The sequence below is a fragment of the Dyadobacter endophyticus genome (assembly GCF_014641595.1).
Lineage (GTDB): Bacteria > Bacteroidota > Bacteroidia > Cytophagales > Spirosomataceae > Dyadobacter > Dyadobacter endophyticus.
Genome location: NZ_BMIA01000005.1, coordinates 173015 through 230685, shown reverse-complemented (window position 1 = coordinate 230685; position 57671 = coordinate 173015). Strand labels below are relative to the sequence as shown.

Genomic DNA, 57671 nt, shown 5'->3' with positions numbered 1-57671 from the left:
AATCCTTCTCCGCAATGCTGATACCTTTTTGTATGCCCTCGATTACCTCCGAGCCCATCGTATTCATTTTCGATTTGAATTCGAGGTTCAGGATGCCATCGCCAATGTCGTAGAGGTTTGCGCCGGCGTTTTTCCAGACAATATTGTTGGATAAATTGCTGAGTAAAATGAAGCTGTCCTGCCCCGGGATACGCTTGTAAGATTTGGAAGGAATATCATAATACAACCGCTTGCCATTCTCCACCTTATAAAAAGCCTCATTTCCGCCTGCCAGCATTTCATACACCCATTCGGCTGGTTTCAGATCCAACGATTCCATGATCGCCAGCATGTTTTTAACACCAATGGCATCCCAGGTTTCGAAAAGGCCATATTGCCAGCCAAAACCTGCCGTAATCGCCTGGTCGATCCGGAATATTTCGTCCGAAATCTCAGGAATGCGGAATGTGGCGTATTTGAAGACATCGGCAAATGTTTTTCTGTAAAAATCACCGGCTTTGTCCTTCCCTGCTACCAGCGCGCCGAAACGTTTGTACACGTCGCTAATGGCTTTGGTACCTTCCAACGTTTCGAATTTCACTTTGCCGGACGGGACATATTCCAGCGTTTTGAAATCCAGCGCCAGAATCACCGACTTGCCCTTCTCGTCTTTGATTTTTTTATAAAAACCCTGACCCGTCTTATCGCCTAGCCATTTATTGTCAAACAGCTTTTGCATGATTTCGGGCAACACAAATGCATCGCGGGACTCATCTTTGCCTTCTCCGGAAGCATACAAATTGTTCGCCACATGCACCGTGGTATCGAGCCCTACCACATCCGAAAGGCGGTAAGTGCCTGATTTCGGGCGTCCGGCTACGGGGCCGGTCAGTTTATCTACTTCATCCACCGTGAGTCCCATTTCTTCGGCCACGCGGATGGTTTGTATCAATGCGTAAATGCCGAGCCTGTTGGCAATAAAGCCCGGCGTGTCCTTGCAGAGCACCGTGGTTTTACCCAAAAACAATTCGCCGTAATGCATCAGGAAATCGACTACGCCCTGGTCGGTATCGGCAGTAGGAATGATTTCCAGCAGGCGCAGGTAGCGCGGCGGGTTGAAGAAGTGCGTTCCGGCGAAATTTTTGCGGAAATCCTCACTCCGGCCCTCGGCCATTAAATGGATCGGGATACCCGAAGTGTTGGAAGTTATCAGCGTGCCGGGCTTGCGGAGCGCGTCCACCTTTTCGTAAAGGCTTCTTTTAATATCCAGCCTTTCAACCACGACCTCTATTACCCAATCGTAATTTTTGATATCGGCCAGGTTGTCGTCGAAATTGCCGAGTTTGATCCGCGACGCGAACGCGGGACTGTACAACGACGCCGGCGTCGCTTTGAGCGTAGCCTGGAACGAATCATTCACGATCCGGTTGCGAAATGCAGGGTGATCGGTGGTAATGCCTTTGGCCTTTTCGGCATCGTTGAGGTCTTTCGGCACAATGTCGAGCAGGAGCACTTCTACACCTATATTGGCAAAATGACAAGCAATGCGCGAGCCCATAATGCCTGAACCAAGAACAGCTACTTTACGAATGGAACGATTCATTTCTACTAAGGTTGGTTTTCAGGATTTGATTGATGATTATTCCAGGTCCCCGGCGATTTCCCCGGCTTTGAGCTTCTGGTTTTCTTCCTCCACCAATCGGTTTATATCTTTAATGACATCGAAAAACACGACCAGCTTATCGAGCGGTATTTTGTCGCGGACCATTGTATTAAACGAAATCACACCCTCGCGTGCGAGTTCGCGTTTTTCTTTGCCAAGCTCGGTCAGCACAATGCGGACGAAACGCTTGTCGTCTTTACTCACTTCCCGGCGGATCAGGCCTTTTTCTTCGAGATTTTTGAGCATCCGCACAAGGCTGCGCGGCTCCATGCCAAGTAATGGCGCTATTTTTGTAGCCGGCGTGCCGTGTTCGATGTCGATATTCAATAGGACATACCCGACGGCCATCGTCGTGTCAAAACGGGCGGCATAGGCATTGTACATCCTCGAAATGGAATGCCACGCCCACTTAATCTGGAAATCAATTGTTTTTTCCTTACGCATCGTTTCAAAAGCTATTGGTATCAGGAATGCCCCTATCACAAATGTAAGCAATGTGATGAGTATTATGCAAGCATACTAATTTGTGGCCAATAAAAAACACACCGCCCCGGAAGGTGACGGTGTGTTTCTATCTCTTTTTGCAATTATTTCTCGCTGATCAGCTTGTCCATTAAGGTATTGAAGTCGGTCACGAACTCGTCGTAATAATGGCCGGTGCCGGGGCCGTTGAAACCGGTGTGGATCTCCCGGACTTTACCGTGCTTGTCGATAAAAATGGTAGTCGGGTAGGACATCACCTTGTTCAGCATCGGCAACGCCTTTGCAGTGGAGGCGTCGGAGCTGGTGCCGGCAAGTACCACCGGGTAGTCAATTCCAAAGCGGCTTACCATCCGGTCGATTTTAGGGTTTGCGATCTCCGGCTTGTCGTTCCGCTCGAATGAGAGTCCAACGATCTCGACGCCACGGTTTTTGTTCTTTTTGTACCACGGAGCGAGGTAATTGGTCTCATCCATACAGTTGGGGCACCACGAGCCCATAATCTGGATAATGACGGGCTTGCCTGCAAAACGCGGGTCTTGCAATGACCAGGTTTTGCCTTTGGTGTCTTGTAATGAGAAGTCGACGCTTTCAAAGCCTGGTTTAAGGAATGTCATTTTGGTAGCATCGGGCAGCTTGGCGTTTGCATCGGGTTTCGCAGTCCAGGTTTTAAATGCCTTTACGCCCGACCACTGGTTGCCTTTCAATGAGCCATCGGGCTGGAAACCTGCTTTGAAAAGCATAGCGAAAGAACCGTCGAATGTGGACAAAAAGAGGCTGTCGCCATTTACACTGCCTGTCAGGAAGCGGTAATCACCGGTTGGGGTCAAAAACGAGCCGGTTACGTCGGTGCCTTGTTGTGTGAAGTTTCCAACTGCAATGCTTTCCTCGCCGGTTGCGGGGTTTTTAAATGTAGTGGCCCATTTGCCGCTCACATTGCGGCTACTTCTGGCCTCGCCTTTCTTGAAAAACTTATAATTTTCCCCCTGCTCCGCTTCGAAAGGCAATGAACCTGACACCGCTCCGTTGGCATAGCGATAGTAGGTGCCTTTCAATTCATCGCCGGTCGATTTGGCGACGATCTTGGCGTCGAACATCATCATGGGGATCACGAGTGAGTCGTTCTGGAAATAGCTGCTGTCCATTTTGAGCTTTTCCGTTCCGTTAATGATATGCACAGTGAGCGTTTTGCCGTCCGGGTTTTGCGAAATATCAAGTATCAGGGGCAGTTTCTGCTTGTCCCGGCTCAACGTCGCGCGCCAGATGCCCGACTTTACGGGAGTGTCAGCGAATGCATTGGAATTGGTGGACAGGATAAAAAATGAAAGTATTCCAAACAATAACAGGAGTCTCATATTCAATTTGCTGGTGTTTAATACGATGTGTGGTGCTGAAATTAATTCCCCGCGCGGGCATGATTCCTACGCTTGAAAATTACTAAGTTTGTAACTGCCGCTTTGCCGGAAATAGTTCCTCAGTACATTGCTTTTAACAAATGGATTCGCCTAGTACCTACCACGTTCCCGTCATGTTGTCCGAGTGTCTGGAAGGCCTTCAAATACAGCCTGATGGCATTTATGTCGACGTTACTTTCGGTGGCGGCGGGCATTCCAGGGCCATTCTGGAAAAACTTACGACCGGCCGGCTGCTGGTGTTCGATCAGGACCCGGACGCTGTAGCCAATGCGCTGGAATTCAAGGACGATGCCCGGTTTACATTCATCCCGGCCAATTTCAGGCACCTCAAACGGTATTTGAAACTCAATAAAGCGCCGCAGGTGAACGGCATCCTGGCCGATCTGGGCGTTTCGTCGCACCAGATCAACACGCCCGAGCGGGGGTTTTCTACCCGTTTTGACGCCGACCTGGACATGCGCATGAACCCGAATATCGAAAAAACGGCCCGTGAGGTGCTCAAAACACGTTCGGCAGGGGAATTGCAACGCATTCTGGGGATGTACGGAGAAGTTACCAACGCCCGCACTGCCGCGGAGGCAATCATCGCAGCCCGATACAATTCGCAAATCGAAACCGTTAATGATCTGAAAGGTATTCTTATGCGCTACGCGCCGAAGCACCGCGAGAATAAGTATTTCGCGCAGGTGTTCCAGGCATTGCGGATCGAGGTGAATGACGAACTGGCGGTATTGGAAGAGTTTCTCACGCAGGTACCCGAAGTGCTCGCGCCTGATGGGAGGCTTGTGGTGATGTCGTATCATTCGCTGGAAGACAGGCTGGTGAAAAATTATATTCAGAAAGGGAAGTTTTACGGAGAGGTCGAAAAGGACTTTTATGGGAACGAGATCAAGCCGCTGAAAAGCGTGACACGTAAACCCATCGAAGCGACTGCGGAAGAGGTAGCCGTGAATCCGCGCGCCCGGAGCGCCAAATTGCGGATTGCGGAAAAGGCGTAATTTGAAACACCCCGAAACATGGCAGAGAATAGAAGAAAACCCAAACCAATTCCGCCAAAACCGCCAAAACGGAAGCGGGAATACTCCCTATTCAACTGGCTGAACAGGTTTTTGCCGCTCGATAAGGTTTTTGGCGAGAAGTTGCCCGGGCAGGAAGAACGTCTGCCGGTCAAATATTTTTACTATTTCGGCTGGGTGATCATATTGCTCGTAGCTTACGAGCGGATCGGGTTCCAGTCGGAAGATTATGTGCGGAAAAGCATTAAGCTTAAAAAGGAAGTCGATGACCTGAAGGCGGAATATACTTCCATCCATGCGGAGTATGAGCGGGCCGGGAAGCAATCGGTGGTGGTCGAAAAAGTGCAGGCCGAAGGATTGGTCGAAAATCTTACCCCGCCCAAGAAAATCATTTTAAAAGAAGACGAAGAATAGCCGCGCCTCATGAGAAACGAAGTCGAAAGCGGTCAGAACAACAAAAAAGCGCTGATCAACCGAGCCCGTTTGGTCGGTTGGTTACTGTTCGTATTGGCGATTATGGTTTTCGTGAAGCTGATACGGGTTCAGTATTACGATACCTTCAAAGGAAAAACCTGGGCCGAATATTCGGAAAAGAATGATCTGAAACTGGATACGATCCCGGCCATGCGCGGCAATATATATGCCAGTGATAACAGCCTTTTGGCCACCTCATTACCCTATTACTATGTAGGTTTTGATACAAAAGTCGCCGACTCGTCCTATTTCTATGACCACATCGACGAGCTGGCATCGCTTCTCGCCAAAAACTTCAAGGAAAACACGGCCGAAGGCTACAAAAGCAAGATCATGCGCTACCGCGTGAGCAAAAGCAAGCGTTACCTGCGTCTGAAAAGCAAGGAGATCACACATTTGGAACGTGAGCGGCTCAAAAAATGGCCGTTTTTTGCCAAAAACCGAAAAGGCGGCGGCGGTAAATTCGAGACGATCTACAAACGCTACAAGCCGTTCAGCCCGATGGCCGACCGCACGATCGGCGGCATCGATCCGAAAAGCGGCCGGGGCTACATCGGTCTGGAAGCCAGTTTCGACAAGCAATTGGAAGGAAGGCCCGGTATTGGTTGGGTGGAAAAAGTGGAAGGCGGGCTAAAAATTCCGGTTGGCGACGCATTGAACGTACAACCTGCGGCCGGAAGAGATATTTATACGACGCTGGATATGAATTACCAGGAGCGTACCGAGATCGCATTGCGCCGGAAGCTCCTCGAAATGGACGCAGACTTTGGTTCGGTGATCATCATGGAAGTAGCTACGGGCGAGATCAAGGCCATGGCGAACCTTACCAAGCGCGGCCCCGGCAAGTACGAAGAAGTTTTTAATTACGCCCTGGCGGGCAGCAACGACCCGGGCTCTACATTCAAGCTCGCCACGATGATGGCTTTGCTGGAAGAAACGCAAATGGACCCCGACCAGGTGATGGTCAATACCGGCAATGGCGCGATGAAGTTCCGCAACCATGTGATCCGCGACGCACACCGGGGCGGATTCGGTACCATTACCGCTTCGCAGGTTTTGGAGAAATCATCCAATATTGGCATTGTGCAGCTCATGCAGCGATATTTTGCCAACAAGCCCGACAAATACCTGCAATACCTGAAACAGTTCCACTTGAACCAGCCGACGGGCATTCACATGAAGGGGGAGAAACCGCCATTGATCCGCGACCGAAAATCGAAGCAATGGAGTAGCTATTCGATGTATTTCATGGCGCATGGCTATGAAATGCAGATGACGCCTTTGCAGACACTCGCATTTTATAATGCAGTTGCGAACAATGGTTACTGGGTGCGCCCGATGATCGTGCGGGAGATCCGGAATGCGGAGGAGATCGAAGACAAAATCCCTCCATACGTAGAGGATAAGCCGATTTGCTCGCCCGAAACTATCCGAAAAGTGAAGAAAATGCTGGAAGGTGTGGTAAATGCCGGTTTAGCCAAACATATCAAAAGCGATTTATACCAGATTGCCGGGAAAACCGGCACCGCACGGAAGCTCATCGACGGGGTTTATACGGAAGGCAAAAACTACACCTCGTTTGCAGGCTATTTCCCGGCTGATAAACCCAAGTACAGCTGCATCGTAATCATCGATAATCCGAAAAGCACCGGCGCGGATTACACCCGCTATGCCGGAAGTGTGGCGGCCCCGGTTTTCAAAGAGGTTGCCGACCGCATTTACGCTTACGACGTGGCCATTCAGAAGCCGGTAAGGGATTCAGTTCCTGAAAAATCGGAGGACGTGAAATGGGCAGGCATTACTGAGGACCTTAACGTGATCAGCAAGTCATTGAACATGACGCCGGCGCCGGGAGAAAGCGGGTACGCGGCGGCGTCGCTTTACAAAAAGGGTAAAACCAAATGGAACCCACGCGATGTTGAATCACGCGATGTGCCCGACCTGCAAGGGATGTCGATGCGAGATGCCTTGTATTTGATGGAAAACAAGGGTTTTAGGGTAACATTCAAAGGCTCGGGCAAGGTGGTGGAACAATCGCTGCCGCCGGGCGCCAACAAATCGGGAAGCAAGACGATCCTGCTTACATTACAATAATCCTTCATGGAAAACGATCAAGTTTTGAGCAGCCTGCTCGGCGAAGTTAAAGGAGCCATTATCCATGGTTATGCCGACGTTAAGGTCAAGAATATCATTCTGGATTCCAGAAAAGTGTTGCCGGGAAGTCTCTTCGTCGCGTTACGCGGCACCCAGGTGGATGGTCATCAGTTTATTGAAACTGCCGCAGGGCTGGGGGCAATCGCTATTTTATGTGAAGAGTTGCCAGAAAACGTAAGGGAAGATGTTACCTATATTGAAGTAGAAGATTCGGCCGGTGCAATGGGCCTGATCGCCGCCGCATTCTACGGGCATCCTTCCAAAAGAGTAAAACTAGTGGGTGTTACCGGTACCAACGGCAAAACGTCGGTGGCTACTTTCCTTTTCCAGTTGTTCCGGGCGCTTGGCTATCGCTGCGGCTTGCTGTCGACGGTCCAGAACCAGATCGAGGACGACGTAATCCCTTCCACCCACACCACGCCCGACGCGGTCGCGTTGAATGCATTGCTCGCGCAGATGGCCACCAGCAATTGCAGTCACGTGTTTATGGAGGTAAGCTCACATTCGGTGGCGCAGCACCGCATTACCGGCCTGCATTTCGCGGGGGGAATTTTTACCAACATTACCCACGATCACCTCGATTTCCACAAGACTTTCGATAATTATATCAAGGCCAAAAAGGGCTTTTTCGATGCATTGCCCAAGTCCGCATTCGCATTGGTGAATGTCGACGACCGCCGCGGATCGGTGATGGTGCAAAATACCAAAGCGCGTATTGAAACCTATTCGCTGCAGACGCTCGCGACTTTCAAAGGCAAGATTATCTCGGATACGCTCGCGGGCATGCACATGGAGATCAACAACCAGGAAGTCTGGTTCCGTGTGATCGGCCGTTTCAATGCCTATAATTTGCTTGCAGTATATGGAGCAGCGGTGCTTTTAGGTGAAAAAGAAGAGGGAGTTTTAACCGAACTTTCCAACCTGAAAAGCCCTCCGGGCCGCTTCGAACAGTTCCATTCGGCGGACCACATCGTGGGCATTGTGGACTACGCACACACACCCGACGCGCTCGAAAACGTGCTCGAAACGATCACGCATTTGCGGCAGGGGAATGAGCAAGTGGTGACGGTGGTAGGCTGCGGAGGTAACCGCGATGCCGAAAAGCGCCCTAAAATGGCCGAAATCGCCTGCCGGTACAGTAACCGCGTGATCCTGACGTCGGACAACCCGCGTTTCGAGGAGCCGATGGACATTCTCGACCAGATGCGTAAAGGCGTACCGCCATTGGATTACAAAAAAACAACCGTGATCGAAGACCGCCATGAGGCAATTCTGAAAGCAGGGCTCGAAGCGGCGCCGGGCGACATTATCCTGATCGCGGGCAAAGGACATGAAAATTACCAGGATGTGAAGGGAGTAAAACACCATTTCGACGACAAGGAAGTGCTGATGGAAGTGTTCGCGAAGCGCGCCGGCAATTAAAAATCAGCATGCTTTTGGCGTAGTCTATTAAAAAAACCAATTTTGCAGCCGTCATCCCAACAAGCTTTTTCATGCTCTATTATCTCTTCGAATATTTAGACAAACAATTCAACATCCCCGGGGCCGGGGTATTCCAGTACATCTCGTTCAGGGCATTGGGTGCGACGGTTTTGTCACTTTTCATTGCGGCCGCATACGGAAAGTCTATCATTAACCTGCTTCGGAGAAAGCAAATGGGCGAATCGATCCGCGACCTGGGGCTTGCAGGGCAAATGGAGAAGGCGGGAACGCCTACCATGGGTGGTTTCATTATCCTGGCCTCGCTGCTGATCCCGGTGTTGCTGTTTGCGAAGCTAAGCAATGTCTACATTGTTTTGCTGCTTATCACAGCCCTTTGGACGGGCGGAATCGGGTTTCTGGATGATTATCTGAAGAAATTCAAGAATAATAAGGATGGATTGGCCGGCCGCTTCAAGATTGTGGGCCAGGTAGGCCTGGGACTGATTGTTGGTATTACCCTTTCTTTCAACAACAATGTGAAAATCAGGGTGTACGATCAGCCGGTGCTGAGTTCGGGCCTCGGGGAGGTACAACGGTATCGCGATATTATACACCCGACGGTTACTACCATTCCATTTATCAAAAACAATGAATTTGATTATAAAACGCTGCTTTTCGGTTGGTTGCCAGAGGAATACACCTGGGTAATCTACACGATCATCGCGATTTTTATCATCACCGCCATTTCCAACGGCGCCAACATTACCGACGGTATCGACGGCCTTGCCGCCGGTGTGTCGGGCATTATCGCGCTCACGCTGGGTGTGCTGGCCTATTTGTCGGGTAACACCAAGTTTTCGCAATACCTGAACATCATGTATATCCCCAACTCAGGCGAGTTGGTAATATTCTGTGCGGCATTCATAGGGGCTTGTGTCGGGTTTTTATGGTACAATGCGTACCCGGCGCAGGTGTTTATGGGCGATACAGGGAGTTTGATGCTCGGCGGGGTCATCGCGGTAGTGGCGCTGGCGATCCGCAAAGAATGGCTGATCCCGGTTATGTGCGGTATTTTTATCGTCGAAAACGCGTCCGTGATATTACAGGTCAGCTATTTTAAATACACTAAAAGGAAATATGGTGAAGGGCGAAGGATATTCCTAATGTCGCCGCTGCACCACCATTATCAGAAAAAAGGCATTCACGAAGCCAAAATCGTAACGCGGTTCTGGATTGTAGGCATTATCCTCGCGATTTTGACGCTTGCTACTTTGAAGTTACGATAGAAGGGAGGAAAGGAGGAAGGGGAAGAAAGGGAGGAAGGGACTGTTCCCTTCCTCCATCCTCCCCTTCCTCCATCCTCCCTTTACTCCCCATAACCAAAAAGCTCCAATTCATACGAATCGGAGCTTTTTGTGGTTTTTAGTCTGATGATATAGGGGTAATTTATTCTCGTAGTTCCATTAACATCTCATCAGTGATCTTGTTCTTATCCTTGAAGTCGGCCACAGTTTCGGTGAAATCGTTCTGGAGGTTTTCCACATTCTGAAGATTTTTATAAACACCGTCGTAGATCTCGTTCAGTGATTTATCGAGGTTCTGGACGTTGACGTTCATGTTTTCTGTTTCAATCTGACCAATCTTCTTGATCACGGCAGTCTCGCTGTTCTTCAAATCCTCGATCTCGCGCAGGATTTTCTCCATGGTCTTAAACTTTTCGATCTTATCCATAAGTCTTTTCAAGATTGTTTCAGGGTATATGTTTAAAATATCATACCAAAGCAGATGGACCTCCCGGTAAAACGAGCCGGTTTATTGCTTTTGAAAACTATGAAAACGAAAAGCTTCGCATTACTCTGGCTCGCGGTTTTACTGTTGTCGGTACCCTATATTTCAGCCCAAACCCCCGAAAAAACGACCCAGTGGAAGGGTTTTGAGAAAGTCGAATTCACATTTCAGGACCGGAATGCGTGGTATGTAAAACCACAAAAAGCGATTGAAGGCAATCCTTGGGTGTGGAGGGCACATTTCCCCACATGGCACACGGATATGGACAGTATTCTGCTCTCACGCGGTTTCCATGTCGCCTATGTCAATACCAACGACATGTTCGCGCATCCCAAAGCGATGCAGGTTTGGGATGCATTCTACGATTACCTCGTGAAGGAAAAGCATTTTGCTCCCAAAGTCGCGCTGGAAGGGGTAAGCCGCGGCGGGTTGTACGTTTACGGCTGGGCAAAGCGTAATCCTGATAAGGTAAGCTGCATTTACGCGGAGGCGCCCGTAGCCGATCCGAAAAGCTGGCCGGGCGGCAGGGGAAACGGCAAAGGCTCGCCCAAAGACTGGGAAGCATGGAAACAAATCTTCAACATAAGCGAAGAGCAAGCGGCTAACTTCACCGACATTCCATTGAACGACCTGGGCGGGCTGGCGGCTTTCAAAGTGCCGATTGTCCACGTCGTAGGTTTAAAAGACGAGCACGCGCCCGTAGCCGAGAATACCGACTTGTTAGTCAAAAATTACCTCGCAGCAGGCGGACCTGTGAGCGTGTACCCGATGACGCGGGGCGAGCAGACGCTCGAAGGCCACCATTTCCCGATCGAGCATCCCGAATTCTTTGCCAATTTTATTGAAGAGAACAGCGTTCCGGTTCAAAAACCACTGCTTCACACGCCTTACATTACTTTGAATAAGGGCCTGGGCAATGCATTTGAAAAGTTCAGGACTACTAAAAAGGGTATTGTCGCATTCCTGGGCGGCTCCATTACCCACAATCCCGGGTGGCGTAACAAGACGTCGCAATATTTACAGGAGCATTTCCCCGACACCGAGTTCACATTCATAGCCGCCGGCATACCGTCACTCGGCAGCACGCCGCATTCGATGCGGTTCAGCCAGGATGTGCTTGCGAAGGGGACGCCCGATCTGCTTTTTGTCGAAGCGGCGGTCAACGACCGGGGCAATGGGTTTAGCGAAAAGGCACAGATTAGGGCATTGGATGGTATTTTAAGGCAAATGTATGCTGCTAATCCCAAAGCGAATGTCGTAATGATGGCATTTGCTGAGCCGAAAAAGAATGACGATTATGAGGCGGGCAAAGAGCCAGTGGAGGTAGGCGTCCATGAGCGGGTGGCGAAACACTATGGCGCGGTTTACATTAACCTCGCCAAGGAAGTGTACGAGCGCATCAAGGCTGGCGAATTCAGCTGGAAATATGATTTCAAAGACCTGCACCCGTCGCCGTATGGCCAGGAAGTCTACGCGCAGACAATCAAGGAAATGCTGAAAATGGAATCGCCGGCGACCGGCGAAGTTAAACTACCGATGCCGATGGACCGGTTCAGCTACGACAAAGGCAGTTATCATAAGCTGGAAGAAGCCAGAAACCTGAAAGGTTTCACCCTCGATCCCGACTGGAAACCCAAAACGAAATTCTCCACCCGTGAGGGATTCGTTGATGTGCCGATGCTCACCACAGAAGCCGCCGGTTCGTCATTGGATTTCGAATTCAAAGGCCGTGGAGTGGGTATCGCCATCATTTCGGGCCCGGATGCGGGAAAGATCACTTACACGATCGACGGCAAAAAGCCTCAGACGCTCGATACTTACACACCTTGGAGTAACCAGTTGCACTTGCCGTGGTACCTGATGTTGGCCGACGAGCTTTCGAGCGGTAAGCATAAGCTGCATTTGACGATTTCGACTGAAAAGAATGAGAAGAGTGAGGGGAACGCACTTAGGATTGTGCATTTCCTTGTTAATGAGTAAATAGCGTTTAATTTTTCACACAAAGGCACTCTGGACTGATGGAGTCGTTGGATCGATTGATTTCGGCAATTTTTTGCAAGGGTATGCCGACAAGGAAGAAAGTATTTTCCGAAAAATTCTCGACAAAGATACTTTCGCGCAGGCGCGGACCGACGGACGGACAATTTACTGGGATGGATTGACAGAAATGATCGACTACGACGGGGAGATCATATCAGCGCCGCTCGATTTCTGCCCGGACGTCCTCTTTCAACATTCAAGCCTTACCTAATTCCGTCCCGTCTGCGTCGTATAGGTACTCTCAAAAATCTTATCCGCATTCCCCGCCTCAAAACCATCGCGTCGGTGCTTTCTTTGGATTTCACCTGCTGGCAGATTCGTAAACCACGGCAAAACCTTCCGCTCCGCAAACTCCACATAAGATCCGGAAATGCGCAGCTTTTCGCCGTTTGCAAACTCTGCGTCCAGCATTTCGGCCACGGTGGAGCTTTGTAGCAGGCCGCCGTCCGGGCTCACCTTTATTTTACCACCGGAAGTATTCAGTTTAATACCGTGTTTTTCTAGAAAATCGTTGAATGCGGCGACAGTATTGTATCCTTCGGGCAGGTTATGGACGCTGATGGTGAAATGGTTGAGGTAATAGCGGTTGTAAATTACCCAGGCAGCGTATTCACTTTCTTTGAGCAATGACTGGTAATCGGCGACGGTAGGTGTGCGCCACAATGGCTGGTGCAGGAATGCGTCCACCGCTTCCCCATTGTCGAGATCGAGGGAGTCGACCGGGTCTGTGGCGACCTCGCCGGTGTAGCTGCGGATGATGCGCTGGCTTTCTTCGGAAAGGTCGCCTACGCGGAGCTCGCTCACGAAAATGCGCGGGTCTGTTTCGCGCGGCGGGCTATACCACCAGGCATCGAGTTTTTTGCCTTCGAAAAAATAATGGTCGCGCTTTTCGTAGCCATAATGCAGGAATATCTTTTCAAAAGACTTCACACCCAGCTGCGGCACGCCCATCGTGCGAAATGCAATATGGTCGTTTTCGATGTCGGCGGTGCTTTTGACGATGCCGTCGCTTACCATCGCGTCGAGGATTGTTCGCACGTCCGGCACACGCTCCTTGTAGCGGCGCATGAGGCCGTTTAATACAATGTCGAGAGTGGCGAGTTTATCGGCTGACGTTCCCATATTTTTCGATGTTTGATGATTAATGTAATTGGCTCGTCAGCGCAGTCGAAGGCCGTTTGCAGTACCGGCCTTCGACTGCGCTGACGAGCCTTTGTTATCCTTTCGACAATTCCGTCGATCGTACCTGCGCGGCGAAAATGCCTTTTTCAAGCGTTTTGTCCAGTTCACCGGCCTCGAACTGGCGCAATGCGGCCTCGGTGGTGCCTCCTTTCGACGCTACCGCTTTGATCAGATCGTCGAGCGACTTATCAGCAGTATTGATCAGATGGTAAGATCCCAGCATCGTTTGCTTCACCAGCAATGCAGCCACCGATTCTTCGAAACCCATTTGCTTACCTGCCTCGATCATCGCTTTCACGACATAAAAAAAGTAGGCCGGACCGCTGCCGCTCAATGCCGTTACTGCGTTCAGTTGGTCCTCATCTTCCAAAAAGACCGACCGCCCGGTTGCATTAATGAGGTTTTCAATTTTACGCAGCTGATGTATATCTACCTCGGGCGACGCGGAGTAGGCCGTAATGCCCATTCCGAGCATGGCCGGGGTATTGGGCATCGCCCGGATTACCGCTTTATGGTCCAATGCATTCTGAATGCCTTCGATCGTCACACCGGCCATGATCGACAATACTACCTGGCCGGGTTTGATGACTTCTTTCAGCGCCCCGGCAACCGAAAGGAAGTCCTGCGGCTTCACCGAAAGGATGATCAGGTCGTATTCACCGATCTGCGGGCCGATAATGCCCGTGATCACGCCCGGCTGGAAGCTTGTGAGGCTGTCGAGACGGTCGGTGCTTTTTTCAACCAGTAAAAAATCCTGGTTTTTGACGAGGTCGAATTTCAGGAAGGCGCGGGCGAAGGCCATGCCCATGTTGCCGCAGCCGATGATAGCAATTTTCATTTTTGGACTAACTAATGGTATCGTAAGGATTTTGGCGAATTACGTAACTTTTAAGGAATTATCTGTCCTGAACAACCCGCGCAGATTAATTAATGCTGAATGAAAAGAGAAAGCGGTATGTTCTTTGTAACACTGGTTAGCTTTGCGGAAGGATTTAACAGCGTTGCATTGGATAAGTAAATGTGTCGAGAAATAAAATTCTGCTTTCTGGATTTAGTTCAACCTAATATTTTGAAAAACAAGCTTAAAGCGTTTGTTTAGAATTTGATAAATCCCTGCTTGCCAAATTATCTAATTATATTGTAATACTCCTATTATGGCTATAAAAGTTGCTATTTCGCATAAAACAAGATATAAGTTCGACCGGAGTGTTTCGCTTTCACCGCATATTTTCAGGTTACGGCCCGCGCCGCATTCGCGTACGCCGATAGAGGGCTATTCGCTGAAAATTACACCTGAAAATCATTTCATCAACTGGCAGCAGGACCCATTCGGAAATTACCAGGCGCGTGTCGTTTTTCCGGAAAAAACGACCGAGTTGAGCATCGATGTGGAGGTGATCGCCAAGATGCAGGTCATCAATCCATTCGATTTTTTTGTAGAAGATTATGCCGACAAATATCCGTTTCAATACGAACCGACATTAGGCAAAGAGCTCGGGCCATACCTGGAACCCCGTGAGAACGGGCCGCTCTTGACGGACTTTATCCGGAATCTGAAAATTCAGCAGGATATTAAGACGGTCGATTTTCTGGTTTACCTCAATCAGGAGCTTTACAAGGCTATTCATTACAATATCCGGATGGAGGTAGGCGTACAGACCTGCGAGCAGACGCTCACGATCCAAAGCGGTTCGTGCCGCGACTCGGCGTGGCTACTGGTGCAGATTTTGCGGCATTTGGGTATTGCGGCACGGTTTGTGTCGGGTTACCTGGTGCAGCTTACTTCGGATATCAAGTCGCTCGACGGGCCTTCCGGGCCGGAGGCGGATTTTACCGACCTTCATGCGTGGACGGAGGCGTATGTGCCCGGCGCGGGATGGATCGGCCTCGACCCAACTTCCGGGCTTTTCGCCAGCGAGGGGCATATTCCGCTTTGCTGCACGCCCGATTATGCCAGCGCCGCGCCGGTTTCGGGCGCTACGGATGTGGCCGAAGTTACTTTTGAATTCGACAACAAGGTTTTCCGCATTCACGAAGACCCGCGTGTAACCAAGCCTTACTCGGAGGAACAATGGGCCCAGGTAATGCAGGTGGGTTATGATGTGGAAAAGGATTTGCAGGAAAACGATGTGCGTCTCACGATGGGCGGCGAGCCTACGTTCATTTCCATCGACGATTTCGAATCGGCCGAATGGAATACTGCGGCCGACGGGCCGTTGAAGCGGCAGCTGGCTTATGACCTGTCATTGAGATTGAAAAACCGTTTTGCACACGGGGGATTGCTGCATTTTGGTCAGGGGAAATGGTACCCGGGCGAGCAGTTTCCACGTTGGCAATATGCACTGTACTGGCGCAATGATGGCGTTCCGATGTGGAAGAACGACGATCTCGTGGCCAAGGAAGGCGAAACGAAATTCACATTCCGGGACGCGGAAATTTTTACAGCCGAATTGACCAAATACCTCGGCATTGACACCAATAACATTACCCCAGCCTATGAAGACCCCATTTACTGGGCGTTGGAAGAGGGCAAGCTTCCTGTTAATGTCGATCCGTTGAAAGTGAATCTGAAAGATTCCATAGAGCGCAGGACTTTGGCGAAATTGCTGGAAAAGGGCTTGAATAACCCTGCCGGATTCGTGATACCTGTCAAATGGGAGGAAAATGGGAAGCATTGGACGAGCACAGCCTGGCAGTTCCGCAGAGGTAACTGCTTCCTCATTCCCGGTAATTCGGCGATGGGTTACCGCTTGCCGTTGAAATCTTTGCCCGAAATCGCCAAGGAGCGGCGCGAACAGCCAGTGGACCGCAGCCCGTTCGAGGACTTGCCCGTACTGGCCGATTATCAGCCGATCGTGCAGGCACGGTATGGTACGGTGGCGCCTGATTATCAATTGCCCTTGAATATCCAGCCGGTTGATACAGCAGAAGATTTAAAGAAAAAGAAAGAAGAAGAATTACAAGATAGCCTGCTTTTCGACGTGCCGGTGATCAAAACGGCACTTTGTGTGGAGGAACGCGACGGCATTGTCTATGTTTTCCTACCGCCTACTGATTACCTCGAGCATTACCTCGACCTGATAGCTTCGATAGAAGCCACCGCTGAAAAGCTGAAAATGCCGGTGCGTATTGAAGGTTATCCGACGCCATCGGATTACCGCGTACAAAAACTGATTGTAACGCCCGATCCCGGCGTGATAGAGGTAAATATCCATCCTGCGAAGAACTGGCAGGAATTGGTAGATAACATCAGCGCATTGTACGAAGAAGCATTCTTCTCACGCCTGGGGACAGATAAATTCATGGTCGATGGCCGGCATACTGGCACCGGTGGAGGCAACCACGTAACTATTGGCGGTGCCAAGCCTGCCGACAGCCCGATATTGCGCCGTCCCGACCTTTTACGCAGCCTGCTGACCTACTGGCAGCACCATCCCGCATTGAGCTATCTTTTTGCAGGCCCGTTCATTGGCCCTACCAGTCAGGCACCCCGTATCGATGAGGGACGCGACGAGCGACTTTACGAAGTTGAAATCGCATTTGATCAGATTCCCGAAGACGGCGAAGTGCCGTTCTGGATGGTGGACCGCATTTTCAGGAACCTGCTCGTGGATATTACCGGAAATACCCACCGCTCGGAGTTTTGTATGGATAAACTCTATTCTCCCGATTCTTCGACGGGCCGGCTGGGTATCCTCGAATTCCGTGCTTTCGATATGCCGCCGCACAAGCATATGAACCTCGTGCAGACGCTGCTCATACGCGCGCTCATCGCGAAGTTCTGGAAAGAACCTTACAAACATAAGCTGATCCGCTGGGGGACAGAGCTCCACGATCGTTTCCTGCTGCCGCATTTCGCCTACCTCGATATGGTAGATGTGGTGAATGACCTGAAAGCGGCCGGCTACAACTTCGATATTTCGTGGTTCGACCCGTTCTTCGAGTTCCGTTTCCCGCATTACGGTGGCATTACTGTTGACAATATCCAATTGGAACTTCGCTTGGGCATCGAGCCGTGGCATGTTTTAGGGGAGGAATTGTCTAATGCTGGTACCGCGCGGTTTGTGGATTCTTCGCTGGAAAGATTGCAGGTGAAAGTGAGCGGATTTGTGGAAGGAAGGCATATTCTGGTCTGCAATGGTTGCCGGGTACCGTTGCGGAGTGCGGGCATTAAGGGTGATTATGTATCCGGAATCCGCTACAAGGCCTGGAACCCGCCATCGGCATTGCACCCGACGATCGGGGCCGATGCACCGTTGGTTTTTGATATTGTGGATACCTGGAATAACCGTATATTGGGCGGTTGTACCTATTTCGTTTCGCACCCCGGCGGGCGCAGTTTTGATACTTACCCCGTCAATAGCTTCGAGGCCGAATCGCGCAAAATCAGCCTTTTCCAGGGATTCGGGCACACGCCGTCGGCTACCCGCGAGGTGCCGGTGATCGAGAAGACTGAGGCGGGCGTATCCCGGTTTGTGGCCGAAACGAAGAAGGAAATGAAAAGCGACACCCCGATCGAATTGATCAATCCGGAGTATCCTAATACGCTGGATTTACGCAAATTCTGGAAATCGCGGTAGATTTGCAGTATAACCCTGATCTTGAATATGCTTACCGAGGCTTCCGTGAACCTGTTGCAATCCTACCAAGCCGGACTGACTTCTTACGATGAGGTGCTGGATACCGACGGAAAGTTGAAGCCTTACTGGCGGGCGCTGTTTGCCACGTTGGAAAAATTGGGCATTACAGAACTCAAAAGCCGGAATCAGGAGATTATCAGCAAGTTGCGCGAGAATGGCGTGACTTACAATGTCTACGGCAGTCCCGATGGCATGAACCGCCCCTGGCAGCTCGACCCGATCCCGTTCCTGATCGAACACCGCGAATGGGACCGGATCTCGAAAGGGTTGCAGCAACGGGCGCATTTGCTGGATCTGGTTTTAAAGGATCTTTACGGGCCGCGGAATCTGGTAAAAGATGCCGTTATCCCCGCTGAACTTGTTTTTGAAAACACAGGATTTTTACGCCCCTGCATTGATATCAAAGTCCCTGGTCCACGGCAGCTGACATTGTTCGCAGCCGACATGGCACGCGGACCCGACGGCCAGATGTGGGTGCTAGACAGCCGCACGCAGGCACCGTCGGGATCGGGTTATACGCTCGAAAACCGCATTGTGATGAGCAAACTGCTCCCCGAGCTGGCCGACGGCATGTATGTGAGTAAGCTCTCACCTTTTTTTAATAGCATTCAAAACACCGTTCTGAGGCTTTCTGATAAAAGCCGCGACGCCCCCAATATCGTTTACCTCACACCCGGACCGGGCAATGAGGCCTATTTCGAACACGCCTACCTGGCCTCATACCTGGGTTATACGCTTGCTCAGGGAGACGATCTGCTCGTACGCAATGGAAGTGTATGGTTGAAATCCATTGACGGTTTACAAAAAGTCGATGTCATCGTGCGGCGTGTCGACGACGACTGGTGCGATCCGCTGGAATTGCGCGAAGATTCCCGCCTGGGCGTGCCCGGCCTTTTGCAGGCGATCCGCCTCGGTAATGTCCAGGTTATGAACCCGCCGGGCTCGGGAGTACTGGAAAACCATGCTTTTCTGGCATTTATGGAGAATATATGCCAATACTTTCTTGGGGAAAAGCTGCTTATGCCAAATGTCGCCACCTGGTGGTGCGGGCATCAGAAAGAACTGGCCTACGTACTCGATAATATCGATGAGTTGATCATTAAAAAGGCTAACCGAAAATCGAAATTCAGCTCTGTTTACGGACGCACACTTTCAAATGCGAAGAAAGCGGAGCTGATAGCGATGATTACCCAGCGACCGCATGATTTTATCGCGCAGCAGGAGGTAAGTCTTTCAACCACTCCCTCATTGATCGACGGCGTGATCGAGCCGCGGTATGCCGCTTTGCGGGCATTTTTGGTGGCGGATGAAAGTGGCTACCACGTCATGCAGGGCGGGCTCACGCGCAGTTCGGCGGTGAAAGACCGGTTTGTGATCTCCAACCAGCAGGGCGGTTTCTCCAAAGATACCTGGATCGTTTCCGACAAATCCGACGAACCACAGGAAAGGGTCGTCCTCAATACACCTGCCGCTGTCAATAAGCATGTTTCGCTTCCGAGTCGGAGTGCCGAAAACCTGTTTTGGGTCGGTCGCTATTGTGAGCGGGCAATGGCGGTGATCAAGTTCATGAATATTACCATCAATGTCCTTAATCTAGATCGTAACTTCGGCGGGTCGGCGAAACAGGAACATATCAAGGTGCTTTTACAGTCGCTTACGCACGTTTCGTCTGCCTATCCCGGGTTTTTAGACGGCGATGAAAAGCTGAACGATCCTTATAAGGAGATCATCGCGTTGATTTCCGACAACTATCGCCCTGGGTCGATCGCTTCCAATATCGGCTCGTTTCTGAATGCCGTAGGCGCGGTACGGAACCAGTGGGAGCTTGAAATATGGCGGATCGTTGATTTGATCGACAACGGTTACCATGAGATCCGGAATGCATCGCATATGAACAGTACCAACATCCAGCGGACGCTCGACGGGTTGTTTAATAATATGTTTACGTTCCTGGGCGTGATAGCGGAGAGCATGCCGCGGGATAACAGCTATCTGCTGCTGGAAACGGGAAAACTGATTGAAAGGATATTGTCCCGGGTGAGTGTGATCCAGTCCAATTTTGGCGTCGGACGTTCGGCTGCCGTGGAAAATGAGCTGATCGAAGCTACGCTGATCAACAATCACATGCTGGTGAATTACCGGCAGATCTACAAATCGCATTTGAGTGTGGAGGCGATGCTGGATATGATTTTGCTTGAAACACGGCTGCCGTATTCGCTGGCTTACATGCTCGATGAGCTGGCTAAAAACCTGGCCGCATTGCCGGCTACGACGCGCGGTGAGCGATTAAATGAGGCCGAAAAGCTCGCTTTGAAAGCATCTACGTTGATAAAGCTCTCGAATATCCAGGATCTGACCAGATGCAATGACAGCGATGAGCGTGCGGAGCTTTTCAGCCTGCTTTCCGAAGTGGCGCGGCTGATTAGTGCGGTGTCGATTTACCTGACCAATCAGTATTTCAGCCATACACTGATACACCACTCTTTTGAACCGATGGACTACGATACGGATGAAGTATAAGCTGATCCATAAGACGGAGTATAAATATGCCGAGGCCGTGAACAACTACCATAGCCTGGTGTGCCTCACGCCGCGCATGCTGCCCGATCAGCTTTGTCAGGATTTTAGCATTAAAATAACCCCGGAACCGGCGCAGATCTGCGAGCGCGTCGATTTTTATGGTAATACCACGCATTATTTTTCCCTGCATTCGCCGCACAAAACGCTTACCGTGCTGACGACCGCGATCGTAGAGCGTTTGAAGGAACGTACGGGCTCGCTCTTCATTCCGTCGTCGGTAACGAGCAGGGAAGCGAGGGAGCGACTCACGAGTGATCGTGCAATGAAAGTTTCCTTTTTGGAATACACGTTACCCAGCCCCCTGGTGAAGTGGGACGCGGAAATCAGGGCATATGCCGGCGATTGCTTCGATGATGAAGCGCCTTTGTACGATTGCATTGCCCGGCTTTGTGCGAAGATTTACAGGGAGTTTAAGTTTATGCCGGATTTTACGACGGTGAACACGCCGATTAAGGAAGTATTGGCTGCTAAAAAGGGCGTTTGCCAGGATTTTTCACATCTGGCCATCGCCTGTATCCGCAGTTTCGGTTTCGCGGCACGCTATGTGAGCGGGTATTTGGAAACGCTTCCGCCTCCGGGCAAACCCAAGTTGCAGGGCTCCGATGCTTCGCACGCGTGGATCTCGGTTTTTATACCCGATTACGGCTGGTGCGATTTTGACCCCACAAACAATGTCGTCCCGGGTGAGCGGCATATTGTGACAGCCTGGGGCCGGGATTACAGCGACGTGCCACCGCTGAAAGGCATTATTTTCAGTTACGGAAAACACACGCTTTCGGTAGAAGTGGACGTGATCCCGGTATAATGCAAAATTAGGCCACATTTGCCGCGTTTTTTAACAGAATGGTTCCGGTAAAGAATTTGAGAATTGGCCGTTGTTCTATAATTTTACCAGATCGTTTTGAAATAAGTGTACAAAACCTCTTTTAATGTAACCGCGCAGGTCGGTCTGTTCAGATGAAATGATCTTGCAGTGGTTTCTTCTAAGAATTAATAATTATCAGAATTACGAATGAAAGAAATAGCATTTAGAGATGCCATTCGCGACGCTATGTCGGAAGAGATGCGCCTTGACAAGAGTATTTTTTTGATGGGTGAAGAGGTTGCGGAATACAACGGTGCTTATAAGGCGAGTCAGGGAATGCTCGATGAGTTTGGTCCCGACCGCGTGATCGATACGCCTATCGCGGAGCTTGGCTTTGCGGGGATTGCGGTGGGAGCTGCCGGAAACGGCCTGCGTCCTATCGTGGAGTTTATGACATTCAACTTCTCGCTGGTGGCGATCGACCAGATCATCAACAGCGCGGCTAAGATTCTTTCGATGTCAGGCGGACAGTTTGGTTGCCCGATCGTTTTCCGCGGTCCGACCGGTAATGCAGGTCAGCTCGGAGCGCAGCACTCGCAGAACTTCGAAAACTGGTTTGCCAACACGCCGGGTCTGAAAGTGGTGGTCCCTTCGAATCCTTACGATGCGAAAGGCCTTCTGAAATCGTCTATCCGCGACAACAACCCGGTGATCTTCATGGAATCGGAAGTAATGTACGGTGATAAAATGGCTGTTCCCGAGGAAGAATACCTCATTCCACTTGGAAAGGCGGATATCAAACGCCAGGGTAAGGACGTAACCATCGTTTCTTTCGGTAAAATGATCCCCCGCGTGGTAATGCCGGCGGTGCTTCAACTCGAAAAAGAAGGTATCGATGTGGAAGTAGTGGATTTACGCACCGTCCGTCCGATCGACTACCCTGCCGTGATCGAATCGGTTAAGAAAACCAACCGCTGCGTGGTGGTAGAAGAAGCCTGGCCACTGGCTTCCATTTCTTCGGAAATCGCTTACCATATTCAACGCCATGCATTTGATTATATGGATGCGCCGGTGATCCGTGTTACGAGCCGCGATGTGCCTCTTCCATATGCGCCGACGCTGATAGAAGAAATTCTGCCAAACGTGAAGCGCACGGTGGACGCCGTGAAATCGGTACTTTATAAATAATCTTCAGAGATTCACAGCAAAGCCAATACCGAACCAGGTTTTGGCTTTGTTGGTTATACCCCCTGATGTCAGTGTTAGTAAGTTTCTCATTTGAAAGTGGTTATTAATTAAATACTATTCCGAAATAGGCAGAATACTAGTACTTTTGTGCTTTGAACGCTCCTTGATGTAGACTAACAAATCAATTCAGATTATGCAAGAAGAACGAACAAGATATTCAGAGGAAGAATTAAGGGAGTTTGAAGAACTGATCCGCGGCAAGCTGGAAGCGACAAGAAGTGAGCTCGAATATATTAAAACCGGTTTAAGTAAAAAAAACGATAGCGGCACGGACGTAACTTCCGGTGCGGCAAAATTAGTGGAAGACGGGGCGGACGCGAGTGAACGCGAAAACCTGAGCCAGTTGGCCGCACGTCTCCAGAAATACTCGGTACAGCTGGAAAATGCGCTGATCCGCATTAAAAACGGCACCTACGGCGTTTGCATCGATACCGGCAAACTGATCCCGAAAGAGCGGCTGCGCATCGTACCACACACACAGCAAACTATTGAAGCGAAACTGAGAAGAGCGAGCTGATTCTTCAAACCAAAAATAGAACGCAAGAGAGGTTATTCCAGAATGGGGTAGCCTCTCTTGTTTAAAAGCGGCCACAGCGTGGCCTTTTATTCCGCTTCGCTGCCCAGTACTTCCCGAAAAACCTCCATTAATCCTTCGGAGGGCTCCTGGCCTTTGTTTTTAGATTTGAAATACTCCTGAAACAGCTTTTCCATGCTTAATGAGAGGTCGACTTCGGAAGAAGTATCGGCCACCTCGCTTCGCTTAATCTGCGGAATGATCTGAACAATGCCCGAATGCGCTTCCATTAACCGCTTTTTGTCGGAGGCTTCGAGGTAATTGTCTGAAATGATGGTCAGTTCGATCAAATCTTCCGAATGCTCACCGAGCCATTCGATTGCTTCATCAATGCTATGAAAGCTTTTACGGCGCAGCTTTTTGCCTTTCAACAATTCAATAGGCTTGTAGCCGACCAGCTTCCCAGCCTCCGCTTCGATCAGGATCACATATTTGGTTTGATTGGCTTCTGAAAAACTGTACGCTAATGGGCTGCTGGAATAGACAGCCGGCGCCGGTAACTTATCGACCTGATGAAAGCGATGCAAATGGCCTAATGCAATGTAATGCACCTGTTTCGGGAAGTTTTCGGTGTAAATGGCCTGGGCGCCGCCAATATGCAGTATCGGCCGCTCGTCGTCGGGCTCTTCGGGTATCGGGCCGCCTTTTTGCATGACGAATAAATGCGTGGCAAGCAGGTTAAAACCTCTCTCATCGAGGTATTGATCTGCGAGCGTTTGCCAATGCTGCTGTAAATGCACGCGCAATGTTTCTTCCGATTCCTCGACGCCGAGGAATGTTTTCAGACGTTGCTCGTTTGCGTAGGGCGTGTGCAGCACGCGCAGGGGGAAGGGGGCATTAGGAAGGCTGATTTCCAGGAAACCCGGCGCGGTTCTGATAATATCCACCTGACCTTGCGTGCAAAATGGTTTGACTTCGGTATTTGGAAATCCGACGAACAGAATGCCGCAAACCTTGGCGAGCGCGTCGGGTACCTGAATGCGCTCGGGGGAATCGTGGTTGCCAGCGATAGCGACAACGGCACGGGTGCCGTTGGCCGACAACCGGTGCAATGTACTGTACAAAAGTTCGGTTGCTTCCGACGACGGGTTGAAGTTGTCGAAGAGGTCACCGGCAACGACGATCGCGTCGACCTGCTCGCGCTCCGCTATTTCGCAGATTTCTTCGAGTACCAGTCGCTGTTCGTCGAGGCGGGAAAAGTTATCGAGCTTTTTGCCGATATGCCAGTCGGCCGTGTGCAGTATTTTCATTCGTGTCGTTAATTTAGCGAAAATAACAGATCATTTCCGAAGTTTTGAAATACATTAAAACCTCTTTGAAGGCATTGAACGGCTTGCTTTGGTTGCTGCTGGCAGTTGTAGCGATGGTATTGTGGGGCTGCGGCAGCCCTTCCGGCAAGCCAGGCGCGGGCGGCATTGCCATTTCATTCGACGACCACTTTATCAAAGAATGGTACGAGCTCCGGCCATTGTTCCATAAATACAATGCAAAAGCGACTTTCTTCATCACGTGTCCCGACAGCCTGAATGCAGAAGAAGTATCGATGTTGAAACAGTTGGAAAAAGAGGGCCACGAAATCGGTTTCCACGGAACCGTTCATGCCAAATCTACCGAATTAATGGCTGCCGGCGGACCGAAAGGATATATCGAAGCCGAGCTCGAAACGGGCCTGCGGCATATGAACGCGGCGGGTTTTAAACCCACATCGTACGCGCACCCGGGCGGGAACCATAATGATCGTGTTGATTCAGTGCTTTTGGCGAAGGGCTTTACGGTTTTACGTGATGTAGCCATTTCGAGAAGGAAATATAAAGGCTTTCAATTCTACGCATGGCCTCCGCGATGGATGAATGCGATTTACTACCCGTTCGATGGGGCGCAGCAAGTGGATGCGTTAATGATCGATTACGACGAGGTGACCGGGGAAGAAGTTGCCGAGGCTATTCAGGAAGCAAAAGAAAATGGCACGGCAGTGATGGTTTTTGGGCATGAACCTTTATACAGCGCTCCTCAGAATGGTAAGTATGGTTTCAATGTAAGCTTTCTGGCTGCGGTTTTACGCGAGGCCCACAAGCAGAGATTGAAATTCTACACGATGTCGGAGCTGCCGAAAACCCGTTGATCAACGTCCGAATTTACGATCCTTGTAGGCAAGAAGCGGTTTTTCAATGTAGTTGTAGGAAAAAGTGGCCACTGCCACCGAGCCGATAAAGCTCAAAATATAAAGCACTACCTGATAACCGGCGTCACGCCAGCCGGGCGCGTACATTTCGAAGAGATTGATGATCACGACAATCACTGCGACGTGGTACAGGTATAGGCCATAGGTAACCTTACCCAAATGGTCCATTGCCGGGTGACCCAGGTTCACGATCGTATTCGGGTTACACGAAACATTCAGCACGAAGAAGGCGAAGAACAGAGCGTATACTTCAAGGAATGCGAAGAAATGCACGCCTGAAAAGAACAATGCGAGCAGGATCGCGTAAGCGGCTATTTGAATGTCTTTCCTGAAAACGAAGTTCAGGATCCGGGTTTTATCCTTGTAAACCAGCCATGCGCAAAAACCTCCCAGCGCCATTGTCTGAATGCGGAACTGCCCGAGAAAAGTGGAGATCATTGATTTTCGGGTCTCTTCCGACGGATCGACGATTTCGAGTCCTACGTAAAGCAGCCCTGCCGTCAATAGAAGGAAAAACAGCAGGATGGGTATGCGTTTTTTGGGATACTTGATCAACCAGGGCCAGAGGTAATAAAACTGCTCCTCTACGCCGATTGACCACGTTTGTGCGCACCAGTAAGGCAGGTCGTAGAGCACGAATGCAAAATTGGGTAAAACGAGCAGGAGCAGGGCGAGCCTTTCCGGCAGGTCTACCGTCAGCTGTTCCTCAATTCCGGGATAATCGAATATGCCGATGTGCGGGAACACCAAAAAGGATAATCCGATAATGAGAAAGTAAACAGGCCAGATGCGGAATACGCGGCGCAGGTAAAACTTTTTCGCATCGACATCGCCGAACCGTCCACGTTCTTCGAGGAGTAAATAGGTGATCAGGAATCCACTCAGTACAAAGAACAGCCCTACACCAAGCCTTCCTGCATGCTGTATAATGGGTATATCATATATATTGGCAATGCCCAACGCATGCTTGGCTTGTTCGAGGTGGTGAAATACCACCAGCGTCGCCGCAATAGCACGGATACCGTTCAGATTTGGGAAATAGCGCTTTTTCTTGTCCACCACCAGCTTTTTATTCAAACCAGGCCATCCATTTCCCCTGTACCTTCATAACCTGCTCTATCAGGTCGCGAACGGCGCCGCGGCCTCCGTTTTTGGGAGAAATATAGTCGGCGATAGCCAGGATTTCATCGGCGGAATCGGCCGGGCATGCGCCCATTACGTTTGTACGCATGACCTCGTAGTCGGGAAGGTCGTCACCCATAAATACGATTTCATCTTCTGTCAGACCGGTTTCTGCGAGGTATTTTTTGAAAACGGGCAATTTGCCATCCGGTGAGGTGCCGATGAAAATATCAGTTACGCCGAGGTATTCGAGCCGTTTACGGACACCTACCTGGCTCTGGGCGGAGATGATAGCCACACGATAACCCATTCTGACCGCCCGGTTGATGCCATAGCCGTCGCGTACGTTGAAAATGCGGGGTTGCTCGCCGGTTTCGAGGGCGATGACGCTGCCGTCGGTCATGACGCCGTCGATATCAAAAATGAAGGTGGTAATGCGCTTGAAACGTTCCGTAAGAGTCGAATCCATGAATAGCCGAATTGTGAATCCTGCAAATATAGCCTAACTTTTTTCGCGACAGTGAGGCTTCTTATTATTTTGAAATGTAGAGATTGCGGATTTTGTCGGTGAGCAGGCGGTAGATTTCCGTATAATCCTCGTTGGTTTCCTGCAAATATTCGAGGTGGCGTGCCGTGGTTTTCCAGTCGCCGCGCCGGGCCGGGCCGGTTTGCCCGATGGAAGGGTCGTCGGAAAGCAGGGCTTTGTCTATCGTTGTTTGAATGAGCGGTTTCAGCAGATCGAAATTGAGCTGTTCGCGGTCGAGGAGGTCGTGGGAGATTGTGAGCATGTAATTCGTGAAATTACTCGCAAAAACCGCCGCTACGTGCAGAATGAAGCGCTCGTCGGAGTCCATTCGCGTTACGTTATTGCTCACGCTCGAAGCAAGTTGCGTTAATTTGGCTTCAATGAGCTCATTGCGCGACTCGATGCAGAACGGCAACTCGCTGTAATCCATTTCAACATCCTTTGTAAAAGTCTGCAACGGGTAGAAGACGCCCGTGTGGACATATACGTCGCTGTAAATCTCCACAAGTTTCTGAAATTCAGCGAGCGACCGCGTACCCGACGTGTGCACGAGGATCACGCCCTCGGGCAGCACAATGCGTTGGATCACACTCTCGATAGCATCGTCCGTCACCGCGATCACGATCACTTCGGCTTCGCTTTCCGAGAAATTGAGATCGGGCTGGATATTAGTATCATACAACGACGAAGCCAGCTGACGCGCCTTCTGCGTATCGCGGCTGTACACCTCGCAAATCCAATGCCCCGCATCCTCAAACGCCTGCGCCAAGTGCCAGGCCACATTACCAGCGCCAATGAAGGAGATTTTCATACCAAAAGATTGAAATCTTCAACAAGATATTCGTAGAAAGGCAACTTCCCAAATCAGTGCACCACGGGCGCGACCTGCTCCGGCGTTGTAATGCCGCCCGGTAGCTCCATAATGCGCATGTTTCTGAAATGGATCTCAGCGCCTTCGGCTTCGAGGCAGATGTAGCCTTTCTTGCGCTCGGAGGCGCGCAGGCCGTTGACGAATTTGCCGTTGACAGAGAGTTTTACGGTGCCGTCCACGGCCACAACTACATATTTGTTCCATTCGCCTTTGCCTTTGCAGCGCTTTTCGAGGGACTTGCTGCGAATGCCGCGCGGATTGTCGGGGATGGCCGTCATGCCCATGGTCGGGAACAGCTCGCCGTGGACGTAGTCGTCGGTGGCGTTATGCTGGGGGGCATAGTCTAGTTCCAGCATTTGCACTTCGATGGCCTTCGTGAGCGGGTCGTGTTCCTGGGGAGTGCCTTCACTCCATATAAATACGCCGGAATTGCCGCCGGCTTCCATATGTTTCCATTCCACTTCGAGGATGAAGTTTTCGTACTGCCTGTCGGAGCGCATCACACCGATGGGCTTGCCCGAGCAGATCAATGTGCCGTTTTTGACTTTCCAGGTTTCTTTGGATGTATTGACGTCGACCCAGCCGTTCAGGTTTTTTCCGTTGAATAGAGGCACAAATGCGAGATGATCATTGCTCTGGGCATATAACCGACCGTTAAATAATGCATAAAGGACCAAAATAGCCACTTGTAAACGCATAAGGCGCGATTTGTTGCCGGCATCAGTTATTATTGTAGCATTCATCATCTAACTAGGGGTTCAGCAATGAAAATTTTAAAAGGAGTGATTATCATTTTATTACTGAATGCCACTTTCACACACGCTCAATACGCTTCGTCAGTTGCAGGAGGTGTGGATGTCGGTTTAGGCCTGGGTAGCAATTCGTGGGCCCCTTCTGTAATGTATCACGAGGAGGTAGGGCCGCAAAAACTTCCGTGGCTCCGGCTGGGGCTTGGTTTCAGGGCATGGGGCTATTATGCGGGTCGGACCAATCTGGACACCAAACGCGTTGCCGGAATTGAGGATTACCTGGAATACCGCGATGTGTCGATCAACGGGATAAGCTTTCTGGCGGGCGTCAATGTGAGTTTCTGGAAGCTGGATATCGGTGCTAATACCGACTTGCTGGGTTTGACCTTTGGCTCCAAGCGGCACGGCTACTATGAAAAGAACATCCCCACGAACGGCACCGGCAAGCCGTACTACAACCAATGGTTAGCCAGCAGGCCAACGGTATTCAATGCATTACCGCTCGCGCTCCGGAGGAACAGCGGGCAATCGGAGGCTTTCGTACGTTTCAAGGCCAGCCGGAGGGTCGGGGTGAAGGTTGGTTACACTTACGGACGGGTTACCTATACGACCAGGAAAATCGACGATTTCAATGTTTACCTCGATAACAACCAGCGACATGTGTCCAAAGTTTACGGCATTCCGTACATCGCATTGGCCTTTGCAGTAGAGGATTAACAAATGAATTTCTCAAACATACTTGTAATTCAATTTGTTAAACTCTATATTTGCACTCCCATTTTGCGATGGGACTGTCTTGTTACAGTGTAAATAATTGAAAATCAATTTAATTTTTTTGTTAATCGTGGATACGTTAAGCTACAAAACCATCTCGGCGAACAAAAACACAGTAAACAAGGAGTGGATTGTTGTGGATGCTGAAAATGCAATTCTTGGTCGTTTGGCCAGCGAAGTTGCTAAAATTATCAGAGGCAAACACAAAGCAAGCTACACTCCTCATGTGGATTGTGGAGATAACGTAATTGTTATCAACGCCGATAAGATCAAGTTGACAGGTAAGAAGATGTCGGACAAGGTTTATGTTCGTCACACTGGCTACCCAGGAGGTCAACGTTTTCAGACTCCTCGCGAGTTGCTCGAAAAACACCCAGAGCGTGTGATCGAGAAAGCCGTAAAAGGCATGCTTCCAAAGAACCGTTTGGGACGTCGTTTATTTACAAACCTGTTTGTTTACGCTGCCGCAGAACACCCGCACAGCGCACAGCAACCAAAGCAAATCCAATTGTAATTCATGGAAGTGATCAACACAATAGGTAGAAGAAAAACAGCCGTTGCTCGTATTTATCTGACACCAGGTAAAGGAGATATCAAGGTAAACGGCCGTGACTACAAAGAATATTTTCCATTTGAAGTACACCAGATCGTTCTTCAGCAGCCTTTCGCTACGATCAGCGGAGGAAATGGTTACGATATTAAAGTAAACGTTAGAGGTGGTGGAATCTCAGGCCAGGCGGAAGCTATCCGTATGGCGGTTTCACGTGCACTGGTTCAATACAACGGCGAATTCCGTGGCGCATTGAAAAAAGAAGGATTCCTTACCCGCGACCCACGTATGGTTGAGCGTAAGAAATACGGACGCGCTAAGGCACGCAGAAGATTCCAGTTCTCGAAACGTTAATATTTCGTCCAGACGTTGCTTATCGTGCCCGATGCTTCGTGCTGCGTAACAAGTCTAAAAATATTTTTAATCAAATTCGGCAATGGCACAAATAGAATATAAAGAACTATTGGATGCAGGTGTCCACTTTGGTCACCTTACCCGCAAGTGGGATCCACGGATGGCTCCATATATCTTCATGGAGAAGAACGGGATCCACATCATTGACCTGAACAAAACTTTGAGCTGCCTCAACGAAGCGGAAGCTGCGCTGAAACAGATCGTTCGTTCAGGACGTAAGATCATGTTTGTTGCTACTAAAAAACAAGCTCAGGAAATCGTAACGGAAGAGGCGAAACGCCTTAAAATGCCTTACGTAACTGACCGCTGGTTGGGTGGTATGCTTACAAACTTTGGCACGATTCGCAAGTCTTTGAAAAAAATGCAGACTCTCGAGAAGATGCTGAAAGACGAAGCCACGGTTAGCAATATTGCGAAAAGAGAACGCCTGATGCTTACACGTGAAAAGGACAAACTGGAAAGAGTACTAGGTGGTGTAGCGGACCTTACTCGCCTTCCAGCAGCACTTTTCATCGTTGATGTAAAACGCGAGCACATTGCGGTTGCAGAAGCAAAAAGATTGAACATCCCCATTTTTGCGATCTGCGATACCAACTCAAACCCTGAATTGGTTGACTTCCCAATCCCATCGAACGACGATGCTTACAAAGCGATCTCGTTGGTAACACTGGCGATCGGTAAGGCTATCGAAGAAGGTTTGATGGAACGCAAACAAGATAAAGACGATCAGCGCCTGGTTGAGGAAGAAGAAGCGAAACGTGCGGCTGACAAAGGTGAAGAGGCAGCGCCTCGCGCCGAAGTTGCCAGCGTAGAGGCTGCTGAAAGCGACGAAGAGTAAAAAGGGCAATATGGTGCAGTTTCTAACTGCTCATAGTTGAACATACAGAGTAGCCCATAGCCTCTTGCTATGGGCTACATTTTTTTAAATATTAATACAAAAATACTTATTCACGATCATGGCAATTACCGCACAAGATGTAAACAAACTCCGCCAAATGACCGGCGCGGGCATGATGGATTGTAAAAAAGCCCTGCAGGAAGCAGATGGCGATTTCGACAAAGCCGTTGATATTCTCCGTAAACAAGGACAGAAAGTTGCTGCAAAACGTGCCGACAACGCCGTATCAGAAGGAACCGTTCTGATCAACATCAGCGAAGATGGTACCAACGGTAAACTCGTTGCGCTGGCTTGTGAAACTGAGCCTGTATCGAACGTGGAAGATTTCAAAAACCTTGCGCAGTCTATCCTTGAAAAAGCAGTAGCGGATAATATCGCAGACAAAGACGCGCTTCTGGCTGCACCTTTGGCTGACGGCCGCCCTGTATCGGAGCACATGATTGAGCTTACTGGTAAATTGGGAGAGAAACTGGAAATCAGCGCTTACGAAAACGTTTCAGCGGATAAAGTTGTGCCTTACATCCACTCAAACGGTAAATTAGGCGTATTGGTAGCATTCGGTGGTGTAAACGGAACGGATGTCGCTGACCTTGGTAAAGACGTAGCCATGCAGATTGCCGCGATGAAGCCGGTTGCTTTGGATAAAGACGGTATCGACGCCGCTACTATCGAGCGCGAGATCGAAGTGGGTAAAGAGCAGGCACGTGCAGAAGGCAAACCAGAAGCAATGCTTGAGAAAATTGCTCAGGGTAAACTTCAGAAGTTTTACAAAGACAGCACCCTGCTGAACCAGGAGTTTGTAAAGGATTCCTCACTGACTATCCGTCAGCTGCTTGAAAAAACTTCAAAAGGTTTGACAGTAACTACATTCAAACGTGTAGCGATCGGCGGATAAGCCTTTTAGCAACAAAATATATTGACAACGCCTGGTATCTAATTTGGATACCAGGCGTTTTTTTTCATATTTACAGAAAGTTAAATGCAATTTAATTTTCAGCACACGCTATCGGCGGCTTTCATCAAGGCAGAATGGTTGAAATACGGAACGCTCCGTATCAGGAGCATAATTCGACAGACGAAGAATTAGTTAGACTTTTCCTTGAATCGAAGGACAATCGTCATTTTCAGAAGCTTTATGAGCGCTATGCCGTGAAGGTTTACCAAAAATGCGTCACACTTACAAGAGACGCCACCCGGGCCGAAGACATTACGCACGATGTCTTTCTTAAACTGATCCATAAAATGGGCACGTTCAAGACCGGTTCTAAATTTTCCACCTGGCTTTTTACCATTACCCATAACCACTGCATGGATCTCGCGCGCGTAAGCAAGCGCAAGATCACACTCGTCCATGGAGAGTCGCCCGACCGGGGCGAGAAGGCCGAAATATGCCTTCAAGGGCTTTTTGAGGAAGACGTCAACCTGACAATCCTTAAAGAGGCATTGGACCTGCTTGATCTCGAAGACAAGGCGATGGTCTATCTCCGCTACCTCGACGATCGCAGTATCCGCGACATCGCGGGTATTTTCCGGACGACCGAAAGTGCGGTTAAAATGCGGCTGCTGCGGTCGCGCAGGAAGCTTCGGAAGTGGTACCATAAACTTTCTGATAGGGGCAATTTTTTTTGAAAGCGTGAGAAATTGCTTTACTTTGACCGCTACCTCCTCATTTGTCAGCCCTAAAAAGATGAAAATTTAATGAGTATGGTCCCACTAAATACATTGACTATGAATCAACTACTTCAACGAACTTCCTTTATTGCTCTAATTTTACTCGCATTTTTGACATTCCCGGCCGCTTCTCAAAATAAGGTCGACCTTTCCAATTCGATCGCCTCCGGCAGGCTGAAAGCCGCCAAAGATACTGCCTGGCGCAAGATCGAATTCGGGGCTAACCTGAACCAGGGTTCGTTCAGTTCGAACTGGACGGGTGGTGGGGTGAACTCGATCGCATTGGGCCTTTTCCTGAATGCATTAAGTGAAAAGAAGGTGGGCAAGAACTCGTGGAGAAATGACTTCCAGGGCCAGTACGGTATCGTCCGTAACAAGGGCCAGCAAAGCCGCAAGAATGTTGACCGGATTTTCTTCGATACTAAATATAACCGTGAACTGACGAGCAAATGGAGTCTTTTTGCGAATGTGAACTTCCTGTCGCAGTTCGGTAGTGGTTATGAATATTCTGATACCAGTGACGTCAAGCGGAAAGTGTCGGGTATCCTTTCGCCGGCTTACCTGACCGAGGCAATCGGTATCGAATACCGCCCTGTTCCCTACTTCTTTATAGACCTTGCACCCGGCGCATTACGCCAGACGATCGTTGTCGATAAGGATCTGTACGTAAATACGCCCGACCAAAAAAATTATGGCGTGCCCATTGGCAAGCGTGTGCGGACGGAAGCGGCGCTGATCCAGCTGGTAGCCAATTTCGACAAGGATATCGCGAAAGACGTGAACCTTAAATTCCGTTACCTGATGTTTTCGAGCTTCAAACACCCCTTGAATATAGATAACCGCCTTGACGCCCAGCTGACTGCGAAAATCAATAAATATGTCAACGTTAACCTCGGCGCCATCATGGTTTACGACGAAGACCAGAGCAACAAGATCCAGTTCGCTCAGGCCCTCAGCATAGGCTTTTTGTTTGCTTTTTAATCTAATCAACTAACCTCATCTTGTTATGTTAAAGGAATTCAAAACATTCATCGCCCAGGGCAACGTGTTGGACCTCGCTGTCGGTGTCGTCATAGGTGCGGCATTCGGGAAAATCACTACTTCGCTGGTGGAGGACATTATCAACCCGATTCTCGGCCTGATCCTTGGCGGAGTAGATTTTACGCAACTTAAGGTGGTACTGAAAGAAGCTGTCGGGGAAACACCGGAAGTAGCGATCAGATACGGCAACTTTATCCAGACTCTCATCCAATTCCTGCTCATCGCCTGGGTAATATTCCTGATCGTGAAAATGGCTAACAGATTGAGATTATCGGAATCGTTGAAGAAAGAGTAGAACTAGTTTAAAGATCATAAATAGTATTCGAGAGGCATATTTCCTGTGCCTCTTTTTTTATCCGTGTTATTGGGAGGGCATTAAAAAAAGTTTTCGGCAAAAGATTTACCTTCGTGGTTATTGCAGATTGTTCAACGTTTAATTCGATTCTTGTGCAAAAAAAGGTGACGATTTTGGGTGGTGGGGAAAGTGGCGCGGGAGCTGCTATTCTTGCAAAATCCAAAGGTTTTGAAGTTTTTTTATCGGATAAGGGCCAGTTGCATCAGAAGTACGCAGACATTCTGAACAGTAAAAATATTCCATTTGAACAGGGGCAGCATTCGGAAGAGCGCATCCTCCAAAGTGATCTTGTGGTAAAAAGCCCGGGTATTCCCGACAAGGTGCCTCTAATCGTCGCTTTAAAGGAAAAGGGCATTCCGGTGATCTCTGAAATAGAGTTTGCCTCGCGTTACACGGACGCGAAGCTGATAGCTATTACCGGCAGCAACGGTAAAACGACCACGACACTGCTCACTTACTACTTGTTGAAAACGGCAGGTTTGAATGTGGGTCTGGCAGGCAATATCGGCGATAGTTTCGCCTGGGCCGTCGCAGAAAAGTATTTTGATTATTACGTGCTGGAAATCAGTAGTTTTCAGCTCGACAATATCATCGATTTCCATCCGTATATTTCCGTTCTCCTGAATATCACTCCTGATCACCTCGATCGTTATGGGTATGATTTCCAGAATTATGTGAATTCCAAGTTCAATATTATCCGTAACCAGACTGCCGCTGATCATTTCATTTATTACAAAGAAAGTGAAGTAATTGAAAAGGAGCTCGATAAGAGAAACCCGGCTGTTGGAAAGGTGGAGGTATCGTTGGGAGGTGCATTGGAATCAGGTTCGTATCTCGAAAACGGGCAGTTGATTTCAAGCATTAATGGACACGCATTTAGGCAGGCGTTCAGCGAGTTGCCGATCAAGGGCCCGCATAATGCGATTAACGCACTGGCTGCAATTTCAGTGGCACAATTGCTCGGTATCGATGCCGGAAAGATCAGCGAAGGCCTGAAATCGTTTACCAACGCGCCCCACCGGCTAGAACAGGTGGAAGTGATCGGTGGCGTAACCTATATCAACGATTCCAAAGCTACCAATGTGGATTCTGTTTTCTACGCGTTGGGAAGCTTCGATCAGCCGGTGATCCTGATCGCCGGCGGTGTGGATAAAGGAAACGATTATTCGCAGATTGAAGAACTGGTTAGGGATAAAGTGAAGGGGCTGATAGTGCTGGGAAAAGATCCCGAAAAGCTCAAAAACTATTTTTCAGGCAAAGTCTCGCAAATATATGTCACCGAGGACGTCCAGGATGCTGTTAATAAAGGGCGGGAATGGGGCGTGCCGGGGGATATCGTTCTGCTTTCACCGGCCTGCGCTAGTTTTGATTTGTTCAAAAACTACGAGGACCGGGGCGATCAATTCAAAGCTGCTGTCAGAAACCTTGTTCAATAACCATCCCTGACAACCACTGACTATTCTTGACAACAAATCATTAGCCGGCAAACGATATGGATTTCCTGAACAAGACAAGGGAAGATACCCAGGCATGGTTTAGCAAAAACCTGAAAGGCGACCCCTGGATATGGGGGATATGCATTATCATGCTGATGTGGAGCATCGTGGTGGTGTATAGCGCCTCGGTGAAGGACGCTTACAGCCAGATGGACGGCAATACCGAATATTACCTTTACAAACATGCATTGCTTTGCGTGCTTTCACTCGCGGTAATGTACTTCGTGCACCGCGTGCCGTACATCAAATTCGTGTATGTGACGCGGCTTGCCGTGTGGAGCTCTATCCTGCTGTTGATATTCACGATGTTTTTCGGGACTTCGGTGAACGACGCGGCGCGCTGGATCGAGATCCCCGTGATCGGGCAGCGCTTCCAGCCTTCGGAATGGGCCAAGGTCGCATTGGTGGCACATTTATCGCTGATTTTGGCGAGGCATATCAAAGGCGGTTGGAATACCCGTGAGCTTTTCATGGAGCCGCTCGCACTCGTGGGCGTCGTATGCGGGTTGATTTTCGTAAGCAATGTCTCGACGGCGGTCATGCTGGCAGGCATTTGCTTTTTACTGATGTTCGTAGGCAAAGTTCCGCTGCACTACCTCGCATTTACAGCCCTGGGTCTGGTATTTTTCGCGACCATCGCCATTTTGCTGAACTCTACCCAGCGGTCTGGAACGGCGCAGAGCCGGATTTCGACCTTTTTTGATAAGGATGTCGTGGTTTACCAATCCCAGCAATCCTACATGGCTATGGCCCGCGGCGGGTTGTATGGAGAAGGTGTTTCCAAAAGCCGCCAGCGCCGTTTCCTACCCGAACCTCAGAAAGACTTCATTTTCGCCGTGGCCGTGGAAGAGTACGGAACACTAGGCGGTACTGCATTGATCGTCCTGTATCTGATCCTCTTATACCGTGGGCTGAAAGCCATAGAGGCGACTAAGCGACCGTTCGGCGGGCTGCTTTCGGCGGGACTGACATTCATAGTGGTGAGCCAGGCGTTTTCGGCTATGGCCGTGACTGTCGGCCTGGTGCCGGTAACAGGACAAACGCTGCCGTTTTTCAGTCAGGGTGGAACGTCGCTGCTTTTCACGGGCATTGCAATGGGCATGATCCTCAGCGTGAGCCGGGGCGAGATCGTCGAGGAAAAACGCATTTAACATGGCAAAAAGAATCATTATCAGCGGAGGAGGCACCGGCGGGCATATTTACCCGGCTATCGCTATTGCCAATGCATTGCAGCACCGGGAGCCGGACACGGAAATCCTGTTTGTGGGTGCATTGGGTAAAATGGAAATGGAAAAGGTCCCTCGTGCGGGTTATAAAATCGTAGGACTTCCCATCGCGGGCATTAAAAGAAGTCTTTCACTGGAAAACCTGACCCTTCCGTTCAAGATGTTCCGTAGCCTGATGAAGGCAAAAGAGGTGATCAAGGACTTCAGGCCCGACGTAGCTGTGGGTGTGGGAGGCTTTGCGAGCGGGCCGCTGCTCATGATGGCGTCGATGGCCGGTATCCCGACTTTAATCCAGGAACAAAATTCCTATGCAGGCATTACGAACAAGTTCCTCGCCAAAAGAGCAGCCAAAATATGCGTTGCTTATCCCGGTATGGAGGCCTTTTTCCCGAAAGAGAAGATCACCATGCTCGGTAATCCGGTACGCAGCGACATTACTTACGTGCATTTGAAACGAAGCGCGGCTCTGGAACAATTCGAGTTGCGCGAGGGTTTGAAGACGCTATTCGTCATGGGTGGAAGCCTTGGCGCGCGGTCGATCAATGAAAGTATTGCTGACGGGCTGGGCAAGCTGGTAGATGCCGGTTATCAGGTACTGTGGCAGACCGGAAAAAACGATGTTGATAAAGCCAAAGCTGCCATTGAAAAGCTCGGAACCGACCGCGTGAAGGCATTTGACTTTATATATACAATGGATCTGGCCTATGCCGTGGCCGACGTGGTGGTGTCACGAGCAGGCGCATTGTCGGTTTCGGAGCTGTGCCTGGCTGCAAAACCGGCGATTCTGGTTCCGTTTCCATATGCCTCGGAAGACCATCAAACCAAGAATGCAATGAACCTTGTCGACAGCAATGCCGCGATTCTGGTGAAAGACGCGGAAGCGCGCGAAAGGCTGGTCGACCAAGCATTGGCCCTGCTGGACGATGTAACGCGTCAGCGCGAATTGCAAACGAATATCAACAAACTGGCTCGTCCCAGCGCGGCCGACGATATTGCTGCGGAAGTTTTTAATTTGATCCAATAACCCCAAGATTTGAATATGATGTCATCCTCTGTGACAAACTGGAAGTATATCTATTTTGTAGGAATAGGCGGAATCGGAATGAGTGCGCTTGCCCGCTGGTTTAAAGCCAATGGGTTTGAAGTGGCTGGTTATGACAAGACCATGACCACACTCGTCGGTAAGCTGATAGAAGAAGGTATTCCTGTAACGCTTGAAGATGACATTTCGACCATTCCGGCAGCATTTACTGCCGATCCGCAGCAAACGCTCGTTATTTACACGCCGGCCGTCCCGGTGCAGCACAAGCAAATGCATTATTTCCGGGACGAAAATTTTCTGATCCTGAAACGCTCACAGGTTTTAGGCATTTTAACCCAAAACCTGAGAACGATCGGTGTTGCTGGTACGCACGGGAAAACGACCACGTCCTCGCTCGTAGCGCACATCCTGCGTCACGCGCATGTGAACAGCACGGCGTTTTTGGGAGGTATTACCCAAAACTACGGTACCAACCTGCTCCTCAATGAGCCTACCGACAAACTGGAAGAGGTCTTTTGTGTGGTCGAAGCGGATGAGTTCGACCGGTCGTTCCTGACATTGTTCCCCGAAATCGCGATCGTAACGTCCACCGACGCCGACCACCTTGATATTTATGGTAAGCATGAAGCAGTCCTCGAATCATTCCGGGATTATGTGAGTCAGATCGACGAGCATGGTGCATTGTTTATGCGCGAAGGGTTGGAAATCGCGGACAGCAGCAAGGCGAAAGTATTTACCTATTCATTAAATAGCGGTCCCTACCACGCAGCGAATATCCATATCGAGAACGCCCGCTTCGTATTCGACCTGATCTATCCCGGTGGCGTGATCGAAGGTATTGCGATGAAAATCCCGGGCTATCACAATATCGAAAACTCGATTGCGGCGAGTGCAGTGGCATTATATATTGGTATTGAACCAGCGAAGATCAAAGAAGCGCTGGAAAGTTACGGAGGAGTGAAGCGCCGCTTTGAATACCAGGTTGAGGAAGAAGGCAATGTGTATATCGACGATTACGCACACCATCCTACGGAAATAGAGGCATTCCTGTCATCTGTAAAGGGTTTGTATCCGGGTCGGCATGTAACGGCCATATTCCAGCCGCACCTGTTCACCCGCACGCGCGACTTTGCGGAGGGCTTCTCGGAAAGTTTATCACTCGCCGACCGCCTTTTGCTGCTGGACATTTACCCCGCGCGCGAGTTGCCGATCGAAGGTGTCAATTCTGAAATGATCCTTGGCAAAGTGACCTCGCCGGATAAACAACTGGTTGCAAAAGAAGAAGTTTTACAACTTTTAAAGGAATTAAATACGGATATTGTGGTCACGATCGGAGCCGGGGATATCGATACTTTGGTAGGACCGATCCGCGATTTGCTGCAAAATCCAGTTGCGAATAATTAGTCAAAGCATTTTTAATATTACTAAGATGTTACGTAAATTTGACTATTCATGGCTTTTGTTGAAACGTAGTTTGTGGCTTATTTTGCCAATTGCCGGCATCGGTATGGCAGAAAGCAAGCTCGGTCAACAGCGTTGTACAAATCTCGTAATATCTATCCAGGGCGATTCAGGTACACGATTTCTGAACCAAATGGATGTGCAAATGCTGCTGACGGAGAACGGCGGCGATCCGCTGATCGGGAGCAGGCTCAGCGATGTGGCCCTGCACGATCTGGAAAACCGCGTCAACCGTAACAAGCTTATTAAGAAATGTCAGGTTTTTCGTGACCTCAGGGGCAATATAGTAGTCGAAGTTGAGCAGGAGAAACCGCTTGCGCGCTGGATTAACACTTCGGATAATGGGGAAATGCGGAACACATCGGGATACTATATCAACCACGAGGGCGTTTTTTTTCCTCTATCAGAAAGTTATTCAGCAAGAACGTTACTGGTTTCAGGGGCGTATTTCCAGAACCCTCAAAAGCTGAGGTCCGAAAAGGGCGCTCAGGTTTTGGAGTTATTGCGTTTTCTGAACACCGACCCGTTCTGGAAAGCACAGGTTACGCAAATGAATGTGGATAAGGATGGTGAGGTAGACCTTCGGACATTACTGGGCGACCAACGGATCGAACTGGGTATGGCGGAGGATTTCGAGTCCAAATTCAAAAAGTTGCGCATCTTTTACGATAAGGTGCTCAGCAAAGATTGGGGCAGGTATAAAAGAATTAGTGTTAAGTTTCAGGATCAAATAGTTTGTGAATAATAATTCACCATCAGCATGGCACACGATAAGATTGTAGTTGGGGTAGATATTGGAAGTACGAAAATAACCGTGGTCGCTGCGCAAGGTTCAGCGACGCGTCGCAACAATATCGAGATTTTGGGCTTCAGCGAAGTCCCTGTGCCGGCAGGAGCAGTAGTAAATGGCTCCGTTGAAAACATTAAACAGGTTGGCAGCGCGATCAAAGAGGCACTCGCGGAAGCGTCGTCCCGGTCGGATCTTGATATTGGAGTTGTAAATGTAAGCTTTGGCGGTACGCACGTAAAAGTGAGCCCGCAGAGCGACGGGGTGATCAGGCCTTCCGCATCATCGGGCGAAGAAGTAACCCAACGGGATGTCGACCAACTGGTCGACGATATGTACCGCGCGAAAATTGAGCCGAACTTCGATGTGCTGCATGTATTGCCGATGGACTTTACGGTGGATAACTCGACAGGCGTGCGTGAGCCGGTAGGCCGCACAGGCATTAAGCTCGGGGGGAACTTCCTCGTGATTTCTGCCAACAGCCAGTCGGTGTTGCGTACCAAGAAAAGCCTCGCGGAAGCCGACCAGGCGCTGAAATGCGATAAACTGGTGCTTGCTCCGCTGGCAACCAGCCTGGCCGTATTGACCGATAATGAAATAAAAGCGGGCATCGCCATGGTGGATATCGGCGACCATACCACGGACGTGATCATCTATCACGACCGCATTGTGCGCCATATCGCGTCATTCCCGATTGGCGGGCGGCACATTACTGCCGATCTCGAAGTAGGATGCGGTATTCAGTTCGAGAATGCGGAACATTTGAAAAAGGAATACGGCGTGGCAGTTTCGGCTGACGTGCCTTTGAATGTAGAAATTCTGATTAATTACCTGGCCGGCCGCCAGCCCAAACCGGTTTTGAAAAAGAATGTAGCATTGATCATCGAAGAGCGATTGAAAGAAATTGCGGCGATGGTGTATGCGGAGATCATTAAATCGGGTTACGCCGACAGGCTGATCGGCGGGCTTGTCCTCACGGGCGGCTCCGCAAACATTCCGGAGATAGAGGCTTTGTTTGAAAGAATCACCGACATGTCGGTACGCGTAGGTTACCCTGAGAACCTGGAACGGACTGCCAAAGCCGACGCGGTAAGCAATGCCGCTTTCAATACCGCCATCGGGCTTGCGTGGGCAGGGCTGAAATCGGTCGATTCGCGGATAAAATCGGTTTGCAGGCCTGCATCGGCATTCAATACAGGCAATGTGGTGCAGAAGGAACCTGTGAAAGAGGTAAAAGAAGCGCAGAAACGAAACGGAACGTTTTGGGATAATATTACCGGTATTATAGGAAAGAAGGACGATAGTCTCGGAGACTATTAACAGCCATATCACGCATACTCAACCCCGGAAAGAATATGAACAATAGCTTGTTGCACGCATTAGACCAGGACTATATAGTGAACGAAATCATCAAAGACCCAAACGGAGAAGGCCACGGCGAGCCGGCTATCATCAAGGTAATTGGTGTCGGCGGGGGAGGTAGCAATGCTGTGAACTACATGTTTGAGAAAAAAATCAAGGACGTGGAGTTTGCGGTTTGTAACACAGACAGACAAGCGCTTGCCAACAGCCCTGTACCCGTGAAAATCCAATTGGGTGCAACTTTGACACAAGGCCTGGGAGCCGGTACCGATGCTTCGAAAGGAAAGGAAGCGGCTTTGGAAACGATCGAAGAAATAAAAGGGCTTCTGGGAGGCTCTACCCAAATGGTCTTTATCACGGCCGGTATGGGCGGTGGAACAGGAACGGGGGCCGCGCCGGTGATTGCGCAGCTTGCCAAAGAAATGGGCAAACTGACGGTGGCTGTCGTAACAGCACCTTACACCTGGGAAGGACTTGACAAGAAAGAGCAGGCGCTCGAAGGTATTGAGCAGCTGAAAGAATATAGCGATACTGTTCTCGTGGTTTTGAACGACAAGCTCGAAGAACTGTACGAGGACATGACATTGACGCAGGCCTTCGCGGAAGCGGACGGTATTTTGCTCAATGCGGTGAAAAGTATTTCCGAGATCATTACCACCAACGGTAATATCAATACCGACTTCAAAGATGTGGAGAAAGTGTTGAAAGGTGCCGGACAGTCGGTAATGGGAACGTCGGAGTCCACCGGCGCCGATCGCGCGCAGAATGCGATCAAGGAAGCGCTCGATTCGCCGCTATTGAACGACCGCGATATCCGCGGCGCGAAAAGGATCCTCGTAACGCTCGCTACCAGCAAGAAGAAAGAGGCTACTATGCGGGAGCAGCGCGAGATCTGGCAATATGTGCTTTCACAAGTGGGCGGCGAAGCACGGATGTTCAAACTGGGTACGATCACCGACGATTCGTTGGGCGATAAGCTCCGGGTTACCGTAGTGGCGGCTGGTTTTGACAGTATCGAATCGCCGATCCCCGGTATTCAGCTCAAAGGCGTCAAAGGACAGCCTCTGCAAGCCCCCGTGATTGTGGAAGAGCCGAAAGAAGAAATTCCCGAACCGGTGGCTGTGGATGAAGAGGAACTGGTATTGACCGGAGAACTGGAAGAAAATACGCCGACGGGTTCGATCGACCTCGTTCTGGAAGATGAAAGGGTAACGCACGGCTTCGAGCCGATCAATATTTCGCTGACGGAAGTCGAGCCGACGAACGACTGGACGGACGAAGATGCCCTGAAAATGGAAATGATGATCAAATCATTCCGCGATGGGCTTGTGAAATTCGCTGATCTGGAAGGTCCGGCTTTTCGCCGGAGCAGGGTTGAGCTTTGGAAGCGCCCCGCCATTCCGGCACATGAAATGGAACAACACTGGCTGAAATAGTAAAAAGGGAGCGACGAGCTCCCTTTTTTAATGTCCTAGAAATGAATAAGCTGGCCGGCTTGTATTTCAAGCAGTTCCTTATACAATGCATTTGAAATGACATTATCGCTGTAATGCGAGCGTATCTGCGCAAGCTTCACGCGTAACGCGAGCGTATTCATGCCCAGGTAGCTGAAAACGTCGTTCAAATGGCTCAATGCGATGGCCGCGCCTTGCATATTGGAAGATAATCCTACCAATGCGGCTTTTTTATTGGAGAAACTGTTGGGGTAGGGCAGTCCGTCGATAAATGCTTTCAGCACGCCAGGGTATGAACCGTTGTACTCGGGCACGATGAATACGAACTTGTCGGTTTGTTCCAGCAATGATTTCAGGTTGTTAAATGCTTCATTCTTACCGCTGTTCGCATACAATGCCGAGACCGTAAAATCATCGGGCAGGTTCACCAGATCAAGAATAATACTGGGCGCGTGCAGTTGTTGAAGGATTCCCTGATAATATTCCGCTATTTTCCTGGACATCGAGTTGGGCCGGTTAGTGCCAACGATGATCACGATAGGAGATGTGGATGGAGTCATGTGCCGGTTAATGTTCTGTAACTGGTAACAAATAAAGTTTGAAATTGTTCTTTCGATGCCGTTACCAGTGGCAAAACTAACCGTCAAACCGACACGTTACCAGGCCGGTTTTCATGATACACAACAATTATTGTTATATTTGAGCCCATTATTCAACATGAAATTGAAATAATTATCTGATTTTCAGATTATTATACATAAATCAACCCACATAAAATATGTCCTGGTTTATTCGGAAAGAGAAAGGTATCAATACACCGACTGAAATGAAGCGCGAAGCGCCGGACGGTTTGTGGTATCAGTGCCCCAATTGCAAAAAAATCACTCCTACCAGGGAACACAAGCAGAATGCTTTTACCTGTCCGCATTGTAACTACCACGAGAAAGTGGGGTCCGATGTGTATTTCAACCTGCTTTTCGATGACAACGAGTTTATCGAGCTCGATGCCAACCTCATATCCGGCGACCCGCTGGGCTTCGTAGATACGAAGGCTTATCCCGACCGGATCAAGTCGACCATGAAGAAGACCGGGCTGAAAGATGCGGTACGCACAGGTCATGGTAAAATGAATGGATTGGACCTGGTGATCGCATGTATGGATTTCAGCTTCATCGGCGGTTCGATGGGCTCGGTGGTAGGTGAGAAAATCGCCCGTGCGATTTCTTATGCCCTCGAAAAGAAGATCCCGTTCCTGATGATTTCGAAGTCGGGAGGAGCCCGGATGATGGAGGCGGGATTTTCGCTGATGCAGATGGCCAAGACCTCCGCACGCCTGGCGCAATTGTCGGAAGCCAAGGTGCCTTATATTTCATTGCTAACCGACCCTACAACCGGAGGTGTTACGGCTTCTTATGCAATGCTCGGCGACTTCAACATTTCGGAGCCGGAGGCATTGATCGGTTTCGCGGGCCCTCGGGTTATTCGTGAGACGATCGGCAAAGACCTGCCAAAAGGTTTTCAAAGTGCCGAATTCGTGCTGGAACATGGGTTCCTTGACTTTATTGTCGACCGTAAGGATTTGAAAGATAAATTGACAAGCCTGCTGAATATGCTCAAATAGGTACTATTATTTAGCAAAGCGGCCCGTCAGGTTATCTGGCGGGCCGCTTTGCTATTATGGTGTTCGATTCATTTGATCAGGGACAGGCATCTTTCCGGCGCGTGTCGGTAATATCGTTGATCTTCCAGCCGGTGTTTGTTTTGATCAGATTAAAGACGTTGACGCCGCAATGCGAAAACTTATCGCCCAGATAAAACTTGTAGGGTGCCCAAACGACGGCCATTGGCCCGTCGATGGAGACTTTGACCTCGTAAATGCGTTCGTCCCATTTATCCTTGTGCGGTGTACCGACGGCCTTTACGAAGCTGTCCACGGTACCTTTGTGCACGACGGTGGAATCGGCGGCATTTTTGGAAATGGAGGTTAATGTGCATTGTTTGGTAAACACGCTGCGTACGGCGGTAGAGTCGCCGTTTCGCATTCCGTCGAACAGTTTATCAACCACCTGGCGGGCATCGGTTTCGTCCGATGGGCGTGTGGCGGCGTTTGCTGCATACGAAAGTGTGTTTGCGAGTAATGCAAGTGTTAGGAAATGGCTAATACGTTTCATTGGTATAGTTTTAACAAAAACTTAATTTTGAGCCCCTTTGTAAATTTTGGGAGTCGATATGTCGGAAAAAATAGTCAAAAAAGTAGATATAAGGAACAGACGGGCCTCGTTCGAGTATTTCTTTCTGGAAGAGTTCACGACCGGTATGGTGCTCACGGGCACCGAAATCAAATCGATCCGGCAGGGTAAGGTCAATTTTCAGGATGCTTACTGTTTTTTTATGGATGGAGAGTTGTTCATTCGCAGCCTTCACATTTCACCTTACACAGAAGGTACGCATTACAATCACGAACCCATGCGCGACCGCAAGCTGTTGATTACCAAGCGGGAGCGGAGGAAATTGACAGAAGGATTGAAAGACCAGGGGCTTACTATTGTGCCAGTACGATTGTTCACCAGTGAGCGTGGCTTAGCGAAGTTGCATATTGCATTAGCGAAAGGCAAGAAGCTTTATGACAAGCGCGACAGTATCAAGGAGCGCGACGTGAAGCGGGAGAACGATCGGGCTGGTTATTAATACGCGCCCCGGCGAGTGTGAAAAGTGCTAATGAGGTGATAATGGGCACTTTCGGATAGATTTTTACAACAATATTGGAAAATACCGGATCGTCTTTTTCTGGTGAAAAATTCTTATATTGTGGGAATTAACTACCACAGGGCTCATGGGTAAAGTACTGGTTCTGAATCAAGATTATAGCGCACTAAGTGTTTGCACGGTTCCGAAGGCATTTTTGCTGGTTTATATGAAGAAAGCGGAAATGCTCGCCGAATCTCAACAGGAACATCTCAGGACTGTCAACGACAGGTATCCCATGCCAGTCGTCATACGCCTCCATCGCTACATACACATACCATACAGGGGCGTAGTCATGACCAGACAAAACCTCTTCAAGCGGGACGGCAACAGGTGCCAGTATTGCGGAACCCACGATAATCTGACGCTGGACCACGTGATGCCGAAAAGCAGGGGAGGGAAAACCACCTGGGACAATTTGGCCACCGCATGTAAAAGATGCAACTCCCGCAAAGGAGACCATACGCCGGAAGAGGTTGACATGCCCTTAAAGCAGCGACCGTTCCGGCCTTCTTTTTTAATGTTCATCCGGGACTTTTCGGGCATGGCTGATGTAGAGTGGCTGCCCTACCTCGGATCGAAAGAGCGGCATTGCTGAAATTCCCTTTATCCGGCTGACGAGCAGACTTTTAAGCGCCTGAATGGTGCACCTTCGCCCAGTTTCCAAATTAAATTATCCAACCCTTCGGAATTTAATCTGGAATCGCGTAATTTTGCGTCCTAATTTTTCAAAAATACTTGTTGAACTAATTTTCAGCCGTTTAGCTCGGCGGCTGATGTATCCAAGAGCCATTATTCCTATTTATGTCTAAGGAAAAACAAAATCAACCGCTTCCCGAATTCGATTGGGATAAAGCATCAGACAAGGGTTTCGGAACTGCTTATTCATCTGCTGACCGTACCCGTCTGGAACAAATGTATGAAACTACCCTTTCTCCGGTTTCGGAAAAAGAAGTAGTTAAAGGTGTTGTAGTAGGTATTACAGACCGCGAGGTGATTCTTAACATCGGTTTCAAATCTGATGGTATCGTTTCATCCAATGAATTCCGCGACCTGCCAGGTTTGAAAATCGGCGACGAAGTGGAAGTTTACGTAGAGAACCAGGAAGACGCACAAGGTCAGCTGGTACTTTCACGCAAAAAAGCGAAAGTTATCACTGCATGGGATAACATCCAGAAATCATTCGATGAGGATGTTGTTATCGATGCAAATGTTAAGAGAAGAACCAAAGGTGGTCTTATCGTTGATATTTTCGGCATTGAAGCATTCTTGCCGGGTTCACAGATCGATGTGAAACCAATCCGCGACTTCGACGTATTCGTCGGAAAGCGTATGGAAGTAAAAGTTGTGAAAATCAACTACGCTAACGATAACGTAGTAGTATCTCACAAAATCCTGATCGAAAAAGACCTCGAAGCACAACGTCAGCAGATCCTGAACAACCTTGAAAAAGGTCAGGTACTGGAAGGCGTGATCAAAAACATGACCAACTTCGGTGTGTTCATCGACCTTGGTGGTGTTGACGGTCTGTTGCACATTACTGATATTTCATGGGGCCGTATCAATCACCCATCTGACCTGTTGTCACTGGATCAGAAACTGAACGTGGTTGTTCTGGACTTCGACGAAGAGAAAAAACGTATTTCTCTTGGTTTGAAACAACTCCAGTCGCACCCATGGGATTCTCTGGCAGACGAAATCCAGGTTGGATCGAAAGTTACAGGTCGCATCGTTAATGTTGCTGACTACGGCGCTTTCCTTGAAATCAAACCAGGCGTAGAAGGTCTGATCCACGTTTCTGAAATGTCATGGTCTCAGCACCTGCGCAATCCACAGGAGTTCATGAACGTGAACGACGAGATCAGCGCGGTTGTATTGACGCTTGACCGTCAGGAGCGCAAAATGTCTTTGGGTATCAAACAATTGACCGAAGATCCTTGGACTCAAGGTTCATTGAAAGAGAAATATGCGATCGGTACCCGCCACAAAGGAGTAGTTCGTAACCTGACTAACTTCGGTCTGTTCATCGAACTCGAAGAAGGCATTGACGGTCTGGTACACGTTTCTGACCTTTCATGGACTAAGAAAATCAAGCATCCTTCCGACTTCGTGAAAGTAAACGACGAGCTGGAAGTAGTTGTACTTGAACTGGACGCGGACAACCGTCGTCTGGCTCTGGGCCACAAGCAGCTTGAAGAAAACCCATGGGATACTTTCGAGAGCATTTTCGAAGTAGGTTCAGTACACAAATCTACCATCGTTGCGAAAGGTGACAAGTTCGCTACACTCGAACTTCCTTACGGAATCGAAGGTGTTGCTTCTATCAAAAACCTTGCGAAAGAAGACGGAACATTTGCTGAGGTAGGTGAGAGCCTTGACTTCACTGTTCTTGAATTCCTGAAAGACGAGAAGAAAATCGTTTTGACTCACTCTAAAGTGAAAGGTGTTCCTGCTGAGGAAAGAAAAGAGCCGAAAGCTGCAAAAGCTCCTGCTACTGAATCCGTGAGCAAAGAAGCTGAGAAATCAACTTTTGGAGACCTTAGCGTTCTGTCTGCTTTGAAAGAGCAGTTCGAAGAGAGCGAGAAGAAAGGAAAAAAGTAAAATAAGTTGTGGTGCGGAAGAATTTTTTAATACTTTTGCACCCGGATTAGCTGTCAGCCTCGCGCCGGCAGCTAATCTTTAAAAATGGTTCCGTGGCCGAGTGGCTAGGCAGAGGTCTGCAAAACCTCGTACAGCGGTTCGAATCCGCTCGGAACCTCCCCTTGAATTGTGGTCATTTTCCCCAGATTTTGCACACAATAAAATGCATGAAAAATACCATTTGGATTAAGCTTTTTGAGAGAGCTCCAAATGGTATTTTTTTTGCTAGTTGATTGAAAATCAGCGCGTAGAATTTTTGTAACCCGGGTTAAATTAGGGATGCAAATTAGACAAATTATAAATAAGATGGTGGGGTAAAATATCCCTTAAATACTTTTGTGGATAAAAAATCGTGAGCTAGTTTTGTCTGTTGAAGAATAATGAATAGTTGATTATGAATATACCATTCCGAATGGACGCTAAGTTTTGTTCCTTCTTTAATTACTCAAAAACCTTTGTAGCTATCCTCTTAGCTATCTTTTTAAGCGTACCTACTTTAGTATCTGCGCAGGATAGCACTGCTACTGCCGCCGCGGCACCTGCCGGTGGTGGAGATGCTGCAAAAGGTGAGTCGATCTTCAAAAATAACTGCGCCCAATGCCACGCTCCGACTGACGAACGTGTAGTTGGCCCGGGTCTGAAAGGCGCAAGTTCTCGTCACGATTTTGCTTGGCTCTCGAAATGGGTACGCAACTCTTCAGCGGTGATCGCATCAGGCGATGCTTACGCTGTCAAAATTTACAACGAATATTCGAAAGCTCAGATGACGAGCTTCCCGAATCTTTCGGACGATGATATCAAAGCGATCTTCGCTTATGTGGATCAGGCGTCTGCTGCTCCTGCCGCTGCTGCGGGTGGTGCAGCTGCTGGCGGTGCTACGGCTGCTGCCGGTGATGCCAAAGGCGGCGCGCCTTCCGATCTGTTCGTGATCGTATTAGCTGCATTGGTAGTAGTAATGGTACTGGTACTCGGCGTTTTGCTGGTTATCGTATCGCTTCTGTCCAAAGCCGTTAAAGGCGGATCAGCTGAAACCGAGGCTCCTGCCGGTGAAGGTTTCGGGGGTTTGCTGAAAAGAATCACGGTCGATCCGGCTATCCGTTCTGCGACACTCTGGATATTCGTCCTGCTCGTTTTGAAGTCGACTTTGGACGGAGCGTTTAATGTGGGCGTTCAGCAGGGATACGCTCCTAAGCAGCCTATCTCTTTCTCTCACAAACTGCACGCAGGCGAATATAAAATCGACTGTAACTATTGCCACACCGGTGTTAACCGCGGTAAGTCGGCGCACATCCCTTCTGCTAACATCTGTATGAACTGCCACGGTGTTATCAAGAAAGAATCTCCTGAAATTCAAAAGATTTATACTTCTATCGAGAACAACCAGCCTATCGAATGGGTGCGCGTTCACAACTTGCCCGACCTGGCTTACTTCAACCACGCACAACACGTAAACGTAGGTGGCCTGGAATGCCAGAACTGCCACGGCGAGGTGGAGAAAATGGAAGTAATACAGCAACGTTCGTCACTGACGATGGGATGGTGTATTGATTGTCACCGTAAAACTGAGGTAAATACCAAAGACAATCAGTACTACGATAAGCTGGTACAGTTGCACGCTTCTGAAAGTAAAGAGGCTTTGAAAGTAGCGGATATTGGTGGTCTGGAATGTTCTAAGTGCCACTACTAATCAAGAAATTAATACCGGATACAACTCATTGTATTGAATAGTTTTATGGAAAATACTAATAAAAGATACTGGCGGGGACTTGAAGAGCTGAGGAATGATGAGAAGTTTGTAAAAGATGCAAGTTCAGAGTTCCCAAGCGCACCGACCGAAAGTCAGTATGAAAGCCTGGTGGATGGCGTAGGTACCCATCGCCGTGATTTCCTTAAAGTTTTGGGCTTTGGAATGGCGGCTGTATCCCTCGCTGCCTGCGAAGCACCGGTCAAGAAAGCCATCCCTTACGTTAATAAGCCGGAAGGCGAATTTCCTACTATATCTAACTGGTATGCATCCACTTACGCAGAAGGTGGAGATTACGCGAGTATCCTGGTCAAAACCCGCGAGGGCCGGCCAATTAAAATAGAAAGCAATTCCCTTTCAAAAGTATCTTACGGTGTGAGCTCACGGGCACACGCTTCGTTGCTCGGCTTGTACGATAACGAAAAACTGAAAGGCCCTAAAAAAGGAGAAGACACAAAAGTAAGCTGGGAAACTGTCGACAAGGAGATCGCTGATCAGCTTGGACAGATCGCAGCAAAGGGCGGAGCCATCCGTATCCTTACTTCCACGATATTGAGCCCGTCGACCAAGGCGGTTATTGCAGATTTTACTGCAAAATATCCAACCACAACCCATGTCGTATACGATGCCAACTCCTCTTACGCAATTGTAAAAGGTAATGAGTTGTCATTCGGCAAAGCGGTTATCCCGTCTTACGATTTCAGCAAAGCGAAAGTAATCGTAGGCATCGACGGCGACTTCCTGGGAACATGGCTTGCCCCTGATACATTCTCGAAACAGTTTGCCGAAACACGTCGTGTAAGCAGTGATAAAGAGGGTAAAAAGGAAATGTCCCGCCTGTATCAGTTCGAATCGACGCTTTCACTGACTGGCGCCAATGCGGATTACCGTACTGCGGTAAAACCTTCACAGATCGGTCTGGTAGCAGCGGCACTTTACAACAAAGTAGCAGCGAAACTGGGCGGCGCTTCTATTGCCACGCCTGCATTGAGCATTCCTGAACTGGACAAAGCAGCAGCTGAACTTGTTGCGGCAAAAGGACAGGCATTGGTTGTATCGGGCATCAACGATCCTTCGGTGCAAGTAATAGTGAACGCGCTGAACAGCCTGCTGGGAAGCTACGGTTCGACTATCAATCTGGATAAACCTGTAAACTATCGCCAGGGTAACGATATCGCTACCAACCAGTTGATCGACGAGGTTAAAGGCGGTAAAGTTTCTGCATTGATTTTGTGGGGTGCTAACCCGGTTTACGACCACCCACGTGGTGCTGAGCTGGCAGGCGCATTGCCACAGGTTTCATTGAGCGTATCGTTCAACGACCGTGCAGATGAAACATCTTCACTTTTGAAATACATTCTTCCTGCACCGCACTACCTCGAATCATGGGGTGATGCAGAACCCGTTGCAGGATCATATAGCTTGATGCAGCCGGCGATCAGCTTGATTTTCAGCACTCGTCAGGCGCAATCATCGCTTTTGAAATGGGCAGGAGCTTCGGCTGACTACCATGAATATGTAAAAGCCTATTGGAGAAAAAACATCTATCCGCAAGCCGGAGGAGGTGACTTCGAGAAATTCTGGATTAAATCGCTCCACGACGGTGTGTTGGATGTGGCTTCGGCCTCCACGGGTGCTGGCGCAACATTCGCCGGAAACCTTCCTACCGCTGCCGCTGCGATTGCAAAGAGATACAAAGCATCGTCATCAGGACTTGAACTGGCGATCTTCGAAAACGTAGGTTTAGGTACCGGCTTCGCTGCAAACAACCCATGGTTGCAGGAAAACCCCGATCCGATCACAAAAGCTTGCTGGGATAACCACGCAGGTCTTTCACAAAAAACTGCCACCGAACTCGGCCTTGCGCAGGGTGACGTCGTGAAAGTAGATGTGAAAGGTAAATCGGTTGAATTGCCGGTGATCATTCAGCCTGGCCTTGCACAAGGAACAGTAGCAGTAGCAATTGGTTTCGGACGCGAGAAAGCGGGTAAATCTGCCAATGGTGTTGGTAAGAACGTATTCCCGTTTGCCACATTCACCGACGGCTTCCTGAACTTCACACCAGGCGAGGTAACTGTTTCGAAAACAGGCGAGACGCGCGAAATCGCTCAAACTCAGACGCACAGCACAGTAATGAACCGGAAGTCGGTTCTGCAAGAGACAGTATTGGCTCACTTCCAGAAGGATCCGATGGCGGGACGCTTTGTTCCGAAAATCCAGACTTCCGAAGGCGAGGTTGATGCAACAGACTTGTCGCTCTGGAACGGCCACAAATACAAGAACCACTCGTGGGGTATGGTGATCGACCTGAACACCTGCTTCGGTTGCGGGTCTTGCGTGATCAGCTGCCAGAACGAGAACAATATCCCAGTTGTAGGTCGTCAGGAAATCATCAATGCCCGTGAAATGCACTGGCTGCGTATCGACCGCTATTACAGCAGCGATGCAGATGTAGAAGATTTGCGTGGATTGGAAATTGCTTCTGAAAACCCTGAGGTAACGTTCCAGCCAATGCTTTGCCAGCACTGTAACAATGCTCCTTGCGAAACGGTATGTCCTGTATTGGCAACGACCCATAGCTCGGAAGGCTTGAACCAAATGGCTTATAACCGTTGCGTAGGTACAAGGTATTGTGCAAACAACTGCCCTTATAAAGTACGTCGCTTCAACTGGTTCAAATATTTTGATAACGACAACTTCGATTATGCATTCAACAATGACCTTGGTAAAATGGTCATTAACCCTGATGTAACAGTACGTTCAAGAGGGGTTATCGAGAAATGCTCGATGTGCGTTCACAGAATCCAGGAAGCAAAACTGACTGCGAAGAAGGAAAGAAGACGCATTGTTGACGGTGAAGTAAATGTGGCTTGTGCATCTTCATGCCCGACAGACGCGATTACTTTTGGCGATATGAACGATCCGGAAAGCAGAATTTCGAAACTGCTTGAAGTCGAAAGAGAAGGACGTGCATTTCACATGCTGGAAGAAATCAACGTTCGTCCGCAGATTTCTTACCTCACCAAAATCCGGAACAAGGATGCTGCCGCCAAAGCAGAGAAGGTTGAGAAAGAGCACGCTTAATATCAGAGTTTAGAATTATTGACGATCCAATCATTATAAATAAATAGTAGTATGCATGTTACTTCACCTGTAAGAGAACCGCTGATTCAAGGTGGGAAAACGTACGCGGACGTAACGGAAGACATATGCCGGCACGTGGAGGCAGCTCCAACGAAAGAATGGAAAATTGCTTTCGGCCTTTCGCTCATCGTACTGGCATACGGATCTGTGTGTCTTGCTTGGACCTGGTGGGAAGGCCTCGGAGTTTGGGGTTTGAATAAAACAGTAGGTTGGGCCTGGGACATCACCAACTTTGTATGGTGGGTGGGTATCGGTCACGCGGGAACGCTGATCTCCGCGATCCTCTTGCTCTTCCGCCAGAAATGGAGAACTTCCATCAACCGTGCAGCGGAAGCGATGACGATCTTCGCCGTAATTTGTGCTGCTTCTTTTATTTTGATGCACATGGGTCGTCCCTGGATGGCTTACTGGGCTCTTCCATTGCCAAACGCGTTCGGTTCATTGTGGGTTAACTTCAACTCACCGCTCGTTTGGGACGTATTTGCGATCAGTACTTACTTCTCGGTTTCACTGGTTTTCTGGTACATCGGTCTCATTCCCGACCTTGCTACCATCCGCGACCGCGCTACGAGCAAAGTTTCGAAATTCATGTACGGCACATTTGCAATGGGCTGGGACGGTTCAGCGAAAACCTGGGCTCGTTACGAATACATCTCTCTGATCCTTGCGGGTCTTTCTACACCACTCGTACTTTCGGTACACACCATTGTAAGTATGGACTTTGCTACCTCGGTGATTCCGGGATGGCACACGACCATCTTCCCTCCGTACTTCGTTGCGGGTGCGATCTTCTCCGGATTTGCGATGGTACAAAACCTGATGCTTATCACGCGTGTAGTTTATAAACTTGAAGATTACATCACCCTCGAACACATCGAGACGATGAACAAGGTAATCACGCTGACCGGTTCGGTAGTAGGTGTGGCCTATATTACCGAATTCTTTATCGCATGGTACGGTGGGGTTGAATACGAATACTACGCGTTCTTCAACCGTATGACCGGCCCTTACTGGTGGGCATACTGGGCGATGATGACCTGTAACGTAATCTCTCCGCAGCTTTTCTGGTCAAGAAAACTGCGTCGCAGCATCACGTTTACATTCTTCATTTCTGTTGTGGTAAATATTGGTATGTGGTTCGAGCGTTTCGTAATTATCGTAACCTCTCTGCACCGTGACTACATTCCTTCAAGCTGGGCGATGTTCTCTCCAACGAGATATGATATCGGGGACTACATTTTCTCCTTCGGTTTGTTCTTCACATTGTTCCTCCTGTTCTCGAAATACCTGCCGGTAGTAAACATGGCGGAAGTAAAAGCGGTATTGCGTTCAACTTCTGCGCAGCTGCCTGCTAAGATCGCCGGAGTTGCAAAAGTAAGACAGCGCGGAGCTGCCGAACCCGCTTACAATAAGGATCAGGAATAAAAAGCATTGCGTAAAAGCGAATTATAGAGATTATAATTAAGTAATAGTATGGCAGAATTATCTGGTAAATATTTGGTCGGAGTTTACGACGATGACGATACTGTTCTTCACGCGGTTCCCAAGTTGAGAAAGGCCGGTGTGAAAATTAAAGAAGTATATTCTCCATTCCCTATCCACGGGTTGGACGAAGCACTGGGGCACCCAAGAACGCGTATCGGTATCGCTGCCTTTATGTTTGGCGTGACAGGATGCTGCTGCGTGCTGACGTTAATGATTTGGACAATGGGATATGACTGGCCGATGATCATCGGTGGTAAAGATCCTATCTCGATTCCTAACTATATCCCCATTACATTCGAAGGAACAGTACTTTTTACTGCATTCGGTATGGTGATTACCTTCTTGATTTCAAATGGACTTGGACCCGGTACCCATTTCCATCCAAGGTTTGATGTACGGGCTACAGACAACAAGTTCATTATGGCGATCGAGGTGAGCAGAAACTCGATGAGCGAAGAGGAGATATCGAGAGCGTTGAAAGACAGCGGCGCAGAAGAAGTCAACATTAAGCAATTCTAATGGAGTTTAAAGCAATGAAATTTAAAGATTTATATAAATATCTATTGGTTGCTGCCGTATTGCTTACTGCTGCCGCTGGTTGTAAAAAGGATCCTAACAATCCCGGAAAGGAATATGCACCAAACATGTACCTGCCCGTAGGTTATGAACCATACAAGCAGGAAAAAGCCAACCCCATCAACCCGCAGGGATTAACCATGCGTCTGCCGGTGGCTGGTACCGTTGCAAGACGTAACTATCATACGCAATTCGGTAACTCTGATTCAGCCGTTGTGGATCTGATGGTATACAACATTCCCGCCGATAGCATTGAGATTGCGGAAAGAGTACTTAAAAACCCGGTTCCTCTGAACGAGAAGACTTTGGCAGAAGGAAAGGTATTGTACGACAGATATTGCCAGCACTGCCACGGTGCAACCGGCGCCGGTGACGGAAAAGTGGGAGCGATGTACAAAGGTGTTCCCAACTACGCAAGCGACGCTTATAAGAACCTGAATGAGGGACATATTTTCCACGTGATCACACACGGGAAAGCGCGCATGTGGCCTCACGGATCGCAGATCAATCCGGAAGAACGCTGGAAGATCGTACACTACGTACAGAAATTGCAGAAAGGGGCTTAAGTACAATTTTGAAAACAGAGAAATAATTTAAATAATGGCATCAGCACATTCGATTCCTTCTATTGAAGAACGGTTTGAATTTACATCGGGAGCTAAGAGAAGTTTGCTCATTGGTGGCGGTGTAGGACTGGCTCTTGTACTATTAGGAGCATACCTCGCAGCCAATGGCGGTGGTGGTCATGAAGTGGCTGCACATGGAGCAGAACATGCTGCGGCGGCAGGCCATGCGGCGGCTGAGCACGGAGCGGCAGCTGCAACACATGGCGCAGACGCACACGGCGCTGCGGCTGAGGGCGGTCACCATGCCAAGAGCTGGGTGGCACGCATTTGGGCCAACCTTTGGGTAAATGGTGTATATTTTACCGGGATGTCCGTTGTGGGGATGTTCTTCCTTTCTTATAACTACCTGGCGCAAGCCGGTTGGTCTGCGGTATTCAAAAGAGTACCTGAGGCGCTTCCCGCATTTCTTCCTTTTACAGGTGCAGTGCTTCTGATTACTTTCCTTTTGGGTGGACATGATTTGTTTCACTGGACACACAAGGGGCTGTTTGAAGTAGGCGGCGCGGAGTATGACAAGATTATAGCCGGTAAGCAGGGATATTTGAATACGCCTTTCTTCGTGGGACGTCTTGTTATCTATTTCGTAGTTTGGTACCTGATGTGGAAAAAGCTTCGCAACCTGTCATTACAAGAAGATGAGATCGGCGGAACTGAGTTCTATGAAAAATCAATCCGCCTTGGCACTGCATTTCTTGTGGTATTCGGTGTTACTTCGTCTACCTCTGCCTGGGATTTTGTGATGTCAATCGACACGCACTGGTTCAGCACCATGTTCGGTTGGTATACTTTGGCTAGCTGGCACGTTGCCGGTCTGGCGGTAATTACCCTGACCATCGTATTGCTTCGCGAAAGAGGTTACCTGAGAGCGGTTAATTCAAGCCACTTGCGCGACCTTGGTAAATTTGTATTTGCATTCAGTATTTTCTGGACATATGTCTGGTTCGCACAATTCCTTCTGATCTACTACGCTAACCTTCCGGAAGAAACGATCTATTTCATCGAGCGTTTCCGTGGACACGGTGGATTCTACAAAGCGCCTTTCTTCATTACATTGTTCCTGAACTTCTTCTTCCCGTTCCTCATCCTGATGACCCGTGATGCGAAGTTCACGCATTCGATCCTGAAAGTAGCTTGCTGGAGTGTAATCGTCGGACACTGGTTCGATTTCTACACCAACATTATGCCTGGAACAGTCGGTGCGGAAGCTTCGATCGGTCCATTGGAGTGGGGCTTCTTCCTGATCTTCCTTTGCGCGTTTGCATATACCATC

General features: G+C 49.3%; 51 protein-coding genes and 1 tRNA gene (2 of these 52 running past the window's edge). 39 read left to right on the top strand and 13 right to left on the bottom strand.

From position 1 onward, the window contains the following. The 3 genes from IEY24_RS27900 to IEY24_RS27890 form a co-directional block, all read right to left on the bottom strand. A protein-coding gene (locus IEY24_RS27900; protein WP_188938576.1) for a 3-hydroxyacyl-CoA dehydrogenase/enoyl-CoA hydratase family protein crosses the window boundary here: on the bottom strand, positions 1-1582 show its 5' portion. The gene continues 824 nt to the left of window position 1, outside the view; 1582 of the gene's 2406 nt are visible here — the first part of the coding sequence; the start codon lies at positions 1580-1582; its stop codon lies beyond the left edge, outside the window. Between the two features lie 36 nt (positions 1583-1618). Continuing rightward, complete coding sequence (locus IEY24_RS27895; protein ID WP_188938575.1) at positions 1619-2086, bottom strand: MarR family winged helix-turn-helix transcriptional regulator; 468 nt, start codon at positions 2084-2086, stop codon at positions 1619-1621. 143 nt (positions 2087-2229) lie between these two features. Next, complete coding sequence (locus tag IEY24_RS27890) at positions 2230-3477, bottom strand: TlpA disulfide reductase family protein (protein WP_188938574.1); 1248 nt, start codon at positions 3475-3477, stop codon at positions 2230-2232. Between the two features lie 140 nt (positions 3478-3617). On the opposite strand from IEY24_RS27890, the gene rsmH reads away from it, so the two are divergent. The 5 genes from rsmH (at position 3618) to mraY (ending at position 9889) form a co-directional block, all read left to right on the top strand. Next, on the top strand, positions 3618-4535 hold the full coding sequence (gene rsmH / locus IEY24_RS27885) for a 16S rRNA (cytosine(1402)-N(4))-methyltransferase RsmH (RefSeq protein ID WP_229223302.1): 918 nt from the start codon (positions 3618-3620) through the stop codon (positions 4533-4535). An 18-nt stretch (positions 4536-4553) separates the two neighbouring features. Beyond that, positions 4554-4967 (top strand): FtsL-like putative cell division protein, encoded by a 414-nt coding sequence (locus IEY24_RS27880; protein WP_188938573.1) that lies wholly within the window; start codon positions 4554-4556, stop codon positions 4965-4967. A 9-nt stretch (positions 4968-4976) separates the two neighbouring features. Continuing rightward, positions 4977-7121: a PASTA domain-containing penicillin-binding protein gene (locus IEY24_RS27875; RefSeq protein WP_188938572.1), complete on the top strand. Its 2145-nt coding sequence runs from the start codon at positions 4977-4979 to the stop codon at positions 7119-7121. Positions 7122-7127: 6 nt separating this feature from the next. After that, positions 7128-8603, top strand: coding sequence for a UDP-N-acetylmuramoyl-L-alanyl-D-glutamate--2,6-diaminopimelate ligase (locus IEY24_RS27870; RefSeq protein ID WP_188938571.1), 1476 nt, complete (start codon positions 7128-7130; stop codon positions 8601-8603). 71 nt (positions 8604-8674) lie between these two features. Further along, on the top strand, positions 8675-9889 hold the full coding sequence (mraY, locus tag IEY24_RS27865; protein WP_188938570.1) for a phospho-N-acetylmuramoyl-pentapeptide-transferase: 1215 nt from the start codon (positions 8675-8677) through the stop codon (positions 9887-9889). A 160-nt stretch (positions 9890-10049) separates the two neighbouring features. Here the strand turns inward: mraY and IEY24_RS27860 are convergent, their stop codons facing one another. Continuing rightward, positions 10050-10334 carry a hypothetical protein gene (locus IEY24_RS27860; RefSeq protein WP_188938569.1) on the bottom strand — a complete coding sequence of 95 codons (285 nt, stop codon included), beginning with the start codon at positions 10332-10334 and terminating at the stop codon, positions 10050-10052. A 99-nt stretch (positions 10335-10433) separates the two neighbouring features. Here IEY24_RS27860 and IEY24_RS27855 point away from each other — a divergent pair, with 99 nt between their 5' ends. Both IEY24_RS27855 and IEY24_RS27850 read left to right on the top strand, forming a co-directional pair. Next, entirely contained in the window at positions 10434-12371 is a 1938-nt protein-coding gene (locus IEY24_RS27855) for an SGNH/GDSL hydrolase family protein (RefSeq protein ID WP_188938568.1), read from the top strand. A gap of 73 nt (positions 12372-12444) precedes the next feature. After that, entirely contained in the window at positions 12445-12642 is a 198-nt protein-coding gene (locus IEY24_RS27850) for a hypothetical protein (protein WP_188938567.1), read from the top strand. Here the strand turns inward: IEY24_RS27850 and IEY24_RS27845 are convergent. Both IEY24_RS27845 and proC read right to left on the bottom strand, forming a co-directional pair. Further along, positions 12639-13553 (bottom strand): DUF1338 domain-containing protein, encoded by a 915-nt coding sequence (locus tag IEY24_RS27845; protein ID WP_188938566.1) that lies wholly within the window; start codon positions 13551-13553, stop codon positions 12639-12641. The two genes, IEY24_RS27850 and IEY24_RS27845, sit on opposite strands and share 4 nt — an antisense overlap. Positions 13554-13647: 94 nt before the next feature. Then, entirely contained in the window at positions 13648-14451 is an 804-nt protein-coding gene (gene proC, locus IEY24_RS27840) for a pyrroline-5-carboxylate reductase (RefSeq protein WP_188938565.1), read from the bottom strand. A 316-nt stretch (positions 14452-14767) separates the two neighbouring features. On the opposite strand from proC, the gene IEY24_RS27835 reads away from it, so the two are divergent. The 5 genes from IEY24_RS27835 to IEY24_RS27815 all read left to right on the top strand — a co-directional run bounded on the left by IEY24_RS27835 (position 14768) and on the right by IEY24_RS27815 (position 23403). Then, positions 14768-18193, top strand: coding sequence for a transglutaminase family protein (locus IEY24_RS27835; RefSeq protein ID WP_188938564.1), 3426 nt, complete (start codon positions 14768-14770; stop codon positions 18191-18193). Between the two features lie 27 nt (positions 18194-18220). Then, a complete protein-coding gene (locus tag IEY24_RS27830; RefSeq protein WP_188938563.1) occupies positions 18221-20773 on the top strand; it encodes a circularly permuted type 2 ATP-grasp protein in 2553 nt (850 codons plus the stop codon). Next, a complete protein-coding gene (locus tag IEY24_RS27825) occupies positions 20763-21638 on the top strand; it encodes a transglutaminase family protein (RefSeq protein ID WP_188938562.1) in 876 nt (291 codons plus the stop codon). Before IEY24_RS27830 ends, IEY24_RS27825 begins: the two co-directional genes overlap by 11 nt. Positions 21639-21845: 207 nt before the next feature. Continuing rightward, a complete protein-coding gene (locus tag IEY24_RS27820; RefSeq protein ID WP_188938561.1) occupies positions 21846-22826 on the top strand; it encodes a pyruvate dehydrogenase complex E1 component subunit beta in 981 nt (326 codons plus the stop codon). Between the two features lie 190 nt (positions 22827-23016). Then, positions 23017-23403 carry a TraR/DksA family transcriptional regulator gene (locus IEY24_RS27815; RefSeq protein WP_188938823.1) on the top strand — a complete coding sequence of 129 codons (387 nt, stop codon included), beginning with the start codon at positions 23017-23019 and terminating at the stop codon, positions 23401-23403. Positions 23404-23489: 86 nt separating this feature from the next. Here the strand turns inward: IEY24_RS27815 and IEY24_RS27810 are convergent, their stop codons facing one another. Continuing rightward, a complete protein-coding gene (locus tag IEY24_RS27810) occupies positions 23490-24710 on the bottom strand; it encodes a metallophosphoesterase family protein (protein WP_188938560.1) in 1221 nt (406 codons plus the stop codon). Positions 24711-24754: 44 nt separating this feature from the next. Here IEY24_RS27810 and IEY24_RS27805 point away from each other — a divergent pair, with 44 nt between their 5' ends. After that, positions 24755-25582 carry a polysaccharide deacetylase family protein gene (locus IEY24_RS27805; RefSeq protein WP_188938559.1) on the top strand — a complete coding sequence of 276 codons (828 nt, stop codon included), beginning with the start codon at positions 24755-24757 and terminating at the stop codon, positions 25580-25582. Here the strand turns inward: IEY24_RS27805 and IEY24_RS27800 are convergent, their stop codons facing one another. The 4 genes from IEY24_RS27800 to IEY24_RS27785 form a co-directional block, all read right to left on the bottom strand. Next, positions 25583-26719 (bottom strand): acyltransferase family protein, encoded by a 1137-nt coding sequence (locus tag IEY24_RS27800; protein WP_229223301.1) that lies wholly within the window; start codon positions 26717-26719, stop codon positions 25583-25585. It lies immediately after the preceding gene. After that, entirely contained in the window at positions 26712-27233 is a 522-nt protein-coding gene (locus tag IEY24_RS27795; protein WP_188938558.1) for a KdsC family phosphatase, read from the bottom strand. Before IEY24_RS27795 ends, IEY24_RS27800 begins: the two co-directional genes overlap by 8 nt. Positions 27234-27297: 64 nt before the next feature. Next, positions 27298-28101, bottom strand: coding sequence for a Rossmann-like and DUF2520 domain-containing protein (locus tag IEY24_RS27790; RefSeq protein ID WP_188938557.1), 804 nt, complete (start codon positions 28099-28101; stop codon positions 27298-27300). Between the two features lie 53 nt (positions 28102-28154). Continuing rightward, the gene (locus IEY24_RS27785; RefSeq protein ID WP_188938556.1) at positions 28155-28859 is read right to left on the bottom strand and encodes a 3-keto-disaccharide hydrolase; all 705 of its coding nucleotides are present in this window, start codon (positions 28857-28859) and stop codon (positions 28155-28157) included. Positions 28860-28925: 66 nt separating this feature from the next. Here IEY24_RS27785 and IEY24_RS27780 point away from each other — a divergent pair, with 66 nt between their 5' ends. The 15 genes from IEY24_RS27780 (at position 28926) to ftsZ (ending at position 43423) form a co-directional block, all read left to right on the top strand. Beyond that, positions 28926-29627 (top strand): hypothetical protein, encoded by a 702-nt coding sequence (locus IEY24_RS27780; RefSeq protein WP_188938555.1) that lies wholly within the window; start codon positions 28926-28928, stop codon positions 29625-29627. 127 nt (positions 29628-29754) lie between these two features. Then, positions 29755-30198 (top strand): 50S ribosomal protein L13, encoded by a 444-nt coding sequence (rplM, locus tag IEY24_RS27775; protein WP_188938821.1) that lies wholly within the window; start codon positions 29755-29757, stop codon positions 30196-30198. 3 nt (positions 30199-30201) lie between these two features. Then, positions 30202-30588, top strand: coding sequence for a 30S ribosomal protein S9 (gene rpsI, locus IEY24_RS27770; RefSeq protein WP_015812950.1), 387 nt, complete (start codon positions 30202-30204; stop codon positions 30586-30588). 82 nt (positions 30589-30670) lie between these two features. After that, positions 30671-31486 (top strand): 30S ribosomal protein S2, encoded by an 816-nt coding sequence (rpsB, locus tag IEY24_RS27765; protein WP_188938554.1) that lies wholly within the window; start codon positions 30671-30673, stop codon positions 31484-31486. 118 nt (positions 31487-31604) lie between these two features. After that, positions 31605-32441: a translation elongation factor Ts gene (tsf, locus tag IEY24_RS27760; RefSeq protein WP_188938553.1), complete on the top strand. Its 837-nt coding sequence runs from the start codon at positions 31605-31607 to the stop codon at positions 32439-32441. Between the two features lie 134 nt (positions 32442-32575). Then, on the top strand, positions 32576-33175 hold the full coding sequence (locus IEY24_RS27755) for an RNA polymerase sigma factor (protein WP_188938552.1): 600 nt from the start codon (positions 32576-32578) through the stop codon (positions 33173-33175). 99 nt (positions 33176-33274) lie between these two features. Next, positions 33275-34198, top strand: a complete 924-nt coding sequence (locus IEY24_RS27750; RefSeq protein WP_188938551.1) for a DUF3078 domain-containing protein — start codon at positions 33275-33277, stop codon at positions 34196-34198. A gap of 25 nt (positions 34199-34223) precedes the next feature. Next, positions 34224-34553, top strand: a complete 330-nt coding sequence (mscL, locus tag IEY24_RS27745; RefSeq protein WP_188938550.1) for a large-conductance mechanosensitive channel protein MscL — start codon at positions 34224-34226, stop codon at positions 34551-34553. A gap of 152 nt (positions 34554-34705) precedes the next feature. Further along, positions 34706-36049, top strand: coding sequence for a UDP-N-acetylmuramoyl-L-alanine--D-glutamate ligase (gene murD, locus IEY24_RS27740; protein ID WP_438821078.1), 1344 nt, complete (start codon positions 34706-34708; stop codon positions 36047-36049). A gap of 56 nt (positions 36050-36105) precedes the next feature. Continuing rightward, complete coding sequence (locus tag IEY24_RS27735; RefSeq protein WP_188938549.1) at positions 36106-37260, top strand: FtsW/RodA/SpoVE family cell cycle protein; 1155 nt, start codon at positions 36106-36108, stop codon at positions 37258-37260. Between the two features lies 1 nt (position 37261). Continuing rightward, positions 37262-38359 carry an undecaprenyldiphospho-muramoylpentapeptide beta-N-acetylglucosaminyltransferase gene (murG, locus tag IEY24_RS27730; RefSeq protein WP_188938548.1) on the top strand — a complete coding sequence of 366 codons (1098 nt, stop codon included), beginning with the start codon at positions 37262-37264 and terminating at the stop codon, positions 38357-38359. Between the two features lie 18 nt (positions 38360-38377). After that, positions 38378-39781 carry a UDP-N-acetylmuramate--L-alanine ligase gene (gene murC, locus IEY24_RS27725; protein ID WP_188938819.1) on the top strand — a complete coding sequence of 468 codons (1404 nt, stop codon included), beginning with the start codon at positions 38378-38380 and terminating at the stop codon, positions 39779-39781. 103 nt (positions 39782-39884) lie between these two features. Beyond that, positions 39885-40583, top strand: coding sequence for a cell division protein FtsQ/DivIB (locus IEY24_RS27720; RefSeq protein ID WP_229223299.1), 699 nt, complete (start codon positions 39885-39887; stop codon positions 40581-40583). A gap of 15 nt (positions 40584-40598) precedes the next feature. Beyond that, on the top strand, positions 40599-41945 hold the full coding sequence (gene ftsA / locus IEY24_RS27715; protein ID WP_188938546.1) for a cell division protein FtsA: 1347 nt from the start codon (positions 40599-40601) through the stop codon (positions 41943-41945). A 35-nt stretch (positions 41946-41980) separates the two neighbouring features. After that, complete coding sequence (gene ftsZ / locus IEY24_RS27710; RefSeq protein ID WP_188938545.1) at positions 41981-43423, top strand: cell division protein FtsZ; 1443 nt, start codon at positions 41981-41983, stop codon at positions 43421-43423. Between the two features lie 35 nt (positions 43424-43458). On the opposite strand, the gene IEY24_RS27705 is transcribed toward ftsZ, so the two are convergent. After that, on the bottom strand, positions 43459-44001 hold the full coding sequence (locus IEY24_RS27705; protein ID WP_188938544.1) for an NADPH-dependent FMN reductase: 543 nt from the start codon (positions 43999-44001) through the stop codon (positions 43459-43461). Positions 44002-44219: 218 nt separating this feature from the next. Here IEY24_RS27705 and accD point away from each other — a divergent pair, with 218 nt between their 5' ends. Then, a complete protein-coding gene (accD, locus tag IEY24_RS27700; RefSeq protein WP_188938543.1) occupies positions 44220-45062 on the top strand; it encodes an acetyl-CoA carboxylase, carboxyltransferase subunit beta in 843 nt (280 codons plus the stop codon). A gap of 76 nt (positions 45063-45138) precedes the next feature. On the opposite strand, the gene IEY24_RS27695 is transcribed toward accD, so the two are convergent. Next, positions 45139-45612: a nuclear transport factor 2 family protein gene (locus tag IEY24_RS27695; protein WP_188938542.1), complete on the bottom strand. Its 474-nt coding sequence runs from the start codon at positions 45610-45612 to the stop codon at positions 45139-45141. Between the two features lie 58 nt (positions 45613-45670). Between IEY24_RS27695 and smpB the strand changes: the two genes are divergently transcribed. The 10 genes from smpB to IEY24_RS27645 all read left to right on the top strand — a co-directional run. After that, positions 45671-46129: an SsrA-binding protein SmpB gene (smpB, locus tag IEY24_RS27690; protein ID WP_188938541.1), complete on the top strand. Its 459-nt coding sequence runs from the start codon at positions 45671-45673 to the stop codon at positions 46127-46129. Positions 46130-46274: 145 nt separating this feature from the next. Then, the gene (locus IEY24_RS27685; RefSeq protein ID WP_188938540.1) at positions 46275-46784 is read left to right on the top strand and encodes an HNH endonuclease; all 510 of its coding nucleotides are present in this window, start codon (positions 46275-46277) and stop codon (positions 46782-46784) included. A 206-nt stretch (positions 46785-46990) separates the two neighbouring features. Continuing rightward, positions 46991-48787 (top strand): 30S ribosomal protein S1, encoded by a 1797-nt coding sequence (rpsA, locus tag IEY24_RS27680; RefSeq protein WP_188938539.1) that lies wholly within the window; start codon positions 46991-46993, stop codon positions 48785-48787. A gap of 86 nt (positions 48788-48873) precedes the next feature. Continuing rightward, a tRNA-Cys gene (locus IEY24_RS27675) sits at positions 48874-48944 on the top strand. 294 nt (positions 48945-49238) lie between these two features. After that, the gene (locus tag IEY24_RS27670; RefSeq protein ID WP_188938818.1) at positions 49239-50513 is read left to right on the top strand and encodes a c-type cytochrome; all 1275 of its coding nucleotides are present in this window, start codon (positions 49239-49241) and stop codon (positions 50511-50513) included. Positions 50514-50558: 45 nt separating this feature from the next. After that, positions 50559-53654 (top strand): TAT-variant-translocated molybdopterin oxidoreductase, encoded by a 3096-nt coding sequence (locus IEY24_RS27665; protein WP_188938538.1) that lies wholly within the window; start codon positions 50559-50561, stop codon positions 53652-53654. 51 nt (positions 53655-53705) lie between these two features. Further along, positions 53706-55139, top strand: a complete 1434-nt coding sequence (gene nrfD / locus IEY24_RS27660; RefSeq protein WP_188938537.1) for an NrfD/PsrC family molybdoenzyme membrane anchor subunit — start codon at positions 53706-53708, stop codon at positions 55137-55139. Between the two features lie 48 nt (positions 55140-55187). Further along, positions 55188-55718, top strand: coding sequence for a DUF3341 domain-containing protein (locus IEY24_RS27655; RefSeq protein WP_188938536.1), 531 nt, complete (start codon positions 55188-55190; stop codon positions 55716-55718). Beyond that, positions 55718-56341: a c-type cytochrome gene (locus IEY24_RS27650; protein WP_188938535.1), complete on the top strand. Its 624-nt coding sequence runs from the start codon at positions 55718-55720 to the stop codon at positions 56339-56341. The genes IEY24_RS27655 and IEY24_RS27650 overlap by 1 nt, the downstream gene beginning before the upstream one ends. Positions 56342-56375: 34 nt before the next feature. Beyond that, positions 56376-57671, top strand: partial view of a quinol:cytochrome C oxidoreductase gene (locus IEY24_RS27645; protein WP_188938534.1) — the 5' portion only. 81 nt of this gene lie beyond the right edge of the window; only the first 1296 of its 1377 coding nucleotides appear in the window; its start codon is at positions 56376-56378; its stop codon lies off the right edge, out of view.

Excerpts from the sequence above, each read along its gene's own strand:
- IEY24_RS27895 (WP_188938575.1), bottom strand. The coding sequence starts at position 2,086 with ATGCGTAAGGAAAAAACAATTGATTTCCAGATTAAGTGGGCGTGGCAT.
- IEY24_RS27890 (WP_188938574.1), bottom strand. The coding sequence starts at position 3,477 with ATGAGACTCCTGTTATTGTTTGGAATACTTTCATTTTTTATCCTGTCC.
- rsmH (WP_229223302.1), top strand. The coding sequence starts at position 3,618 with ATGGATTCGCCTAGTACCTACCACGTTCCCGTCATGTTGTCCGAGTGT.
- IEY24_RS27880 (WP_188938573.1), top strand. The coding sequence starts at position 4,554 with ATGGCAGAGAATAGAAGAAAACCCAAACCAATTCCGCCAAAACCGCCA.
- IEY24_RS27875 (WP_188938572.1), top strand. The coding sequence starts at position 4,977 with ATGAGAAACGAAGTCGAAAGCGGTCAGAACAACAAAAAAGCGCTGATC.
- IEY24_RS27870 (WP_188938571.1), top strand. The coding sequence starts at position 7,128 with ATGGAAAACGATCAAGTTTTGAGCAGCCTGCTCGGCGAAGTTAAAGGA.
- mraY (WP_188938570.1), top strand. The coding sequence starts at position 8,675 with ATGCTCTATTATCTCTTCGAATATTTAGACAAACAATTCAACATCCCC.
- IEY24_RS27860 (WP_188938569.1), bottom strand. The coding sequence starts at position 10,334 with ATGGATAAGATCGAAAAGTTTAAGACCATGGAGAAAATCCTGCGCGAG.
- IEY24_RS27855 (WP_188938568.1), top strand. The coding sequence starts at position 10,434 with ATGAAAACGAAAAGCTTCGCATTACTCTGGCTCGCGGTTTTACTGTTG.
- IEY24_RS27845 (WP_188938566.1), bottom strand. The coding sequence starts at position 13,553 with ATGGGAACGTCAGCCGATAAACTCGCCACTCTCGACATTGTATTAAAC.
- proC (WP_188938565.1), bottom strand. The coding sequence starts at position 14,451 with ATGAAAATTGCTATCATCGGCTGCGGCAACATGGGCATGGCCTTCGCC.
- IEY24_RS27835 (WP_188938564.1), top strand. The coding sequence starts at position 14,768 with ATGGCTATAAAAGTTGCTATTTCGCATAAAACAAGATATAAGTTCGAC.
- IEY24_RS27830 (WP_188938563.1), top strand. The coding sequence starts at position 18,221 with ATGCTTACCGAGGCTTCCGTGAACCTGTTGCAATCCTACCAAGCCGGA.
- IEY24_RS27825 (WP_188938562.1), top strand. The coding sequence starts at position 20,763 with ATGAAGTATAAGCTGATCCATAAGACGGAGTATAAATATGCCGAGGCC.
- IEY24_RS27820 (WP_188938561.1), top strand. The coding sequence starts at position 21,846 with ATGAAAGAAATAGCATTTAGAGATGCCATTCGCGACGCTATGTCGGAA.
- IEY24_RS27810 (WP_188938560.1), bottom strand. The coding sequence starts at position 24,710 with ATGAAAATACTGCACACGGCCGACTGGCATATCGGCAAAAAGCTCGAT.
- IEY24_RS27795 (WP_188938558.1), bottom strand. The coding sequence starts at position 27,233 with ATGGATTCGACTCTTACGGAACGTTTCAAGCGCATTACCACCTTCATT.
- IEY24_RS27790 (WP_188938557.1), bottom strand. The coding sequence starts at position 28,101 with ATGAAAATCTCCTTCATTGGCGCTGGTAATGTGGCCTGGCACTTGGCG.
- IEY24_RS27785 (WP_188938556.1), bottom strand. The coding sequence starts at position 28,859 with ATGCGTTTACAAGTGGCTATTTTGGTCCTTTATGCATTATTTAACGGT.
- IEY24_RS27780 (WP_188938555.1), top strand. The coding sequence starts at position 28,926 with ATGAAAATTTTAAAAGGAGTGATTATCATTTTATTACTGAATGCCACT.
- rpsI (WP_015812950.1), top strand. The coding sequence starts at position 30,202 with ATGGAAGTGATCAACACAATAGGTAGAAGAAAAACAGCCGTTGCTCGT.
- rpsB (WP_188938554.1), top strand. The coding sequence starts at position 30,671 with ATGGCACAAATAGAATATAAAGAACTATTGGATGCAGGTGTCCACTTT.
- tsf (WP_188938553.1), top strand. The coding sequence starts at position 31,605 with ATGGCAATTACCGCACAAGATGTAAACAAACTCCGCCAAATGACCGGC.
- IEY24_RS27755 (WP_188938552.1), top strand. The coding sequence starts at position 32,576 with ATGGTTGAAATACGGAACGCTCCGTATCAGGAGCATAATTCGACAGAC.
- IEY24_RS27750 (WP_188938551.1), top strand. The coding sequence starts at position 33,275 with ATGAATCAACTACTTCAACGAACTTCCTTTATTGCTCTAATTTTACTC.
- mscL (WP_188938550.1), top strand. The coding sequence starts at position 34,224 with ATGTTAAAGGAATTCAAAACATTCATCGCCCAGGGCAACGTGTTGGAC.
- IEY24_RS27735 (WP_188938549.1), top strand. The coding sequence starts at position 36,106 with ATGGATTTCCTGAACAAGACAAGGGAAGATACCCAGGCATGGTTTAGC.
- murG (WP_188938548.1), top strand. The coding sequence starts at position 37,262 with ATGGCAAAAAGAATCATTATCAGCGGAGGAGGCACCGGCGGGCATATT.
- murC (WP_188938819.1), top strand. The coding sequence starts at position 38,378 with ATGTCATCCTCTGTGACAAACTGGAAGTATATCTATTTTGTAGGAATA.
- IEY24_RS27720 (WP_229223299.1), top strand. The coding sequence starts at position 39,885 with ATGGCAGAAAGCAAGCTCGGTCAACAGCGTTGTACAAATCTCGTAATA.
- ftsA (WP_188938546.1), top strand. The coding sequence starts at position 40,599 with ATGGCACACGATAAGATTGTAGTTGGGGTAGATATTGGAAGTACGAAA.
- ftsZ (WP_188938545.1), top strand. The coding sequence starts at position 41,981 with ATGAACAATAGCTTGTTGCACGCATTAGACCAGGACTATATAGTGAAC.
- IEY24_RS27705 (WP_188938544.1), bottom strand. The coding sequence starts at position 44,001 with ATGACTCCATCCACATCTCCTATCGTGATCATCGTTGGCACTAACCGG.
- accD (WP_188938543.1), top strand. The coding sequence starts at position 44,220 with ATGTCCTGGTTTATTCGGAAAGAGAAAGGTATCAATACACCGACTGAA.
- IEY24_RS27695 (WP_188938542.1), bottom strand. The coding sequence starts at position 45,612 with ATGAAACGTATTAGCCATTTCCTAACACTTGCATTACTCGCAAACACA.
- smpB (WP_188938541.1), top strand. The coding sequence starts at position 45,671 with ATGTCGGAAAAAATAGTCAAAAAAGTAGATATAAGGAACAGACGGGCC.
- IEY24_RS27685 (WP_188938540.1), top strand. The coding sequence starts at position 46,275 with ATGGGTAAAGTACTGGTTCTGAATCAAGATTATAGCGCACTAAGTGTT.
- rpsA (WP_188938539.1), top strand. The coding sequence starts at position 46,991 with ATGTCTAAGGAAAAACAAAATCAACCGCTTCCCGAATTCGATTGGGAT.
- IEY24_RS27670 (WP_188938818.1), top strand. The coding sequence starts at position 49,239 with ATGGACGCTAAGTTTTGTTCCTTCTTTAATTACTCAAAAACCTTTGTA.
- IEY24_RS27665 (WP_188938538.1), top strand. The coding sequence starts at position 50,559 with ATGGAAAATACTAATAAAAGATACTGGCGGGGACTTGAAGAGCTGAGG.
- nrfD (WP_188938537.1), top strand. The coding sequence starts at position 53,706 with ATGCATGTTACTTCACCTGTAAGAGAACCGCTGATTCAAGGTGGGAAA.
- IEY24_RS27655 (WP_188938536.1), top strand. The coding sequence starts at position 55,188 with ATGGCAGAATTATCTGGTAAATATTTGGTCGGAGTTTACGACGATGAC.
- IEY24_RS27650 (WP_188938535.1), top strand. The coding sequence starts at position 55,718 with ATGGAGTTTAAAGCAATGAAATTTAAAGATTTATATAAATATCTATTG.